We start from the raw sequence: 57,671 nt of genomic DNA on the forward strand, positions 1-57,671 counted from the left end.
ATGTCAATGTCACTATTAGTCCAGAACCAATATTATCTACAACTTTAGATGCTACCGTATGTAGTGATGATGTAAGTGGTATTGTCTTAGATGTTGAGCCAGGAAGTATAGCCGCTGCGACCTATAATATTATAGCAATTAATGATAATGGCTTAGTAGCCAGTGCAGGAGCACCAGTAGTAGGTAATGGATTTGGAGCCAATGAAATCGCAGATGATGCCTATACCAATATGACTAATGCACCAGTAGTAGTGACGTATACTATAGTACCAGTGAGTGCAGATAATTGTGATGGAAACCCATTTGATGTTAACCTAACAATTGACCCTGCACCAGCACCAAATTTAGGACCTCATGAGATACGGGTTTGTGACGATGACCCAACTCAAATTTTAGTTGAGTTATTTAATTTGACACAATTAGAAGCGGTTATATTTGATGGTAACCTGGATTTATCGGCTGTTTATTTTAGAACATTACAAGATGCAATTGACAGGGTTAATGGAATTCCAGACCCAATGAATTATCCTAATATAGACCCGGTTGAAACAATATATGTAAGGGTCGAAAACTCTTTCGATTGTTTTACTATAGTTGAAATTGAAATTGAAGTATTTGCATTACCAGATGCAAGTGTTGATGTCACCGACTGGCTAGTTTGTGAAAATGATACTGATTTTCTATTCGATTTTGAGCTGAATTCTAAAATACCTGAAATTCTTGGTCCTAGTCAAAGTGAAACTGATTTTGAAGTTACATTTTATTCGACACAAATTGCTGCTGATACTCAAGATCCTACATTTTTATTAGATGGTAATTCTCATCAGAATGTTGGTAATCCACAACCGATTTTTGTGGTCATAAGAAATAGAACGACAGACTGTATAGTTAGTTCACAATCATTTAATATTGAGGTGCAGGATGGAGCTGACGCTAACCCGGTATTTTACGAAGAATGCGATGTTGTTAATGATAATGATGGTTCAACTCAGTTTGATTTAGAATCTCAAATCCCTCTAATATTAGGCCCTGCTCAAAGTCTAGCTGATTTTAATGTTGATTTTTATGCTGATTTTGATGATGCCTTTGATGGTAATACCAATACATTACCTCTATTATATGAGAATATAGAAATACCTACCCAAATTATTTATGCCAGAGTTAGTAATGTACTAAGGCCTGATGAGTGCTTTGACATTGCTGAAATTACTCTACAAGTTAATCTTCTACCGATTGTTAATTTAGAACCTGATTATATTTTATGTCTTAATAGTACTCCAGAGGCTGTGGTTGATATACCTCCAATAATTGATACTGGTTTGTTAGACACGGACTATACCTTTATTTGGAGTTTAGACGGTGATGTCCTTGCGAGTGCCACAGGATCTAGCTTAGACCCTACAAGTACTGGTGAAGGCTTATATTCTGTACTAGTCACCAATAACAATACTGGTTGTAATGATACGTTTAGCACTACGGTTACGGAGAGTGCATTACCTGATAGTTTTGATGTAAGTTGGACAACGGAAACTTTTTCAGGAAATAATATAATTACTGTGAGTACTAGTGGGATTAGTACCTATGAATATAGTCTGGATAATGGTCCATGGCAATTAAATAATGAATTTACTAATGTAACAGGAGGTTTACATACGGTTTTTGTTAGAGATATTAATGGTTGTGGTATGTTTTCAGAAGATATTGTTATTATTGACTATCCTAAATTTTTCACTCCAAATGGTGATGGTACTAATGATACATGGAAGATTAGTGGAATTGAAACACAAGCAGCAGCAGTTATTTATATTTATGATAGATACGGCAAACTTCTAAAGCAATTAAGTCCTACAAGTCAAGGTTGGGATGGCACATACAACGGCAATCCTATGCCAAGTAATGATTATTGGTTTACTTTAGAATATAGAGAGAATCTTACGAATGAAACTAGGACACTTAGTTCCCATTTCTCCTTAAAGCGTTAGTACATACATAAAACCTAAAATAAAAAAGCCTTTGAAGAAATTCGAAGGCTTTTTGCTTTATAAAAGACAAAAAGTTAGTCTTATAATGAAGAAGTTTTTAACCATTACTGGGGTTTTCTAATATATAATTGTTACATAATTAAATGCGTTATAGTTTAAGTAATTTTGTTGTTACGCAATTTTAAGATTATTAATTTTAGAGTCTGAAACTTTCTGAAACATTATGATTAAAAAATACATTATCTGTTTTTTATTTTCAATTCTAACAATGGGGTTGACTGCCCAAATAAATTCTCCAGGTGGAGTAACATGTGATATTGCTGGGCCTATTTGCTCTGATACATCAGGGAGTTTCGTTTTTGAAAACAATAATGATCCTAGTACAAATATTAATAACTCCATTGCTTGTCTACAGGATGGCCCTAGACCTGCTTGGTTTTTTTTAAAAGTTGATCAGACCGGTGATTTAGAGTTTCAGATCATACAAGAAAGTACTGCAGGAGTTGGATTGGATGTAGATTTCGTTTTATGGGGACCATTTTTATCAGAAACAGGTAATTGTAACAATATTGATTTCGTATGCAACCCACAATTTCCCAATAGTCCAGCAAATGGTTGCCCAAATAATACGACAAATCCTGGTGCATATCCCAACGCAAATACGAATATTGTGGACTGTAGCTATTCACCAAATTCTATCGAAAACATGACAATACCAAATGCTGTTTCCGGAGAATTTTATTTACTTCTAGTAACAAATTTTGATGGAGGAAATGGCACTATAGAAATTGTTCAAACAAATTTTGGTAACCCTGGTGGCGGTTCTACGGATTGTGACATAATAAATGCAGATGGTATTTTGGGACCAGATCTTAGTTTCTGCGGACCTGGATCAACAACTTTAGACGCCAACCCTGCTAATGATCCAAGTTTTGTTGATTTCGCTTGGGAGTTTAATGACGGTACGGGTTTTGCTCCAATAGCCGGCACTGATGGAATGTCTTCTATATCAGTATCTAATACAGGTGAATATCAGGTTACAATCACAGATACAAATGGAAACTCAGATGATGATTTAATACTAGTCACAATTTTCGACTTGCCTATCTTAGCTACCACCTTAGATGCAACAATTTGTAGTGATGAAGTCAATAACGTTGTATTGGATGTTGAGTCGGGAAGCGTAGCTGCTGCTGCTTATAACATTACTGCTATTAATACAAATGGACTAGTAGCTAGTGCAGGTGCACCAGTTGTTGGTAACGGATTTACTGCTAACGAAATTGCAGATGATGCATATACAAATACAACAAATACTCCAGTAATAGTTACTTACACAATAGTACCTGTAAGTGCTGATAATTGTGAAGGTAATCCTTTTGATATTAACGTTACAATCAATCCTGAACCTGTTTTGTCTACTACTTTAGATACTACCGTATGTAGTGATGATGCTAGTGGTATTGTATTAGATATTGCGGCAGGAAGTATTATGGCAACAACATATAACATTATAAGTATTGACACTAATGGTTTAGTAATCAGTGCTGGAACACCAACTGTAGGTGTCGGTTTTGGAGCTAATGAAATTGTAGATGATGCATATACCAATACAACAGGCGTACCCGTAGTAGTTACATATATCGTCGTTCCTGCAAGTGCCGATAATTGTGAAGGCAATCCAGTAGATGTTAATTTAACGGTTAACCCAGAACCAGTTTTGTCAACTACTTTGGATATCCCCGTCTGTAGCGAAGTACCTTCAGGACTCTTGCTAGATGTTGAACTAGGTAGTGTGGCAGCTGCCACATATAATATTACAGCCATAAATACTAATGGTTTAGTTGCCAGCGCAGGATTACCTGTTGTGGGCATTGGTTTTGGTGCCAATGAAATAGCAGACGATGCGTATACAAATAATACTAATGCACCAGTTATAGTAACGTATACAATTGTGCCAATTAGTGCTGACAATTGCTTAGGAGAGCCTTTAGATGTTAACTTAACGATTAATCCACTTCCAGTTATAACAAATACAGTTGATTTGCTTCAATGCGATAATGATACTGACGGCTTTTCAGATTTTAATTTAACAGAAGCTGAGATTTTAATATCTACAAATGCCGCTAATGAAACGTTCACTTACTATTTAACACCAGCAGACGCGGCTAATGGTACTAATGCGATTGCAAATCCAACAGCTTATACCAATACTGATCCTTCTTCTAATCCAGATATTATATATGTAAGAGTAGAAAGTGCTGCTTTATGTTTTAGAGTAGCACAATTAAACCTGTTTGTATCTGCTACTCAGATACCAGCAAATATTGAAATACTTTATGAAGTTTGTGATTCAGATGCGGTTGATAACGATATAGCAAATGGAATTGAAAGTTTCGATTTTAGTGATGCCGAAGCTCAAATTAGAACCCAAGCTATGTTGCCAGTAGGACAGAATTTAACGTTTACTTTCTATGAGTCTCAAGCAGATGCTTTAGCCGAAATTAATGCTATTCCAGATATATCAAATCATAGAAATGATGCATCTCCTTTTGAGCAGGAAATATATGTTAGGGTAGATAGTGATGTAGATAATGCGTGTGTAGGTCTTGGTATTCATGTACGGTTAAGAACCATCAACCCTACACCAAACTTAAACCCAGATCCAATTATTCTATGCGATGATGTTACTGTGGGAGATCTGTCTGAAGAGTTTAATTTAACCATAAGAGAAGCTTTTATTTTTAATGGAGATCCAGATGTTACTGCAACTTACCATACTACTTTTGCTGGCGCAAATGCATCTGATAACTCTATTCCAACGCCAGCGGCTTATAATAACACAAATCCATCCGAAACTATCTTTGTTAGAGTCACTAACACGATAACAACATGTTATGCTATAGTTGAATTAGATATCCTTGTGAATCCATTACCAGATGACAATGTTGTAATTGCAGATTTCTTTGAATGTGAGAACAATACGGATTTTGTTGTTGGATTTGATTTAGATTCTAAAACGGATGAAATCCTTAATGGTCAAGATGCAATGCAGTTCGCGGTAACCTACCATGAAACTCAAGCAGATGCTGATAACTTAGTCAATCCATTAACAAGCCCGTATGATAATATAAGCAATCCGCAACCAATTTTTGTTGCAGTAACGAATACAACAACAGGATGCTCTATAAGTACGCTTTCGTTTAATATTGAAGTTAATGAAGATGCTGAAGCGACTAACGATTTTTATGAAGAATGTGATGAGGTAAATGCGAATGACGGGTCTACTCAATTTGATTTGGCATCTAGAATCCCAATTATTTTAAATGGTCAAGATCCAAATGCTTTTAGTATAGCATTTTTTGATGATCTTGATGAAGCTAATAATAATGAGTTATCTGAGCAACTACCTCTACTGTATGAGAATATTACTAATCCTCAGATCATTTATGCTAGAGTAAGCAATGTTATTAGGCCAGATGAGTGTTTTGCAGTAGCAGAGGTTATATTACAAACCAATTTGCTTCCAATTTTCGATTTAGAAGATGAATATATTTTGTGCTTATCAAGTAATAACGAAGCTGTAGTGGATGTACCACCAGTATTAGATACTGGATTGTCAGATTCAGATTATACGTTTGAATGGAGTTTAGATGGTAATGTACTGCCAGCACAAACAGGATCAAGCCTTATTCCTATACAAGGCGGAACCTATGAGGTGGTTGTTACAGATGTGTCCACCTCTGCAGTTACGATGTGTACAGACTCTGATTCTGCAGAAGTCATAGAAAGCGCATTACCAGATACATTTGATGTAGATGTTATATCAGAAGCATTTACGGGTAATAATATAATTCTAGCTACAGCTGGAGGTATAAGTACTTACGAGTATAGTTTAGATAATGGTGCATGGCAACTAGATAATGAGTTTAGCGATGTAGATGGAGGAGATCATGTCGTGGCGGTAAGAGATGTTAATGGTTGTGGTATAGTTACCAGAAATGTAACCGTTATAGACTTCCCTAAATTCTTTACGCCAAATGGTGATGGTACAAATGATACATGGAATATAGAAGGCATAAGCACACAACCATCAGCGATTATATTCATATTTGATAGATATGGTAAACTATTAAAGCAATTAAGTCCAACTAGTCCTGGTTGGGATGGTACCTTTCAAGGAAATAATATGCCATCAACCGATTATTGGTTTAGACTAGAGTATATCGAACCTATTAATAACGAAATGAGAACCTTTACATCTCATTTTGCACTTAAACGATAAGTAATGATGAACAACATTCGTTGAGAATAAAAAAGCCTTTGAAGAAATTCAAAGGCTTTTTACTTATGTACTAAAATGATTAACCGTTCATGGAGATTAAAAATTCTTCATTATTTCTAGTTTGCTTGAAGCGATCTTGAATGAATTCCATAGCTTCAACAGGATTCATATCAGCAAGATATTTACGCATTATCCACATACGCTGTATCGTTGCATCGTCAAGTAACAAGTCATCACGACGTGTACTAGATGACGTTAAATCAATTGCAGGGAAAATACGACGGTTGGCAATTTTACGATCTAACTGTAGCTCCATATTACCAGTACCTTTGAATTCTTCAAAAATTACTTCATCCATTTTTGAGCCTGTTTCTGTTAATGCAGTTGCAATAATTGTAAGAGAACCGCCATTTTCTATGTTACGAGCAGCACCAAAGAAACGCTTAGGTTTGTGTAATGCATTAGCATCAACACCACCAGATAATATTTTACCAGATGCAGGTTGTACCGTATTATAAGCACGAGCTAAACGTGTAATAGAATCTAAAAGAATAACAACATCATGGCCACACTCTACAAGGCGCTTTGCTTTTTCTAGAACAATATTTGCAATTTTTACATGCTCGTGGGCTTCTTTATCAAATGTAGAAGCAATTACTTCACCACGCACATTACGCTGCATGTCAGTTACCTCTTCAGGGCGCTCATCGATAAGCAGTATCATTTGGTAAACTTCAGGATGGTTAGCGGCAATAGCATTAGCCACATCCTTTAGTAACATCGTTTTACCTGTTTTAGGTTGTGATACAATCATACCTCGTTGGCCTTTACCAATAGGAGAGAACAAGTCCATAATTCTAGTAGAAATAGTACTCTGTCTCTCAGCTAGATTAAACTTCTCTTTTGGAAATAAAGGTGTTAAATGTTCAAATGCCACACGGTCTCTAACCACTTGTGGACTTAATCCGTTAATCTTACTGACTTTAATTAAAGGGAAATATTTTTCACCTTCTTTTGGTGGTCGTACATGACCTAAAACGGTATCTCCAGTTTTAAGACCAAATAATCTTATTTGAGATTGAGAAACATAGATATCGTCTGGTGAAGTCAAGTAGTTGTAGTCAGAAGATCTTAAAAACCCATAACCATCCTGCATAATATCTAGAACACCTTCGCTTTCTATGATTGCATCAAATTCAAAATCAGGCTCACGATAACGATTTCTGTTATCCTTATTACCATTATTTTTAGAATTGTTGTTAGTGTTATGTTGATTGTTGTTATTGTTTTTTTGACGATGTTGCTGACGGTTATTATTATTATGTTTTTGATTGTTATCTTTTTTATCGTCAGTTTTTGCCTCCTTATTATCAGAGAAATCCATAGTTTGTTGTTCTTTTGCCTCTTGCTGTGGTTTTTGAACACGTTCTCTACGCTGTCTCTGTCTTTGTGGCTTTTGGTTATTTTTTTCTTCTGTAGCGTTTTCTTCTTTAGCTACAGCTTTTACAGCACCTGGGTTAGAAGCTTGATAATCAAGAATTTGATAAACCAAATCAAGCTTTTTTAACGAGCGATACTTAGGTACTTTTAGTTGTTTAGCAATATCCTGTAATTCAGGTAGTTTCTTTGCTTTTAACTGAGAAATTTCAAACATTAGTATGTGTGTATAGTAATAATTATGATAATGATTAATTAAAATTTTCTATTAAAATCCGATAAAAGAAAATGAGAAATTAAATCTGAAGAAATCTTAATCCGTAATTGTTTAATTGGATTAGTACTGCAAGTATACAATATTTATTTAAATTTTTCATACCAATTAAAAATAAACTACTAATTTTGTGCTTCAATTTTATTAAAAGTAATGATTCAACGTATACAAACCCTGTATTTAATAGTCGCAGTTATAGTTTCTGCAGGCTTAATTTTTGTATTCGATCTGTTTACAAATAATAATCAGGAAGTTGTATTTGCAAGAGATAATTACCTGTATTTAGGTTTGTTTTTAGGCTCAGCGTTGTTATCTTTGATTTCGATATTTAGTTTTAAAAATAGAAAATCCCAGTTTATAATGGGACGACTTAATATAATATTAAACTTTATTTTACTAGGAGTGTTCGTGTATCAATCTCTAAATTTATCTGGAGAAACTGATGTTTCTGAGAAAGGTATTGGGATGATTCTTCCTATTTTTTCTATCGTGTTTTTAGCCTTAGCAAATAAGGCAATTAAAAAGGACGAAGATCTTGTAAAATCTGTAGATAGATTACGATAAACACCTAAAATCTTAGTAGTATTAGTGCGAAAAGCCCAAGATGAATAATCTTGGGCTTTTTATTTCAACGTCTATTAAATTCAATGACTTCTAAATTGTCGATCTTACCTTGTTCTATGGTAAAACGTAACATGGTTCTTATTTTATGAAAACCATGCTTGCCAACTGCACCAGGATTCATGTGAAGCAAACCAAGTGCTTTATCTGGCATAACCTTTAAAATATGCGAATGCCCACATATAAATAACTTTGGAGGATTAGCAGTAATTTCTGCTCTTACTCTCGAGTTGTATTTTGGAGGATATCCACCAATATGAGTCATCCATACATCTAATCCTTCACAAGTAAATCGGTTTTGTTCTGGAAATTCTGCCCGAGCTTTTGCGTCATCAATATTGCCATAAACAGCTCGTAATGGTTTCAACGCTTTTATCGCATCCGTCACTTCAAGATTTCCTATATCACCAGCATGCCAAACTTCATCCGATGATTTTACATATTTTAAAATATCGTCATCTATATAACTATGTGTATCCGAAAGCAGAAGTATTTTTTTAGTCACGAAATATTTTGAAATAATGTTTTGTTAATATGGCGTTAGTCTTAGCAGGAATAGAATTATCTTTGATGATTCTAATTGCAAAAGTAACAGTTTTTGAGGTACTTTATTGAGTTATCTTATAATGGAAAGGCTTACCATGGATGGCAGATTCAGCCTAATGCGGTGACTGTGCAACAAACTATAGAAGATGCACTTTCAAAACTATTAGGTCAGCCATTAAATATTGTTGGTGCTGGAAGAACTGATACTGGTGTACACGCGTCACAAATGTACGCACATTTTGATTTTGATGAAGCATTAGATGAAAAGCAACTTCAGTTCAAGCTAAATTCATTTTTACCAAAAGATATTGCAATACATTCGATCCAGCAGGTAAATGATGAAGCACATGCTCGATTTTCAGCAATAAAGAGAACCTACGATTATAAAATAGCATTGACAAAAAATGTGTTTTTATATGACTATGCTTATCATGTTCATCAGCGATTGGATGTTGATAAAATGAATGAAGCTGCTGCTATTTTGTTAGAATACCAAGATTTCCAGTGCTTCTCTAAGAGTAATACAGATGTTAAGACTTACATCTGTAACATTGAATATGCTAAATGGAATCTAAAAGATAATCTTCTTGTGTTTACAATTAGCGCTGACCGTTTTTTACGCAACATGGTAAGAGCTATCGTTGGGACATTAGTTACAATAGGTTTAGGGAAGTTAGAGGCAAAAGAAATGCATAGAATTATTGCATCAAAAGATAGAGGAGAAGCAGGTTTTTCGGTACCTGCAAAAGGGTTATATTTGACTGAGGTTCATTATCCAAATACTATTAAGGTTTAATATATGGCTGAACAGCAAAAGAAAATATTTGATTTAAGTTTATTTAAACGCTTACTAAAGTATGTAAAGCCATACAAGCTAATATTTGGCTTATCATTGATATGCGTTATTGGTTTAGCAGTTTTTGGTGCATTTAGACCATATGTGCTAAAAGAGGCTATTGATGTAAATATTAAAACCCAGGTCTATGATGGTTTCCTGTTTTTCATCATTTTAATGATAGGGCTATTGGTGCTTGAGGTGATTTGCCAGTTATTCTTTATTTATTATGCGAGTTGGTTGGGACAATCTGTAGTTAAAGATATACGTGTTAAACTGTTCAATCGTATTCTTAAGTTTAAAATGTCTTATTACGATAAGTCGTCTGTAGGTGTTTTAATAACGCGTTCTGTTACGGATATGGAACGTATCGCAGATATTTTTGGCCAAGGGTTGTTTATGATATTTAGCGATATATTAAAAATGGCTGTAGTTGCAGGCGTCATGCTTTTTATCAATGCTAAATTGAGCCTTATTGTTTTTGTAACCTTACCAATCATTGTATTCGCAACTAAGATATTTCAGAAGTATATGAAACGTGCTTTTGAAGATGTACGTAATGAGGTTTCTAATTTAAATTCCTTTGTACAAGAGCGTGTTACAGGTATGAAAATATTACAGCTCTTCACACGTGAAGACACTGAGTACAAGAACTTTACTAAGATAAATGAACGCCATAAAAAAGGCTGGTTGCGGACGGTCTGGTATAATTCTATATTTTTTCCTATTGCAGAATTTTTGTCATCGTTAACAATGGCAGCAATACTAATAATTGGAGGTTTTGATATCATTGGAGCAAATTCTACAGCCACTTTGGGAGAATTGATTTCTTTTACGATGTTTATTCCTATGTTGTTTAGACCTTTAAATCAGATAGCTAATAAGTTTAATACGCTTCAAATGGGTATGGTTGCTGCTGATAGAGTGTTTAAAATATTAGATACCGATTCTAAAATAAATGATGAAGGCAAAGTCGTCGCTCAGGGCTTTAAAGGTGATATAGAATTGAAGAGCGTACGTTTTTCATACATCGAAAATGAAGAGGTTTTAAAGGGTGTATCAGTAGATATCAATGCAGGCGAAACAGTTGCTATTGTAGGAGCAACAGGAGCAGGTAAGTCTACTATAATCAATTTGCTTAACCGATTTTATGATATTGATTCAGGAGCCATCGAAATTGATGGTACTAATATTAATCAATTTACACTTAATTCGCTTCGTCAGCATATTGCGGTGGTTTTACAAGATGTATTCTTATTTGCAGATACCATCTTGAATAACATAACATTAAACAATCCTGACATCTCTGAGGAAGATGTTATCAAGGCTGCAAAAGCTATTGGTATTCATGATTTTATATCAAGTTTACCAAATGGATACCACTATAACGTAAAAGAGCGTGGCGTAATGTTGTCTTCTGGTCAACGTCAGCTTATTTCTTTTTTAAGAGCTTATATGACTAATCCAAGCATTTTGGTCTTAGATGAGGCAACGTCTTCTGTAGATTCTTACTCTGAACAGTTAATACAAGATGCTACAGACAAAATTACTCAAGGCAGAACATCAATAATAATTGCACATCGTTTGGCAACTATTCAACAAGCTGATAAAATTATTGTTATGGATGCCGGACAAATCGTAGAGATGGGTACGCACAACTCATTACTTGAAAATGAAAACGGTTACTACCGCAACCTTTACGAAGTTCAGTTCTTAAATGCCGAAGCCGTTTAGTTTTATTTTGGTGGCGGCATAAAATCTTGCAGATTCAATTCACCGGTAAGTAAACCTAATATTACAAGCCCTATCGAGAATGCAAAAAATAAGAACGCAAAACAGAAAAAGAAGATTAGCAAATGCGCAAAAAACTCAATACCCCTTATGCCACTTATTTTGTAAAGTAACCAAGTTAAATAAATGGCTAGTACTAATAAGGTAATAAACGAATAATTCATGTAGGCATTAGGCATAATTATCATGACCAAGATAGATGGTAAAAAAGTAACTAAGCTAAACTCAGCCATAGTATAAGTAAATGCCACTGTGCGTTCAGCAAAGTTGTATTCCTTTTGTCTTAACATAAACCAACTCGCTATAACTAGCATTGGGATATACGATAAGAAAAAGAATGACGCATACTCTGAAGACGCATTTGCGATATTACTTTTAGCAGTTTCATCCATACCTTGATTAAAAACGTCAACATCTACTTCGAGGTTTATTTTTTTCATTACAAAAAATACAACTCCAGAAAGTGTTAATGCTATTCCTAAGTAACTTATAGGGTTTACATACCGTTTTCTTACGCCACTTATATAACTGCCAATAACAGCTTCAGGTTTTGCAATAAGGTCTGTAAATGTTCTAAGCAGTTTATTGTCATAGTTAAAAAACGTCTCACTAATATGTTCAAAAATATTTTTGAATGTTAAACGATTGCGTATGACTCTTGCTCCACATTTTTTACAGTAATCATCATGTTCATGCAATTCGGTATTACAATTTTTACAATTCATGTTTTAAATAATTAACTCGAAACTCCAATTATATAACCAACTAAGACAGCACCAATACCAATAGCTATTCCTATAATAACAAAGCACACCATTACTAGCATAAAATAGGCTATGGCATTCCATATATCTAATTTAAAAATTCGCTTGAGTGTATAAAAAAGAAAAACAAAAGTAAGTAACGAAACTATCCCAGAAACCACTAAATAGTTTAGGCCAAACAACAGAAAAAATATGCTTAATAAAGACGTTATGATTATAACCTGGCCGTAATAATAGATATTGATTACAAGATGTTCAGTAAAATTAAAATGTCGATTAGGTCTTATTATAAAATTTGTAAGCCAAGTAGATATAGCATAAAATGGAGTGGTTATTATATAAATAATACTCTGGTATTTATTTACATCATTAAAGCTCTCAAAATTTAACGGGTTTTGTTTAGCATTTGCATTCTCCGGTAAAGTGTTGGCATCTATAGATTTTAAAAATTCGAAAGTAGAGTCTAACTCATCTTTAAAAAAACTCTCCATTAAAAATACCTGAATACCAGCAAGGGTTAAGGCAAGCGCAAAATACTGAATAACATTGCTGTACTTCTTTCGGGTGCCATCTATAAATCCATTGATGACTACTTCAGGTTTGGTAAATAAATGAATAAATGTCTTTAAGACTTTATTGTCTACAGAAAAAAATTCAACATTGAGTTGGCGAAAAAGTGATTTAAACGTTAACCTATTTTTAATAACTCTAGCACCACATGCAAAACAATACCGTTGGGATTTAGAAAGAGGTATGTCACAGTTTTTGCAGTTCATTACACAAGGTCTTTCTTAATCTTATCTATGAGTTCTTCTTTGGTTTTGTACATTATAAACTCAGCATTTTTTACATAAGATAATGTGCCTGTTTCCTCACTTACAACTAGCGCAAGTGCATCTGTTTTTTCTGTTATACCCAATGCAGCACGATGGCGTAAACCAAAGCGTTTTGGTATGGTAACCTCATTATTTACTGGCAAAATTACTCGTGTAGCTTTAACTACATTATTGTCAATAATAATTGCACCATCATGTAATGGGCTATTCTTAAAGAAGATACTTTCAATTATGGGTTGCGAAACAGTTATGTTCATTTCATCACCTGTATTTGTGAGGAAATCTAAGTTGTTATTTCGTTCTATGACGATTAAGGCTCCTGTATTGGTTGTACCCATTTTAATACACGCATTGACAATAACTTCAACATCATTCGTGGTTTCGGTATCGCTATTTAAGAACTTAAAGTTTTTAAATATGCGGCGTTTACCGGACAAATTAGTAGAACCTACCATGAGCAGAAACTTGCGTATTTCGGGCTGAAAAACCACAATCAAAGCAATAATACCTACTTTCATAAAACCATCTACAATGCGGTAGAGTAGATGCATGTTGAGATAATCCGTCACTACCCAAACCAAGTAAATGATTAAGATTCCGATAAAAATATTTATCGCAACAGTACCTTTTACAAGCTTATAGATATAATAAAGAAGGATGGCAACTAAAAAAACATCGACAAAATCGATTAGTCTAAAATCCCAAAGTTTTAAGTCGCTCAAAGGTTAGTGGTTTTTGCTAATTTAAAAAATTAACTCGAAAAGTGAGAGTTATTATAGATGAGATAAAAATCAATCTATTTTTAATTGATTAAAAAGCCTAACACATTCCATAGCTTCTTTGACATCATGAACCCTTAAAATTGATGCGCCATTTTCTAAGGCAATCATATTAAGAGCTGTTGTTCCATTGAGTGCATGTTCAGCAGAAGTCTCTAGTGATTTATAAATCATCGATTTTCTGGATACACCAGCTAAAATAGGTTTGTCAGCGATTTTAAGTAGCTCAAGATGATTTAATAACTTAAAGTTTTGTTCCAGCGTTTTAGCAAAGCCAAATCCTGGGTCAATAATGATATCATTTATTTCTAACTGATGTGCTTTTGCAACTCGCTCACCAAAATAGCTTATAATGTCTTTCAATAAATCATCATAACTGGTTTGTTGCTGCATTGTTTTTGGATTACCTCTCATATGCATCATAATGTATGGTACACGAAGTTTTCCGATTACTGAAAGCATTTTTTCATCTAATTTTCCAGCAGAGATATCATTAATCAATGCAGCTCCAATGGCTACAGTTTCTTCAGCAACTTTACTACGGAAAGTATCAATTGAGATCCAAGTATCCGGAAATTCTTTAAGTATGAGTTCTACAATGGGAACAACACGGTTTAACTCCTCATCTTCAGAAACAAAATCCGCACCAGGGCGCGAACTATAGCCACCAACATCGATAAAAGTGGCACCATTGTTAAGCATTAATTCTACCTGATTCAATACAATTGAAGCATCTTTGTACTTGCCACCATCGTAAAATGAATCGGGAGTTACATTTAATATACCCATCACTTTCGGAGTGGATAATTCAACCAATTTACCCTTGCAGTTTATAGTCATGTTTTGCTATAAAAAATTCTTGTAAAAACTTTAATCGTTAAACTTTGAACTTCTAATTTATTTGTCCGAAATTTACGCATAAATAAATTCAATTTAATGCAAAATACGTCAAAACAATACGATGCCGTTATTGAAAAATGCAGAGCGCTTTTTGTGAATAAGATGAGTGATTATGGTAGCGCATGGCGTATACTTCGTTTGCCATCATTAACAGATCAAATTTTTATAAAAGCACAACGTATAAGAAGTCTTCAACAGAACGAAGTAAGAAAGGTTGATGAAGGCGAAGTAAGTGAGTTTATTGGTATAATTAATTACTGTGTAATGGCGCTCATTCAGTTAGAAAAAGGCGTTGTTGAACAACCCGATATGGATACTGATGAAGCTACGCAGCATTATGACGAAAAAGTAGCTGAGACACGGCAATTAATGCTAGATAAGAATCATGATTATGGTGAAGCATGGCGAGATATGCGCGTAAGCTCATTAACAGATTTAATACTTCAAAAGCTGTTACGAGTTAAGCAAATAGAAGATAATGCGGGCAAAACTATAGTTAGTGAAGGTATTGATGCCAATTATCAAGACATGATAAATTATGCAGTTTTTGCAATGATTCATTTAGGAGAAGGAAATTAATTGTATTGGTCACTGAGGCTCTCGAAGTGACCTTTAATCATATTTTGTGGCTTCGAGAGCCTCAGCCACCATAAGATTTATGAAATATATAGTTCAAATAAGTCGTGTTTTTGTTGGAGTATTATTTATAATATCAGGATTCATAAAACTGAATGACCCTTTAGGGTTTTCTTATAAGCTTCAAGAATATTTTAGTACAGATGTGCTTAATATTCCTTTTTTAGAACCTTATGCTTTAGCGATTTCTGTTTTTGTAGTGGTCTTAGAAGTTGTTCTGGGCGTCTTTTTGCTTATTGGTTATAGGAGAAAATTAACCATTTGGTTACTACTGGGAATGATAGTGTTCTTTACATTTTTGACCTTTTATTCTGCATATTTCGATAAAGTTAAAGATTGTGGTTGTTTTGGAGATGCGCTTAAGCTTACACCGTGGGAAAGTTTTACTAAAGATGTCATTTTACTAGTTCTGATTTTAATTCTAGTATTAGGTATAAAGCATATTAAACCCATTTTTAAGAAATTACCAAACGCTATAGTTGCCTTATTGAGTTTTATAATATCATTATGGTTTGGATATCATGTACTAATGCATTTGCCAGCTATCGATTTTAGAGCTTATAAGATAGGAAACAACTTATCTGATGAAATGGCTGTACCAGAAGATGCGGCTAAACCTGTAATTGAATATACCTGGACGTTTAATGTTAATGGTGAAGAAAAAGAATATGTCACAAATGGTAGTTACCCAACAGTTGATGGAGAATATGTTGGTGTTGAGACAAAAACAATTGACGAAGGTTATATTCCATCTATTCAAGATTTCTCTATCGAGTCTGATGACGAAGATTTAACCACTCACTTTCTAGGAATAGATAACCTAGTAATTGTAGCGATGTATAACATTTACAATTCTGAACAAGATGGTCTACAAAAACTTAAGGCGTTCACTGATGATGCTATAAGAAAAGGATATACGGTCATTGGCTTGTCTGCATCTGGAGACGATGCAAAGCAACAACTTAAAGCAGATTACGACCTAAATTTTGACACCTATTTGTGCGATGAAAAAGTGGTAAAAACTATTGTTCGTGCTAATCCTGGAATTGTAGTTCTAAATAAAGGAACAGTCTTGAACAAAGCACATTGGAATGATATTGAGGATGTTGAACTGCAAGAGCTGCCAAATGCATTACCTAATCTTAAATTCAACCTTAAGCGTCAACTTGATAGTGTTTTGGTAGAGGATCAACGCTACAGAAGTAATATGTCTATGGAAACATGGAAAATGCAAATGGAAATCGATAGTTCAAACCTTAAGTTCATTAAAGCTATTATTGATAAAAATGGTTATCCAGGAAAATCTCTAGTTGGCGAACCTACAAATACTTCAGCTTGGTATGTTATTCAGCATTCTAATAGTATCGAAGAGTATCTTCCAGTAATTAAGGAAGCCGCAGCTAATGGAGAATTGCCTAAGCGACTAGCAGCTATGATGGAGGACCGTTATTTAATGGAGCGAGGTGAAGCTCAAATTTATGGAACACAAGGAAGCTCTTATGGACTAAATTCTGATAATCCTATTAGCTTTATGTGGCCAATAAAAGATCTTGAAAATGTAAATAAACTTAGAAAAGAGGCTGGGTTTTTAGATACTGTCGAAGAAAATGCGAAACGAATTTTTGGAGATGATTTTGAATTTAGAAACTACACAATCGAAGAGGTAAATAAAATTATCGCTTCCTATAAATAATGAACATCTGCTAACGTATCTTTTAAATAAAGTTTTTTATGCACTATTAACTCTAGTAGGAGTAGTAACCGTCATTTTTTTATTATTCACAGTTTTACCTGGTGATCCTGCAAAAATGATGTTAGGGCAAAATCAAACTGCTGAGCAGGTAGAAGCTGTTAAAAAGAAGTATGGCTTTGATAAACCATTGGAAACGCAATATCTTTATTATCTAAACGATTTATCTCCAGTGTCTTTTCATTCCACAAATAATGAAGATTACACGTATTTAGATAAAGAAAAATATATAGCAGCAAAACTATTTACAATAGGTGGTACAACTACAGCAATTAAATTACCCTATTTACGAGCTTCATTTTCTAAACAAGGTAAAAGCGTAAGCCAGGTTATAGGAGAAACTTTACCCAATACTTTTGTTTTGGCAGTATCTGCCATTGCAATAGCAATGTTTTTAGGGTTAATATTTGGCGTAGTTTCAGCATTAAAAAAGGATACTTGGATTGATAGAGCTATACAAGTGTTTAGTACGTTTGGTATGAGTGTGCCTTCGTTTTTCAGCGCCATATTATTTGCATGGCTGTTTGGTTTTGTGTTACACAAGTACACAAATCTAGAAATGACAGGTAGCTTATACGAGCTCGATAACTTTGGTGAACGCCTTAGTATAAAATGGAAAAACCTTATTCTTCCAGCAATAGTTTTAGGTATTAGACCATTGGCTGTGATTATTCAATTGATGCGAAATTCTTTATTAGAAGTTTTAACACAAGATTACATAAGGACAGCTAGAGCTAAGGGATTAACAGAGTTTCAAATAATTAAAAATCACGCAATTAAAAACGCTTTAAATCCAGTTGTTACTGCAATTTCTGGTTGGTTTGCCTCTATGTTAGCAGGAGCAGTTTTTGTGGAATATATTTTTGGCTGGAATGGCTTAGGCAAAGAAATTGTAAATGCATTAAATACGTTAGACTTGCCAGTGATCATGGGGGCAGTTTTAGTAATCGCAACGCTTTTTATCTCTATCAATATTTTAGTTGATATCATTTATGCATGGCTCGACCCAAGAGTAAAATTAAATTCATAAATAGTTGACGTAATTAATCTACCATTTTAGCTTAATAATTTTATTTTTGTCAATTAAGAAACAAGCAATACACTTTTAACATGAGAAAACATATCGTAGCAGGTAACTGGAAGATGAATAATAATCATTCTGAAACGCATCAATTACTTTCAGATTTAAAACAGCAAACAAAATCCTCAAATGCTGAGGTTATGGTAGCACCAACATATGTTAACCTTCAATATGCTGTTTCAGAATTAGGTGGGACTGATATAGAAGTGATTGCACAGAATATGCATTTTGCAGATAATGGTGCATATACAGGTGAGGTCAGTGCAAACATGTTAAACAGTATTGGAGTAAAAACTGTGATTCTTGGCCATAGTGAGCGTCGTGCCTATTTTAATGAGACTGATGAGAGTTTGGCAAAAAAAGTAGACCAAACTTTAGCAAATGGACTTAGGTCAATCTTTTGTTTTGGTGAGGAATTAGCAGATAGAAAAGCCGGTAATCAAGAAGCGGTAGTTGAAAGCCAAATTAAAAATGCATTATTTCATTTAGAAGCTTCAGCATGGCAACATATCGTTTTAGCTTACGAACCCGTTTGGGCAATTGGTACTGGAGAAACAGCTACACCAGAGCAAGCACAAGACATGCATGCTTTTATAAGAAAAACACTTCGTGACAAATATGGTGATGAAGTTGCTGAAAACACAACTATTCTTTACGGTGGTAGTGTAAAACCTAATAATGCAAAAGAGATTTTTGGCAAGCCAGATGTTGATGGTGGATTAATAGGAGGCGCTTCATTAAAAGCGGAAGACTTTTTTGCTATAGTTAATGCATTTTAGTCATGTCTATCTACATAGGCTATGAATTTTTAATAAAACCACTTCAACCAGCAACCGAAATTTTAATTGCTGAATTGGGTTATGCAGGGTTTGAAAGTTTTGTGGAAACACAAAATGGTCTTACTGCATATATACAAAAAGACGAATGGCGAGAAAATATTCTTGATGAGATTTTTATTTTGAAATCAGATGAATTCAAAATTACATTCACTTTTCGAGATATAGAACAAACCAATTGGAATGCGGAGTGGGAAAAAAACTTCCAACCAATTATTGTAGATGATAAGGTAACCGTTAGAGCACCTTTTCATGATAAGCCAACTACCGATTATGACATTATTATAGAGCCAAAAATGAGCTTTGGTACTGGGCATCATGAAACTACTCATATGATGATTCAACATATTCTTCAAAATGATTTTACCGATAAATCAGTGTTAGATATGGGTTGTGGTACAGGTGTTCTTGCAATTTTAGCCGAAAAATGTGGTGCATCTAAACTAGATGCTATAGATATTGATAATTGGTGTTATCTCAATAGTTTGGAAAACGTTGAACGAAATGATTGCAAAAACATTTTGGTTTATGAAGGTGATGTTTCACTTCTTGCTGATAAAAGCTATGATATAATTATTGCCAATATTAATCGAAATATTCTCTTAGCTGATATTCCAAAATATGCCGAGTGCTTAAACGCAAGCGGTATTTTGTTTTTAAGTGGTTTTTACGAAGAGGATTTGCCTGTAATTACTTCGGTTTGCAATGTTAATAATTTAACATTTCAGGAGAAAATTGTTAAAAATAATTGGATTTCAACGAAATTCGTCAAATAGAAAAATATCAATAAATAACTACTATTATTGAGATTGCTGTAAAAAATTATCATAATTTAACATAAAAAATTAATATAATTACGGTTTTACCGTAATCCAATCTTCATTTTAATACGTACATTTACGTAAATAATATTATTTATTCGTAGTCTTTTTATAGCAATTACCTCATTGTATTTTGCCTAAATCTTCTACGCCCCAGATTACGTAATCGAATAAAACAAATCATTAATTTTTAAACTTTTAAAATGAAAAAGACTTTAAAACTTTGGACTTTTATGTTATGCCTTGGTACGTTTATTTTTACAGCCTGCCAAAAAGATGAGGCAAACGATGAACTCCTTAACTCGGAAACTGATAATATTATAAATGCCGAAGGCGCTGCAAACAGAACACCGGTAACTGATCCTAATGTATTGAATGGTATCAAAGATCTAGATATTGATGTAGGTGCTATTACATTAGGAGATTTCCACTTACCTGATGGAACCATAGAAGAACGTATTTATATCGGAAATGATATTACGTTTACAAGAGAAGAGCTAAACTTGTTGATTGATGCAAGTTCTGCCGAAACCCGTCAGTATAGAACATTTAACTTAGTTGAAGGTGAGTTTCGAAATATAGATATCTTAGGATATACTGGTGGTACTCAAGCTCTATCAAGTAAAGCACAAACGGCATTGCAATGGGCAGTGAACAACTATAATAATTTGAATACTGCTTTACAATTTAACTTAACCTTTGGCACTAACTTTCAGGCTGCTGATATGGTTGTGTATGACAATACCGTAAATAATCCTAGTGGAACAGGTGGTGTTGCTGGTTTCCCAACATCTGCAGGCAGACCAAATAAGTTTGTGCAAATTTATGGTATTGAGCAATTCTCAACCAATGTTAATGAGCATGTAATTACTCATGAAATTGGTCACTCTGTAGGTTTTCGTCATTCGGATTGGTTTGACCGTTTGAGTTGTCCGCCGCAAGCTCAAGGTAATGAAGGTTCAGGATCTGATGGTGCAGTGCATATACCTGGTACACCAACAGGTAGAGATTTAACTTCTGTTATGCAAGCCTGCTTTTCGACAAGTGAAGACGGTGAGTTTAATGGTAATGACATCATAGCTTTAGAGTTTATGTATCCTGATACGCCTTCAGGACCATGTGATGGAGTACCAGAATGGCAAAGTGGTGTTAATTATAGCATAGGTGATCAAGTCACTTATTTCGGTAATCTATATGAACGCGTTTCCGGTGGTTGGACTTTATTAGGACCTTGTAACTAATTAAATTGTTACACATATTAATCTTTAATGGATTGTTTGATTACCATCAAACAATCCATTTGTTTATAGATCAATTAAATTTTAACACTATAATCATATCTAATTGAAGTTCTTTTTCGTTTCACTATTAAATATTTTTTTAAATTAGCCGTAATCACAACTACATATGGGTTCACAGGAAAAAACTCAAGAAGAATTATTAATAAAGGAAGACGTTGTTAAGCAAAACGAAATTGTTTTATTTAACGACGATGTCAATACGTTTGACCACGTTATTGATACACTCATTTATGCTTGTGATCATACTCCAGAACAAGCAGAGCAATGCTCTATTATAGTTCATTATAAAGGAAAGTGTACCGTTAAAACTGGACCTTACGAAGACTTAAAACCGCGATGCTCTAAGCTTTTGCAAGCTGGCCTAAGCGCAGAAATCGTTTAGAAAAATTTAGAAAGTGTAAATCTTAGAAAACTGTCTTGACTGAAGTTAGACAGAATAAATTCTGATTGGTCTATACTGCTAAAAATTCGAGCTTCTAGCTCAGCCTTCCAGCTACTGCCAATGCGTCTTGAAGCTTCAATACTAAAAATCTTACTACTGGATTCTAAATCTGCAATTCCGCCAACAAGGATAGACGTGTCTTGAGTATCGTTTAGTGCAATTCTGCTTCCAAAGAAAAAATCATTTTGAAGCGCATTTAATGCCAATTCATCTCTGTCATCATAAAGATATTCGCCCAAAAGACCAATATCCAAACCATTACCGTCAATGTTACTAAAGGTATATTCCAATCCTGCAGTCAATGCAAAGAAATCTTGTGCATCAGCACTGCGATAAATTGATTCAAACTTCCATAAAAACGCATTATGAGTTGCTTGAAGGTCTAAACCAATTTGGTTAATAACAGGATAAAAGGCATTAATTTGCCCATTAGGGTCAAATGTAAAAAGAGGTTCACGTCCATTACCGTAAAAATGAGAAATACCGATATCAAAGGCACCTATGTAATGCGACCATCTAAAGGCCACGTCTTGCCGCCATTCTTCTGCACCACTTTCATAGCCTATATCATTTTCATCAATTACCGTAGGAAATCTAAGTCGTCCTCTTTCACCTGGAAAAACACGTTTTCTATGAAACGGCATGTAGATAAAATCAAAATTACCATAATCAGTGGTTAAAGTAAATTGTAACATGGGTTGCCCAAGCTTAGCTTCACCATCAAATGACTCAACGGCGTCAGTCTGATTAATTATATCAACCAAATGATTACTTTCTGTAACGCCCCAAAATATTTTTTTTAGACCCGCACTAAACTCCCAATTATTGGCCGCTTTTTGATAATAAAGTTCTCTTATGTCCCAATGTGTTCTGTTATCGTCACGATCTAATCTAAAGAAACCCGTAAAGTTGATGCTTTCATAACCTTTATTCCATTCTATGTTATACTCTGGAATTATGGCTATAGATGGAAAATGGTCTTTCTGACCTTGAAATTGAGGGCTATCCGTAAAATAACGATACTCACTTTGTACCTCGAGCTCAAAATCTTGAGTTGTGGATTTACTGTCTTCTTGAGCAATTACAGTATTTAATGCAAATACTATGACAAGACTAAATAATTGAGTTATTATGTGTTTGATTCTCATCTTAAATGAAATAAAAAAGAAAATGCCGAAAACTATTGCTATTAATCAAATACTAAACTATAAATACCATGAAATTAAATAGTTAACGGCATTACTTTGCTTTTAAGAGTTACTATTTTCCAGCTCTTTTTAAGGCTACTTGAGAAAAATCGTCTTCAGTAAGATTTACATCAAAGTTGTAATCATTAAAATCTAAACGCGTCTCTTTATTACTTTGATGATTTACCATATTGAAAACTGATGCTCTCCAGAACTTGCCTTTATATAATTTGTAACCTGAATAGGTCAAAGTTTTTAAAAGCGCATTCTTTCTATCGTAAAACTCTACTTTTTCAATGCGATAGCCTTTATCTTTATTATAGCTTACTAGCCTTCTGGTGTATCCTGATTTTGGATCTACAGGATCTTGCTCAACAATAAGCAACGCACCATTTTCTTTTACGAACTTATAAGTGTACTTTTCTACTTCTTGTGATGACAAATCTTCGTAAGCAAACTCGCTTCCTACAAAAGGACCAGATTTGTTATTAGAAGAAATTCTTTTCACACGCTTAATAGAAGGTAGAAATAACCACTGGTCGTCAGAACCTACTTTGTGCGTAAATGTTAAAGTAGATGTGCCTTTTACATCTTTAGGGCTATTGAACACGATAAGAGATTTATCACCATCTTCGGTCAATTCTAAGGTCTTGGTGGTTAATGAACGCTCACTTGTTTGCCCATTTTTATTTTTTAAGGTCATTTTTAATTCTACTGTAGAGCTGTTAAATCCTAAGTCAGCTTGTTCAGCAGCTTTTGCTATTTCTAATCCGCGTTCTTCAGGAGTTTGTGCACTCAATACACCTACTATTGAAAATGCTAATCCAAAAAGCACTAATTTTTTTTTATGATTATGTTTTAAAAAATTCATGATAATTAATTTTTGTTGTTTGTGTTTATAATTGTTTTGTTACTACTTGTTAAAATCAGTAATGATGGTAATAGAATAAAATCAATGATTAATGCTGCAAGTATTATGATTACTGTAATTCTCGCCATATAACTATTTAAAGCAAATGACGAAGTTGACATTACTGCGAATCCAGTTAATAATACAATTGTTGTTGTAACCAAAGCTTTACCTACGGTTTCAAATGCATAGACTACTGCTTCTTTTGCATTATAACCAAGCTCTCGCTGCGCTCTTAAAAATTTGCTCATAAAGTGAACAGTGTCGTCAACGATGATTCCTAAAGTCATTCCAAAAACGATAACCATTCCAGTATTGATTTGCCCTTTGTATAAAGCCCATAGTCCAAAGCCTACTAAAACAGGAGCTACGTTTGGAATGATGCTCAATACTCCAAGTTTTAAATTTCTAAGGGCAAAAATCAACACTATTGAGATTAAGATTAATGCGATAACATTTCCTTTAAACATGCTATCTGCTTGTCTAAATCCAAGTTTAGAGAACATTAGTGTTGGGCTAACGCCAATAGCATGCATAGCTTCGGGTGTATTATTTTTTAGCCAATCTTCACCACGTTTAGAGAATGCAATCATATCTGCACTTGTTACATTTTCTATAGTGACTGTTACTCGAGTTTCGGATTTGTCAACGTTGATTTGATTGTTAAGATCAAGTCCAAAAGGTAATGATAGCTCATACAGTAAAAGGTATTGCGCAGCTTCCTCCCGATTATCAGGAATTCTGTAGTAAGCTTCATCATCACCATGCATAGAACGATTCACTCGTCTTGCAACTTCGCTAAATGCATTGACATGGACTACTTCAGGCTGTTGTTCTAACCAGGTTTCAAAAGCATTAAGATTGTTTAAATATTCGGGGTTATTTATGCCACCGCTTTCGCCACTTCCAATGGAATATTCCACATTATAAATACCTGTTAAGTTTTCACTTATATAATCTGTGTCCGTTCTAAATTCAACACTTTCATCAAAATAGTTAATGAACTCATCATTAAATTCGTTTTTAGTTGCCAAATAAGTTAATCCTGAAATAATAGCGAGAGATATAACCGTTAAACGCACAGGTTGTTTTACAATATAGTTACCCAAAGACGTATACCAATTTGCTTTTGGCGTTACAGTTTTTTCGGTCTTAACTTTAGATTTTACAGGCAGAATAGCCATTAATGCAGGTAATGCCGTTGTTGAGTAAATAAAAGCCATGGTCATACCAAAAGCCGTGATATTTCCTAAGTCCCAAAACGGCGGAACATCTCCGAAATTCATAGTAAGAAAACCGATAACAGTTGTTAAACTTGTAATGAAAACTGGCATAAAATTAAGTCGCATAGATTCGATTAAGGCATCTATTTTACTTAGGCCATCTTTCCGCATTTTTTGCAGCATGGTGATGAGTATATGAATACTATCAGCAACAGCTAAGGTTAGAATCATAGTTGGAAATACGGATGATGGTGGAGTGAGTTTAATACCCATTATTCCAACAAACCCAACCGCACTCATAATTGAGAACATTACAACCACTAATGTTGCTATAGTACTGTATATATTTCGGGTTAAAATAAATGTTGTGATGATGACAATTACCAGCATTATCATTGTCAGCATTAAATCCTTCATAGAAGATTCAAAAAACGCAGTATTTAGAGGAACAAGGCCAGAGCTATGCACTTCAAAGTTTGGGTGAGATTCTTTAAAGTTGGCTATCATTTCTCTAACAAACGTAGTTACTTCAGGGATTTCTGTGGCACTATCCTTTCCAGGTAATCTTACCGTGATGTTTACCGCAGTAACACTACCAGACTCATTAACTATACGGTTAACAAGTAAAGGCTCTTTTAGTGCTTTTTCTTTTATTTGAGATACGTCGGACTCGGTTTTTAAATGCGATTCGTATGATAAATCATCAACATAAAGATCATCACCTTGTGCACTTGTATGTTGAAAGTTTGTGAGCGCATCTACACGAGATGAATAAGGTGTATTCCAAGCTTCGGCTGTAAGCTCTTCAATAGCTGTAAGATTCTCTTTGGTAAATACATTTTTATTTGAAGGTGATAAAACTAAGATTACATTATCGTCCTTGGTGTATTTCTCCTGGAGCGCATCAAAAGCTTCTAATTCTGGGTTGGATTTGCTAAAAAAGACATGATAATCGCCATCAAATTCCATATTACCTTGAGAACCTAATCCCATGGCAAGAATAATTGAGGCGAGAAGTACATACCATTTTCTTTTGATTACAAATTTTGCCCAGTTTACAGCAAACTTGTTTGCGGAGTCTTTTACTTTTTTAAGTGCATTCATTGTCTTTTGGTTATATGACCAGTCAATTACTTATTAATGATGGTCGTTTGTTAGTTTTATTTATAAGACGAATATGTTCATATGTTAGAGGACAAGAAATTAAAATTAATTATAATTGACCAGTCGTCTATTAAATAAATAAAAAAAATTATTTTAAAAGAACATTTTTAACCATGTTCATAAAATTATCTATTGGATATGAACTATTCATTTCTTTCATAGTTGTCATTGACCCTTTTCCAGCATCTTCAATAAATGCTGCTATATCAGCTGCTGGCATTATATTCGAAATCTCACCTAAGTCTTGTGCTTCTTGAATAACTCCAGTAATCAGTGACAAAATATATCCTTCTTTTTTCAATATTGTATTTCTAATCAGTTCACTATGCTCCGACATTTCATTTCCAATATTACAAGCCAAACACCCCATTTTACAATCCATTTCATTTTTTAGCATATTATATCTGAAATCATGAAAGTTTAATAATCGTTGTTTTGGTGAAATCGATTTGTCAAGAAGAATACCCTTTAACGGTACAAAGTTTTGTTCAAAATATTTATCAATGGCTTTTACCGCGAAATCTTCTTTGCTTTCAAAATAAAAATAGAAAGATCCTTTAGGCACATCAGCCGCTTTTACAATATCGTTGACGCTAGTTGCATTGTAACCCTTAGACCACAACAACTCCATACCTTTATCCAAAAGGGTATCAATCTTTATATCGCGTTTTAATGTTTTTTCCATTTTTAAATTTGATGGTTCAAAGATATGACCACTCGTCTAGTAAATAAAAATTTTCCGTGTTAAAATTATTATAAACGAAAAAATATATTTATAAAATACTGATAAACAAAGGGTTGTGTTTGTTACTCAACTATAAACTAGAAGGGCAAACAAAGTCTGTAGTTGGTAGATCCGTTTTTTTGATGGCTCCAAATCCACCTGCTACATCAACAAGGTTATGAAAACCTCTAGCTTTTAAAATAGAGGCAGCAATTACCGATCTGTAACCACCAGCACAATGAATATGATATGTTTTATCTCTATCAATCTGATGCATATTAGTATTAATATAATCCAATGCAAAGTGCTGTGCATTTTCTAAATGCATAGAATTGTATTCTCCATCTTTACGAACATCAAGAATATTTAAGTCCTTACGTTTTACTTCACTAGCAAATTCTTCAGCAGAGATAGATTCTAAAGTATCAATGTCTTTACCCGAAGCCTCCCAAGCATTAATACCACCTTCAAGATATCCTAATGTGTTATCATAGCCTACACGAGATAATCTTGTAACAGCCTCAGCAGATTTACCTTCAGGTACAACTAATAAAATAGGTTGATTAATATCTGAAATTAATGCACCTACCCATGGAGCAAATTGGCCATTAAGTCCAATAAAAATAGAGTTAGGTATATGCCCTTTTATATATTCTGATTGTGGTCTTACATCAAGAACAAGCGCAGATTTTTGATTAGCTAAATCTTCAAATTGTTTAGGACTGAGCGCAATATTTCCGGTTTCTAAAACCGTATCAAAATCTGCATACCCTTTTTTATTTAGCATTGCATTTTTTGCAAAATATTGTGGTGGTGGAGCAATGCCATCAAGCAATTCTTTTACAAATTCATCTTTAGTCATGTCTGACCGTAATGCATAATTGGTTTGCTTTTGCTCACCTAAAACACCAACAGTTTCTTTACTCAAATTCTTACCACATGCAGAACCTGCGCCATGAGCAGGATATACAATAACATCATCAGCCAAAGGCATGATTTTGTTTCTTAGAGAATCGTACATCATTGCAGCTAAATCTTCTTTAGTAAGGTCAGATTTTATGGCTAAATCGGGTCTACCTACATCACCTAAGAATAATGTGTCACCAGAGAAAATAGCATAATCTTTTTCATTTTCGTCCTTTAATAAATACGTTACAGATTCCAATGTGTGCCCAGGTGTGTGCAAAACTTTGAAAGTAAGTTTACCTAGTTTTAATTCTTCTCCATCAATTGCAGAATGCATATCATAATCAGTTTGTGCACCTGGACCATATACAATAGTAGCTCCTGTTTTTTTTGCTAAATCTACATGACCAGAAACAAAATCTGCATGAAAATGTGTTTCTAAAATATATTTGATTTCGCAATTATTTGCTTCAGCTTTGTCAATATACTGTTGAATTTCGCGTAAAGGATCAATGATTGCTACTTCACCATCAGACTCTACATAATATGCACCTTGTGATAAACATCCGGTATATAATTGTTCTATCTTCATTTTCAATTTTTTGGAGTTCAAATTTACAAAACCTAGACTAGTTGTATTGTTTTTATTTCTTTTAAATGAATTTACAGTAACTCTTTAAATGATATAATTATTGCCATTACTATAGTAAAATAGCCAAAGTAGGTTTTTAGATTCTTAGCGGACATTTTTTTAGCGATAGATAAGCCAATAAATATACCGATAATAGAAATTCCTGTAAAAATCAATAAAAATTCCCAATCTATATCTAATGTTTTTACATCACCCAGAAAACCAATTAATGATTGTATTGCAATGATGAATAGTGATGTGTTAATTGCTTTTTTAATTGGTAATTTGACTAACAATACTAGCGCAGGAACAATAAGGAAACCACCACCGGCACCCACTAAACCAGCTAAGACTCCTATACCTATAGCTTGTGTTATAATTGTGAAATAATGAACTTTATCTAATTTGATTAACTCTTTCTCTTCTATAATGGGTTTCGATTTTATCATAGACCAACCTGCTAAAAACATTACAAGAGCAAAGAAGAGCATAATAAAAATGGAGTTTGTAAACTTAAACTCACCAATTTCGAAAAACACCTTTGGTAGGTTAGGTATAACAAAGCTTCTAACTACATAAACCGTAATTATCGAAGGTATTGCAAAAACTATTGCCGTTTTAAAATCGATATATCTATCTTTTAGATTTCTTAAAGTGCCAATAGTTGCTGTGCTACCAACTATAAATAATGAATAGGCGGTTGCAATAATTGGATTAAAGCCTAACAAATAAACTAATATGGGCACAGTTAAAATAGAACCACCACCACCAATAAGACCTAAAACCAAGCCTACAAGTAAAGCTCCTAAATAGCCAATGATTTCGTTAAACACGTATTGTGACTTTTTTTCAGTTCAAAAATAACCAATTGAATTTTGAAATGAATAGTTTGGTTGTTTTTTAAATATTGTATTATATTTGCACCCACTTAAAAACGGCCTCGTGGCGCAACTGAATAGCGCATCTGATTACGGCTCAGAAGGTTACAGGTTTGAATCCTGTCGAGGTCACGAATACATCAAAAAAGCAAGCAACATATAAAGCTTGCTTTTTTATTTTATGTCTTTTTAATTTTCAGCCCGTAGTGCTAAGGCATTATTATCCTGTCGAGGTGAAAAAAAGCAAAATCCATATGAACTTATAATTTGTGTTTTTTTAGTTGCCTCAAACGACCTTAATTATTAGGGGTTTTTACTTTTAACTACTTAGGTTATTTTGATACCAAAAAGCAATTTAAGCGTTTGGTCTTATGATTTTGTAAGATTTTTAGATGACCCCATAATTTTAGATTATATTTCAGATAGATTTAGCTTGAAGCTTAATTTTCTTTTTATTAATTATGATGCTGACAGCTATTGCAATTTTATCATTAAAATTATCTAATATTAAGTAAAACCTGTGTTTAATAGAGAATATCAGTTAGAACAGCTCAAAACCATTAACCTTTATGATATTGTAATTATTGGTGGTGGCGCAAGTGGGTTAGGAGTAGCAGTTGATGCGGCTTCGAGAGGATTTAAAGTAGCCCTATTTGAAGCCTTTGATTTTGCCAAAGGTACATCTAGCCGGAGTACTAAACTGGTTCATGGAGGCGTTCGTTATTTAGCACAAGGAAATATAAAGCTGGTTAAAGATGCATTAAAAGAACGTGGATTGATTGAGAAAAACGTAAATCATCTCTTCAAGCGACAAACCTTTTTAATCCCTAATTATGCATATTGGGATAAATACTTTTATGGTGTTGGGCTAAAAGTTTACGATTGGCTTTCTCAGAATTTATCAATTGGAAAATCAAAGATTGTTTCTGCCGAAGAAGCTTCAGAACATATAAAGGAATTAAAGACAGACGGACTCACAGGTGGCGTTACTTATTTAGATGGGCAATTTGATGATGCGCGCTTAGCACTTAATTTGGCGCAAACTGCTACAGAACAAGGTGCAGTAATTCTCAATCACTTTCAGGTCGTTGATTTTATAAAGAATAATAACGGCCAAATTGAAGGTGTTAAAGTGTTAGATACAGAAACAAACGACAATTTAACTGTCAAGGCTAAAGTTGTTGTTAATGCTACTGGCGTGTTTTCAAATAAGATATTAAAGTTGGCAGGCCGAAAGAAAAGAAGCTTAAAAGTAGTACCGAGTCAGGGCATTCATTTAGTTTTTGATCGTTCTTTCTTAAAAGGTGACACCGCATTAATGGTTCCTAAAACTAGTGATGGTCGTGTGTTATTTGCAATTCCTTGGCACAATAAGGTATTAGTTGGTACTACTGATACACCAGTCAACAAACCAAAATTTGAACCACTTGCTTTAAAGGAAGAAATTGATTTTATACTGTCAACAATGGCCGAGTATTTTCCTAAAGCGCCTACAAAAGATGATGTATTATCTGTTTTTGCTGGACTACGACCTTTAGTCGCACCAGAAGGAGATAAAAGCAATACAAAAGAGATTTCACGTAGTCATGAAATTATTCACTCCGATAGTGGATTACTTACAATTGTTGGCGGAAAGTGGACGACTTATAGAGAGATGAGTGAAGATGTCGTGAATAAAGCTATAACGGTGCATCAACTTGATAACGTTGAGGTAAAAACAGAAACACTAAAGATTCATGGTAGTATACCAAAAGCGCTTAAAAACTCTATTCCTAAAGATTTATGGTACTATGGAAATGACGCTATTGCACTAGAGTCTTTTGTAAACGCTAACCCTGAGTATAACACTTTACTTCATCCAAACTATAAATTTGTAATAGGACAAATATATTGGGCTATTAAGAACGAAATGGCACGTACAGTCGAAGACGTTTTGGCAAGACGAATCCGTTTGCTTTTTATCGATGCAAAAGCAGCTGTTGAATGTTCAGAACTAGTTGCAGATATTCTTCAATCTGAACTTAAAAAATCACTAGATTGGAGAAATCAGCAAGTCGAAGATTTTAAAAACTTAGCAAAAGGCTATTTAATACAAGACTATGACTAAAGATATTATAATTGCATTAGACCAAGGCACCACATCTAGTAGGACAATAGCTTATGATAGCGAGGGCAATGAAGTGACATCAGCACAACAAAGTTTTGAACAGTTATTTCCTGCGAATGGTTGGGTAGAACATGATCCAGAAGCGATATGGCAATCGCAATATGATACAATTAAGAACGTACTTTCTCAAGGAATCAATGTTGAGCAAATTGCTGGTATCGGTATTACCAATCAACGCGAAACTACAATTGTTTGGAATCGTGTTACTGGTAAACCTTTATATAATGCCATCGTATGGCAAGACCGGAGAACAGCATCATTTTGTGATGAACTAAAATCAAACGGTTATTCAGACTTAATTCAAAATAAAACAGGTCTAATCATCGATGCTTATTTTTCTGCATCCAAAGTACATTGGATATTAGATAATGTTGATGGCGCCAGAACATTAGCGCAAAACAGCGATTTATGTTTTGGTACGGTTGACACATGGTTGGTTTACAAACTGACTGAAGGACAGGTTTATGTTACAGATGTGAGCAACGCATCAAGGACCATGTTGTTTAATATCCATGATTTATTATGGGATAATGAGTTGCTAGAATTATTTGATATTCCAAAAACAATGTTGCCTGAAGTTAAATCGTCTTCAGAAATATATGGTTATACCCGTTTATTTGGAGATAAGATTCCAATTGCAGGTATTGCTGGCGACCAACAAGCAGCGCTTTTTGGGCAGTTATGTACAAAAAAAGGAATGGTTAAAAACACCTATGGTACAGGTTGCTTTCTTCTTATGAATACAGGGAAAAAGCCTGTATTATCTCAAAATCAGCTATTAACTACCATTGCATGGCAAATTAATGGAAAAACACATTATGCCTTAGAGGGAAGTGTTTTTGTTGGTGGTGCTGCCGTACAATGGTTACGAGATGGTATTGGCATTATTGATGAAGCTAAAGAAATAGAAGCTTTAGCTAATGAGGTAGAAGATAGTGGCGGGTTAGTAGTGGTTCCAGCATTTACTGGTTTAGGAGCACCATATTGGGATCCCTATGCTAGAGGAAGTATTATGGGTATTACTCGCGGTACAACAAGAGCGCATATTGCAAGAGCAACTCTCGAAGGTATTGCGCTTCAGGTTTACGATATTGTAAAGGCGATGGAAAATGATGCTAACATGCAGATAAAAGAGCTGCGTGTTGATGGTGGTGCATCAGCAAATGACTTATTGTTACAAATACAATCTGATATTTTTAATTGTGAAGTTGTACGTCCAAAACATTTGGAGACAACTGCATTAGGTGCAGCTTATTTAGCCGGCTTGGCTGTAGGTCTTTATCAAAGTATAAAACAATTAAGAATGCAATGGAATGCAGATAAAGTAATAGCGCCTAATACAGATACTTCAAAGCAAAAACAGCTAATCAATCAATGGCATAAAGCTGTGAAAAGATCTAAGAATTGGATGGAATAAGCGGGTCTTTCAAAGCGTGTTATGATGTTATTATCTACAGATCATCAAAACAAGGATAAGATTATGTTTACTTTTTATTTTGAGTCTATATTGGTTTTATTAAATTTAGCCTTAATGTTTATAAGATATAACTCTAAATAATGAGTAAGATTAAGGCAAACCAATTAGTTAAAGATGCTTTTTTAAGCACCGTTATGACTTTTGTAATAGCTGGAATCTTATACTTCACTTTTATTAATCTTGCTGTTTTAGATCCTTTTGAAAAGGCGTTCAAAGACTTCAAATTCACAGATATTTTTTATTCTGAACGCTTTAATTCATCCAAACGAAGTGATAATATAGTACTGGTAAACGTTAAACATGCTAATCGCTTTGAGTTGGCTCAAGCTATAGATAAGGTCAATGGTAATAACCCAAAAGCTCTAGGTGTAGATATCATTTTTAAGGATTTAAAATTAGCCTTTACAGACTCTATACTCAAAGAGACATTATCTCGCACACCAAACCTAGTCTTATCGTATTATAAAGATGGAGATTCCATAGTCGAAAACCATGATTATTTTAATATTCCTGATGCATCCAAAGGTTATATTAATCTAGATTTAGAAGGGCAAAATACTGTAGTAAGAGATTTTTTAGGCTATAATAAAAATTTAGATGCGCATAGCTTTTCTGCTGAATTATTACTTAAATCAGGTCAGATAGATACCGATTTTATAGACCAGCGATTAAAAAAGCCTATTCCTATCAACTACATTGGTGGAGACGATATGTTTTTAAGTTTTGATATTGAAGAAGTCATGGCTTCAGAGACCATTCCAGCAATGAAAAATGCTATTGTTTTATTGGGGTATTTAGGTGATGAGAATCCTGAATTTGATATTGAAGATAAACATTTCACACCTTTAAATAAAGCCTGGGTTGGTCGAGCAGTACCTGATACATATGGCGTTACAATACACGCAAACATTATGAATATGTTTCTTAGTAAGTCGTTGCTTTATAGAGCACCAAATTTTATAATATATCTTATAGCAATTATACTTTGTTTTGGCCTTACGTATGTTACGATGAAATTATATTTAAAGAATAATTTCGTCTTCGATATTATTCAGCGACCAATTCAACTCGTTTTTTCGGTACTACTTTTATATTTGGCTTTATTATTGTTACAAACTAATATATACCTAGATGTAATTCCAATCATTTTGCTATGCCTTTTAGGCTTAGAAATGATAGATTATTATGTGTATTTGGTAGAATATCTAAACAAAAAATTTGGATGGCAAAGTATGCTTTTATCTTAATCTTCTGCTTTACGTTTCAGAGTGCTTTTACTCAGGACAGTTTGTGCGTATTTAAAGTCAATGGCTCTGTACTAAAAACCAGTGCTAATGCTATACAGGTAGTTAAAAAAGGAGATTATATCATACGTTCAGATAAGTTTGTTTTAGACAATGCTTCAAATATTCTTAGTATCGATAAATTGGGTAACGCCTATGTGTTAAATCAAAAAGGGAATTATAGTTTTAAAGATTTCATTTCTAATAAAGAATCTAAATCTTCATCAGGACTAACAAGTAAATACTTTAAACTTATTTGGAAAGAATTACGAAACGCCAATGGTAATGCTACACTTATTGGTGGCGTGTTTAGAGGTGAGCAGCTAATGATATTCCCTCGAGATACAGTTAAAATTGCTAGCTCTAAGATTGCGTTTGGTTGGAAAAGAGCAGATGAAGATTCAAAGTATTACGTATTTATTAGAGATATTGAAAATGATAAGACAGCGAAGTTTGAACTCAACACAAACGAGTTAACACTTTATAAAGCTAATCCGATTTTTTCTAATGGAACCTTTTTTGAATGGGTTGTTACTACTGATGAATTTCCTAACCTAGACAACCTCACATTTTTCTCTTTTGAGTTAATCAACAAATCTGAATATAAAAGCTTGATCAAAGATTACTCAGCTTTTCAACAAGAACTAAAAGCACTTGGTTTTTCTAGTGAGGACATAAAGAATGCTATTTGCGAAGCATACGGGATTTGTAATTAATTTCTCAAAATATACTTTGAAACGGTAGACTTACTGTAATCGTCTTTGAGTTTATTGTCCTTAATTAAAAACGGATTTACTTTACTTAAAAGGCTGTTGTAAGCTGATAAATTACCTTTATAACTAGAGTAGACGGCAGCTAATAAAAAATCTTGTTGTTGGGTTTTAAGAGCTAACAAACCATTATAATACGCATCACATTTTTTACTGTCATTAGCATCAATAGTTGCTTTTACAAGCAGTTTTATAATGTCTATTTTATTGGCTTTTGTTTTAATTTTATCGGCTAGCGATTCAGCTATTTCTATAGATTGCGTTGTTTCTTCTTGTAGGTATAAAAACTTAGCATATTCATATCCTGTTGTAAATGTGGGATGAATATCATATGCCAGTTTGTAAAGCGCTTTTGCATCACTAGGTGTGCCAAAGCTCATTTTAGTTTTTGCGGCATTAATAATGTACGCGGCTATATCATCTAAGGCGTTTATGTCTTTATTTTGTGATGACGAAATGCTGAAGTGTTTTTTGGCAGTATCTACATCATTACTCTCAACGGCACTGTAACCAAGATTTGAATGAATTTTAGAATAAGACTCGTCAATAGCAATAGCTTTTTTATAACTGTTTATAGCTTCGGTATAATTAGCATTAGCAAAATGAGTTTTCCCCAGAAGATTCCATAACTCAGGAACATTCGGTTGTTCCTGCATAGCTGTTTTAAGTAATGCAATTGACTTGTCGGTTTCCTTCAGTCTGTTGTATACATCCACAAGCTTTACATAAGCATTAATGTTGTTCTTGTTTTTGTCAATAGCGGTTTGGTATTGTGTTATTGCATCAGAATCGTTTTTGAATGCTACCTCTAAAAACTCACCGTACTTTAAGTGAATATCCGAATTAATAGGATTATTTGCAATGCCGTCAATAAACCATTGTTTTGATTTTGCTTTTCTATTTAATTTGTAAAACAACCATGCGCGTCCAGCATAGGCAGCAATATTTTTTTTGTCGTTGACAATCGCAGTTTTGTATAAAGAATCTGCAAGTTTTAGTCGTGTTAATTTAGATGTATTCGTTCTTAAATAGTCGGCATAGTCACTATATCTTTTCGATATTTCTGGTTCGGAATCAATAGCATTAAGTAAAAGTTGCTCAGCAGATTTATCATCTAATTTTTTGGCTTCGATATATCTTAATAGGTCAATAGTATTGGTCTTAGAGATTTTTGTATACCATTCATTAGCTGCCTGATTATTACCTTTAAGAGTTTCTATGTTAGCTAAACCTTCAAGTGCTTCGGAATTATTACGTTCAGTTTCTAATATCTCTTTATATATTTTTTCTGCTATATGGTATTTACCTTGGCTAATATTAATCTCGGCTAATCTTAGCTTACTATATATGTCATTTCCATTAATACCAACTGCGGTGTTAAAGATTTCTGTTGCCTCATCGAACTTATATTGGTCTATATAATTATCGCCAAGATTTACTTGAGGTGTTTCCCAAGTGTTTATAAGCTTTTTTGCTGTATTAAAATGGTAATAAGCACTATCGTAAACAGCTTCGTAGTTGTATACTATACCCATAGCATTATGCACATAAGCTGCTCGGGGTTCAATATTTAATGCATTGAGAAGTTTCTTTTTCGCTAAACCATATCTAGCTGTATTTCTATTTCTAATAATGCTGTAGGCTTCGAGCATTAGCTTACTCACGGTAATTCTGTCCTTTAACAGGTTATCATCATCCATAAGTTCTAAACATATGTCAAGATGTTTTGCTTCTCTTTGAAATGTTCTCGCATTAGGTAACTTTTTTTCACCTGAAATGTATCTGTTAATGAGTTGCTGTGCCGAACTCGAAAGTTGTGAGAGCAACACTGTTTTCATTTTTTCTAGATATGATTCTGAAATTGAATTATCTGCTTTTGCCTTTTTATAGATGTCGTAAGCGCTTGAAGACTTTCCGTAATACGATTCACTTTTAATTGCATTAGCAAACTGAGTAACTTGAGCAGGAAGCGATTTATCAGTATCGGTAATACTTCTTGCAGCAATGACTTTTGTTTGGTCTATTGCTTTTTTTACATCTTCAAATGAAACTATTTTATCTTCTTCTTTGATTTTTTTGAGGATTGCACGAGCATCTTTAGTTCTTACAACCGGAGTTTGTTTTTGATTGTGTTTTTCTGAAACTGTACTGGCGACATTATCGTATAGGTAATCATCAATTTCTCTAAATTGCAACTCATTATCAGCATTATCATCTGCTTCTCCAGTGAGACCTTTTACAAAATAATGCGTAAAATAACCGTGTTGTAAATCACTGCTCTCGTAAGACAATTCATCAACACCACAGCTTAAAAACTTTGAAGTATTCTCAAACATTGCTTGTAGTGTGCCCATATTTTTTTGTGGACCATCTTCGAAAATAAAGCCAGAGCGACATGCATCAAGAATTAGGATAACATTCGCGTTTTTTTGAGTCAAGGCTCTAATAATTCTATTGTTTAGTCGATCTAAAGCTATTACGCCACCAGTACCAACATACTCTCTGTTAGCGTTAGAGTCAGCAGCAAGCAGATAACCTTCTTTATATCCAAAATCTTCAACCACATCGCCATGACCGGCAAAGTAGACATATACAATATCATTCTCTGCTATTTTTTTGGCTATTTGTCTAAAGGCATTTTCTATATTAAGCGCAACAGCATTTTTATTGATTAAGAGCTCAATATTTTCTTCTGGAATTTTTTCAATATCGCTGAGGTAATTTTTAAATAACGCTGCATCGTTATCAGCATAATTGAGTTTTAAATTATCCTCAAAATAGTCCGAAATACCAATTATAATAGCATATTTATTGCCCTCAACTATATTTTCATTGCTTTCACCAACCGAACCTCGAGAATCGTCTTGAGAATAGCCAATCGCAAAGAAGAAAATTAATATGTATTTTATATGAGGTTTCATTTTAAGACTTAAAAATAGCGATTTGAATTTTTATCACTCAAATAATACAAAAGCAGCCCATTTTTCTGGGTTGTTTTTGTATGTATTAGACATGGTTAATTGGGTGTTTCTAAAGGCTTCTCTGATGTCTTGCCCATTAGACCAATTAGTATAAAAATGTACCATAAATTCAGAAGTTTCCTTGTCTGGTACTTCCCAAAGGCTCATGATAATAACATCTACACCAGCCATTTTAAATGCACGCTGTAAGCCATACACACCTTCACTACCATCAATATCACCTAAAGCGGTTTCACAAGCAGATAAAACAACTAATTCCGTGTTTCTTAAATCTAGATGCGAAATTTCATCCGCGGTTAATACACCATCAACGCCAGATGTTAAAGCCTTCATACCTTCATTTGCGTTGCTGAGCAAAATACCAGTGCGTTTCAGTGGATTTTGAGCAACAGTAAAATGCTTACCAAACTTTGAAGTACTGTTTCCAATTTCGTTATAAAATCCATGCGTAGCTATATGAAGTATTGAAGGTGATTTACCAGATAGACTCCAAAAGAATTCTTCAGTTGCGTTTTTACCTGAATAGATTTTAGCGGCTGGAATTATTTCTTTGATTTTGTTTACTTCTTTCAGTGTGCCCGGTAAAAAACTGTAGCCTTTATTATCATCGTTGTCTTGGGAACCATTATAATCAATACCTCCAAAACAGAGCATACTATTAAAGTCGAATAATTTTTCTTGCTTATCAATTAGTGAATTCATATTTGATATTTGATGAAGTGTATATTTATTAATAAGCATTTCACCATCTGAATCTTGTAAGGTAGCTAGAGGTATTTTGTTTAAAAGACCATCGAATGAGAAGTATATTGTGTCTGAATTTGATATGACATCTTTTATTGGTTTCCACAAAAACTCATATAGGTGTTTACCTCCAATTGAAGTGCTATTGCCTGAAGAGCCGCGAATATCGTATGACAGATTTTGAACCGTACTCAATTTGGTTAATTCTTCGAGTCGACTTTCAGGACCTAGATAAACGATATTCGGATTAGATTTTTTTTCTGAATATACATATGCTATGTATACATTTTCATTCTCAAAGTTTTTAACTCTTGTATAGTCTATGTAGACACTATTGGAGTTGAGATTGATAGATTTGTAATCGGGTACAACTATTAGATTTTCACCAAAAGTTTTAAAATAGAAATCGATTAGCGCAGCATAACCTTCCTGAATTCTGCTTTCAACACTGTTAATATTAATTTTAGACTCATTGATTATTTTCTTTTGTTCATCTTCCCAATCAACACGCTCTGCAAAGTCTATTAATTGCTTACGATATTCAAATATTGAAGAGTATTTAAGTAAAATATTATTTAACCCTAAAATCTTTTTATCTAGCTCTTTATCATTAAGACTCCATAGCTTCTCAAAAATAGAGTTCATGGTATTCAGCCTAAGGTTTTTAACGGTGGATGCAGCGCGTATTGCTTTTTGGTTTAGTTCTGCATCAGATTGATTTAAAACATAATTTAAATACTGTATCTGACCAAGTAAATCAAAAGCGTCATTTTGGAGTTTATAATCTTTACTAGAAGTAGCCTTATAGCGAATTTCGTTTTCGAGTTCTTTTAAATAATAGGTATATGCTTTTGAGTAATATTGTACAGCAGTCTCATAACTTTCTTCTTGTGCTAATAACTGAGCGTACTCTGACACAACATAGCAATAGTCACTTTTATCCTCTTCATTTTCAAGTTCTTTTAAAGACTTTTCTAAATTTTCTTTACGATTATTTCCTTCAGAATCTTGTAATTCTTGGATGTAAAGTTCTACATTTTTGTATTCCTTTGTATCCGTTAAGTTTTCTTCTTCTAATTCTGTTTTGTAAGCATTTAATAATGCAAATCCTTCATCTGACTTACCAAGTATTATTAGCGTTAAAGATTTTACTGATATTACAGATTCTTTGTCGAGTAAATTAGTTGAATTGGAGTTAAAATAATCTAATGCTAAGTCTGCATAGCGTATGGCTTGTTCATGGTTTTTAGAGTTCATGTGTATCCAAGCAATAGTAGCATTTAAATAACCATATTCTTTTGGTAACGCATTTATAGTTTCTTGATTCTTGAGAAGTAAGTTTATATTTTTATCTACATCATTATTATCTATATAAAAGTTAGATAATAAGATGAAAAAATCCACATATTCTGATTTATATAAGTCTAAGGATTGGCAATATTCTATAGCCGAAATTAAATGGTTTTTATAAATGTTTGTTTTTGTTTTATCATCTTTGATAAGAGACACATAATCGACTAGTACTTTTAAATAATCTTCATTTACTAATTTTAATGACTCATAAGCCTCAATCTCTTTTTCAAAAACTCTTTGTTTAGCGTTTTTTAGCTCTCTTTCATTTAAGAGGCTTAGGTAGTTATTTCTTGTTACAATATAATCTGGGATACCAACGCTTTTATTAATTAAATAATAATTTATGGCATTTTCACCATACAGTTTAGCAAGTTTTAAATTATTAATAGAATAATTGTAACCCATGAGTTCGTTATACATCCAAGCGGTTCTTAAGCTAAAATCACCATACTTAGCTGTATATAACTCAATTAATGTGTCTGAGTAGCTATTAACTCTAGCATTGTCTCTCAACTCATAGCTTGCAAGAAAAGCCTGCTCTAATAGTTTTTCTTTTTGTGCGGAGTTATTATCTATTGAAATTGCTTTTTCATAAGCAGACAGCGCTGATTCATAGTCTTTATTATTGAAATAAATATTACCATATAGAATAGCTGTATTGTGATATTCTGATTTAAAATGACTTAAATTGTTAGTTTCTATAGTTTCCCATTTTTCAAAAAAGTAAAGTGCGTTTTCATAATAATGATTTATAGATTCTATCAACGCTAAATCTTTGTAAATTCTATAGTCGGTATATACTTCATTTTCATTAGTAGCTAGATTAAAAATAGTCGCATAATACTTCGATAGTAGTGATTCTTCTGCATTGGTGTTATCCGAAAATTTTTGTTTTAATTCTTCTCTTAGAATAGCATTGTCTTGATAGACATCATTGACATATTCTAAGAACATTGTGTCTATATTTTTACCAGAATTACTTTTGAGTAATTTGGAAGAATTTTCCAGTCTATCTACCGTTATTATTACACTTGGATTGTTGTTTGTGGATAATTCAAATGCTTTATTGTATTGGTCAATTGCAGAGACGTAATTTTTTGCATTGTGTAAGCTATCACCAATTTTAATAATGTCTTTCCATTGCTTATAATTATTACCCTCTTGGCACCAACTTAAAGCAAAGTTGAGTAATAGAATAGTTGCGAAAATAGAGTTCTTCATTATTTAATATTCACTCAAACAACACAAAAGCAGCCCATTTTTCTGGGTTATTTTTGTATGTATTAGACATCGTTAATTGGGTGTTTCTAAAAGCGGTTCTAATGTCTTGTCCGCCTAACCAATTACTGTAAAAGGCTTTCATAAACTCGGCTGTTTCGGTATCTGGTACTTCCCAAAGGCTCATGATAATAACATCTACACCAGCCATTTTAAACGCGCGTTGCAAACCATATACACCTTCACTACCATCGATATCTCCAAGTCCAGTTTCGCAAGCAGAAAGCACTACTAAATCTGTATTAGATAAGTCCAGATTAGAGATTTCTAAAGCGGTAAGGATACCGTCATCTTCACTATTAGGATTTTCGCCTTTTGTCCATGCCTCATTTGCACCAGCAAAAATTAAGCCTGAGCGCAACAATGGGTCTTCTGAAACTTTATAAGCATTTTGATTATTAGTAGCTAATGTTGATGATTCTGCTGTTTTAGGATTTTCAAAAAAGAAACCATGAGTTGCAATATGGATAGTACTTGGGCTATTTCCACTTAGGTTTTTAAAGGCAGTTTCAGTTGCCTTTTTTGAGGTCAAAGTAGTACTGGTTTTATTACTGTTTTTAAATAAGCCTTCAATACTTGTAATTTCTTTTAGGGTTCCAGGTAAATAATTCCATTTGCTATCCATACTTCGCGTACCTGAAACAGATTTAAGCATTGATAAATTTGGAGTATCATTTGAAGTAACTGAATTCCCCGATTCGGTATAATCATAGTTAACACCACCAATAAATAAGGTGTTATCATTATTTGGTTTACCAGTTGTCTCAGTAAGGCTATAAGTGCTACTGAGCTGAATCAAATTATACTGACTTGCCAAAATAGGCTTCTCTTCGGTGTCTAAAGCTGCAAACGGTATTTGGTTTAACAATCCTGTAGGAGAGAAGTATACAGTTTCTATACCATCCAAATAAGGTTCAATTGGTGACCAAATTAACTCATATAATTCTTCAGTATCTGTTGTTGTATTGCCTTGAGAACCTCTTGTTTTGTAGAGCGTATTTGGTGTTTGGTTTTTTAAAAGTTGCTTGAGTTCTTCCTCACCAGATAATCCAATGACTTTTGGCTTTTCCCAATCCTTATGAATAATATAAGCCGCGTATTTAATCTCCTCAGTTAAAAGATTATCAACTCTTATTTTATATGTGTCAAATTCAACAGCAACTTCTCTTTCTTTAAGATTTGATTTAATTGTTTTCCAGTCTTTATCAAAGTTTAGGTTACTATTTGTGAACTTTTCACTGTAAATTTTAACTAGCTCAACCTCAAGATTATTAATGGACTGCTTCAGTTCTTTTGTTAAGCTGTTATTCTTTGAGTTATTTATAGAAGTTGTTTTAGTGAGTTTATTATTAAGTAATCTGTATTGACTGATCTTACTATTTGTTTCAGGTTCATTTAATTTTGAAAGTTCTGCAAAAAGATCTTTTGTGCTGTTAAGCAACAGTCCTTTCAATAGGTAATGATTGTTTAAGCTTATATCAAAAAGAGAATCATTCGCAAATTTAGGGTTTAGACTAAAATTATTAAACCATTGATTTGAGATACTAAAATTATTTATAAATGCTCTTTTTTCAGACTCACTTCTATAGGTAAATACATCTTTAAGTTGTTTAAGTACGCTTTCATTAAACTGTTGATATATTAAGACTGCTTTTTTGTTATTCCCCAATATTTCATTACATAATGCATAATTGAACAAGAAATTACTGTAAGCATCACTATTGCCACCTATAGTTTCTAGCAGAGGTTTTTCTATTTCTTCATATATTATCAATGCTTCCTCATATTTTTGATCACTTAAATATGCATTAGCCATTTGGAGTTTTGCCGTATTATATGGAAAGCTTTCTTTTCCGAAATTAACTTCAAAATTTTGTAATACAATGTCAAGGTATTTATAAGCTTCATCATACTTTTTAATTGCGACAAAAACTTCAACATAATTAGTGAGTAGTTGTCCGTATGCTTTATGTCCATTTTTTAGACTTGCTTGAAACGATTTAAATGCAATGTCATAACATTCAAGGGCTTTCTCATATTCAAAATTATTATGATATACTAAACCTAGATTTTGAGCAATAGTGCCATACTCCATATGTGTTTCTCCGACTGATTCTTTTAGAACGTCTAAGCCTTTTTTAGTGAATTCCAAAGCTTCTTGATTTTGACCTAATCCTTGTAAAACTAGACCTTTACCGGCTAAAGCTACCCCTAATCCCAGTGTAGGCTGTGATGTTCTATTTTTGTATATTCCTATTGCTTCTTCGTATGCCTCTAAAGCCTTCTTTCTTTGTCTTGTTGTTATATAAAATCTACCAAGGTTAGCAAGTTGAGTTGCATAAAGTTGCCAGTTGGTTGTAGCATCTTTTTCAAAGATCTTAAGGGCTTGATTGAAGTACTTTTCTGCTCCGAAATAATCTCCAATTTCAGTTAGTACATTACCATAATTCATTTGAGCTAAAGCATATTCCGAACTATTTATTCCGAACATTTTTTCGTTTTCAACCAATACAGTTTGTTGAATATCTTTTGCTTTACCAAATGCACCAAGACTTAAATGTACAAGAGCTAAGTTGTTTTTTAAATTAAGGAGATTGTTAATATTGAATAGATTCTCCTCAAGTTTTTCGATAATACTGATACTTTTAAGATAGTTATCGAGGGCATTTTTATAATCACCAGTGTTATAATAATAAAGACCGATTGAATTGAGTGTTAGCGCATAATCTATACTCTCAGTATTATTCATGTCCTCATAGCTAGCTTTGGATTTTTTAAAGTGATTAATCGCATTTTTGTAATCTTCTACACTCATGTAGTAATTTGCTAAATCATTTTCATGTCTAGCTTGCACCTCATAATCAATTTTCGAAAAATTTTGTAGCTTTTGTGATACGTCTTTTAAAATGGCTAAACCTTCGTTGTACTTTCCTTTTTTTTCTAAGGAAATGGCGTAATTGTTTGCTAAAACTTGATACAAAACGAAATGGTCTGCAGTTTGATATTTTTTAAGCTCTAAAATAGCTGGCGTTAGTTTTATAACCTTATCAAAATTATTAAGATGATATTCTGATATTACAATTTGAGCTTTCATCAAGTCAAGATCTACATCCTCGTCATTATCTAATAGTGATTTTAATTGCTCTGCTTTGTCAAGGTATTTTTTAGCATTTTTAAAGTTTTTCTGATTGTAAAAATCGTAGCCTAAATAGTAGCATGAATACGCGTAGAAATTACTACTTGTATCATTTAATTTTTTAAGTAAAGTCTCTACTTCAATGAGGTGCTTTATAAAATTATCCTTATCTCCTAAGTGCTTATAGTTAAAAGCTAAAACAAATAAATTTTGAGCATAAATTAAATGTTCCTTACCATAGCTTTCTTCAAGACTATTAACTAAATCAATTCTATAGTTTAAGGCTATTTGTAGATCTATATTTGAATAAGCGTATCCTAAATCTTCCCATATGGCTTCTCTATAAGTGTATTTTAATTTTTCATTGTTGTTTACTAGACCTAATACTTGTTCTAGCAGTGCCGCGCTAGTTTTATAATCTTCAGTTTTGAAATAACTCATCGCGAGGTTGTAGTAGTTTTCTACAGGGTAAGTTATTGTAGTGTCATCAGTTGAAAAATCAATTAACTCAATATATTTCAGAGCCTCTTGAAAGTGAGGAATAGCAGATGTATAGTCATTAGCATTGTAAAAGCCCATGCCTTTATTATAGCTTTCTAGCCAATAATCATACGCATTTTTCTCTTGAGTTATGGCGACAAACCAAGAGGTTGTAAATACAATACAAACAAATAACTTTTTCATGAGTATTCGTTTTAATAGGGTACACCAAATATTGAGAACGCTGCCCAATATTTTGGGTCATCATTAACGTTGTTTTTATAATTCAAAATGGCACGTCTTAGTGCTTCATGTGGCATAAGTTCTTTAGCGGTTTCTAATTCATTAAAGAAAAATTTCATCATGGTAGCAGTTTCGCTATCACTAATATTCCATAAACTCATTAACACATGTTGTGCGCCTGCAATCTGAAATGCTCTTGCCAAGCCAATAATACCACCTTGATGCGACTTACCAAGACCTGTTTGGCATGCACTCAATACAACGAGGTCTGCTTTTAGTTTACAAGTATGTCTTGTGTTCATGATTTCTCTCAATGAGAGATATGATGTTTCGGTATTATTATCTGCTAATACCAAAAAACTATGATCCATTGGTTGCTCGGAATTTGAGATACCGTGCGTTGCAAAATAGAGTAGGTCGTATTTACAGATACTATCTAATACATTTTCTTTTGTAGCTATCTTACCGCTTAATCTGTTGTATGCTTTTGGTTTAGATTTTTCTAAAACATAATTTACCTCTTGCTCAGCTCCTGGTAGGTCTGGAAAGTCCCATTTTAGGTTGTTAGGATATTCTGGGTTGGCCACAAATAATGCGTTGTCCCATTGGTAATTTACAAAGTTATTATCATCGTATCTATGCTCGTTCTTATCGCTTGAAAGCAGTAATTCGAATAAGTTTGGAGCGATTGAGTAGCTCATTTTATCAATGAGATATAGAGCTTCATCCGTAAATAAGTCCTTGATTTTAAAAGCACCAAAAGGTAAAGTTGCAATATTAAAAGTTGGTACAATGATAAGGTGATCAAATATGGATAACTCTAAACTATTTGGTAATAAGATTTCATTTAATATAGTGTATGACGCCTCTCCATCACTGGTATTACTATTGCCTTCTGCACCTCGTAATTTAGGTGCCCGATTTAAAAAGTTTGATGAAAATAAATAGTTGGCATTATTGACGTGGTTTTGTAAAAGGCTTGCATCAATTTGTACTTCATGCTCATTGTATTGCGCTTTGCCAAACCGTTTTGAAAACAAACTTATCTTTAAGGTGTTTTCATAGTAGGTATATACCAAAATCCCTACGTTTTTTAGGGTGTATTTTGCGAGTACTTTTTGTAGAAGTCTATCATCAAAATTATCTGTGGTTATCCAATCTTGTGGCGCGCCCCTGTAATCGTATAAAGCTCTAATATCTTTTTGGTGCTTTTTAATTAGGCTATCAATCTCAGGTGTATTAAAGAGGACATCATTGTTTTGTGCAAGAACATTTAAATGACAACAAAAGATAATTGATATGGCTACTATTACAGACCTCATAACTTATTATTAATTGACTGTTGGTATTAGAAAGTCTCCTGTAACTTCATGTTTACCAAATTTTTTGAGTATAGGTAGAGTTGCATTACCTCTCACGTACGAAAAGATTTTACCAGGAGATATAAATTTTTCTTCTTCTTCTAATGCTTTTATCAACTTATCTGCGAATGGTGAATGGTCACGGCTGTCATCCCAAAAATCTGGAACTTCATCTGCCCCAGAGGCCAGTATTACTCTAGAATGATAATTGTTCATGTCAGAAATAAACCTATCTATGCCATTATCAAACTTAGTATTGACATAATTTTCGGGTGCTAAGTTTTTTTCGTTTAGTTCCAAATTTCCTCCATAACAAATATCGAAAATTGAAAATACATGTTTTGAAGGTAAAGCATCAAGAATTTGCGTGACTCTGCCTAGTGATAAATAACTTTTTAGTCGTGTGTCTTCATTTAAAGATTCACTATCCCTAAATACCAAATGCCCATAATTATATTCATCTTTATGTCCATGACCTGCAACAAAGAAAATCACTTTATCACTGGTATTTATTTTTTGTTTAAGTAAATCGAAGGTGTCTAAAAATTCATCTTGACTTTTATTATATACTTTGATAACTTCAAATCCATATTTTAGTTTTAAGATATTTGAAATACTTTCTGCATCATTAATTGGGTTCTTAAGATAAGACCAATCACTTTGGTTTTTGTTATACTCGTTTGTTGCTAAAACAAGGGCGTATTTTTTATTAGTGTTTTCATTATCTACGTTATTTTCTTTGTCTTGAGATATTCCATTGGAGCCACGAAATTTAGAATTATTACTTCTGGATGCCATTTTAAGTTGAATATCTCTGAAATCTTTTTCGTGATAAATTTTTGTGTAATCAGAATCTAATAATCCACAATAATCAAGAGATGTATTTAATTTAAGTTCAAATTTTTTGTAATTGGTTATCATTTGGGTTATGTCATCTAATCTTAAAATGCTATGCATGAGTCGTCCATTACTAATGGTTTCAGTATTACATTTTCCGCCCTCAAACCCTATACCTGTTGTGGTTAAAATAGTTCTCTCTCTTTCGGTTAATGCCATTATTCTTGGATTTGACTCAAACAAATTAAACATAAGGTTAAGACCAAATGCTTTGCCTGTTCCAGCTTCTGATATAACATATTGATTTTTGCATGGAATTTGTTCCATTAAAAGTGAGAGTTCTTTTAGTGAAAAAATGTGTTTAACAAATTCGGGCTTTTCTTCAAATTGTTCCGTTATTAACGGAAAGTTTGATTCTAAGTATGGGAATAAAAATGTGTTATTTTTTGAAGATTCAGCAGATATACCGCTGAAATTAAAAATAAAGGAGTCATTGGTTGTGGCTTTTGAAATTACGGTTTTAAATGCATTTCTGATGTTTGTTAGAGTTGCATCTTTGTCTAACAGGACGATAGGAATTATACTTTTTATTCTATACTTCTCACTCTTTTTTAGCTTTCTTAACGAATCTATTTTTTTCTCTGAAATTAATTTTTTTACGAGAGCTTCATTTTTTTTATGGTCAGCTGTGAGCTTATTAGCAAATTCAGTCGCATCTTTTTTACAATACTGAAGATTAAAACCAAATGCCGTATTAATATCAATACCAACAGATATTACGTACAAATCTCCTGCAGCTATGGCTTTGTTTTTTGCACCAAAGTCCTCGGATGATGTAAATAAAAATGGGAGTAATAGTGTTAAAAGTAAGCTTTGTAGTTTCATGGCCTTACTCTTTTCGTTTTAAAAATATAAATTCACCACCTTCGTGATTAGCATTTCTGATAACTCCATATTGTGGAATATTATCAGTATTTGCCAACACCACTTCTTGGATAGTACTAAACAAATCACTAGCCTTTAGGTGTATGGCATTATTCTCTTTGAGTGTTTTAAGTAGGTATTTTATAAATACGCTCTCGTCTGGTACAGGTTTGTCCAAACCGCTTGTCATGGCATTACGCGCATTTTTATTTAAAAGCTTTTCTACAGCTTTTGTTGATGTTTCAGAGGTTACATCTCTATTAAATTCAAAAATCGAGCCACTAAAGCAAGCATCACTAATAAGCAAGGTGTGTTTTGTTTTAATGTTAGTGATGTAATCTTTAATATCTAGATTAGACATCCATGAACTTTTACTGTCTAACTCTGCATCAGAAGGCAACCAATAGCCGCGTTTAAAATCTGAGTCATATACACCATGTCCGGCATAGAATATTAGTAAATGGTCTTTGCTAGAGCTTATTTCGTAAAGTTGATGCAATGCATCAAAAATTTCTTTACGTGTTGGATCTTTTAAAAATGTAACATTAGAGGCACTAAACGCATAATTATTTACTAACACGTCTTTAAATTCTTCGGCGTCTTTAATAGGGAATTTTAAATCGCTAATGTTATCATCCTCATAGTTTTGTTCTGCTATGACTAATGCTCTATATGTATATTGAGATACAACATCTTTTTTCTCAGGGATAGGTTGAGCACCTCTTGTGGCTCCATTTCTACCAAGATTATTGGTTAAGTTTTGTACTTGTTTTTTGAGTGTGTTTATTTCTTTTTCGAGTTTCGAAATTTTAGCACGCATTGTTTTATTTTCACCTTCAAGAAAAGCTACTTTTTCAGCATCAGAAAGTTTTGCATAGTATCTAGCACGTTTTTCAGCTTCACGTCTTTTTCTATTGGTAGATTTTTTTTGAGTCGACGCAATTTGAGCTTTCTTTTTAGCATTTTGTTCGGCTAAAATTCTATCTCTTTTCGCCATTTTTTTTAAAGTTTCTAAAGTCTTATAGGCATATTGTTTGGCGGCTTCTTCGTTTCCAAGTGCTTTATGTAAGGCAGTTATCTCTTTAAGCTTATCAATATGGGCATTACTTAATTCGCCATTAACTGATTTAATATCTTCAAGCTCAGAAATAGCGGATTCCAGTTGCGGAGTAGTCTTTGGTTTGTATATGTCAACAGCAGTATTATAAGGCATTTTGCCGTTGTCATCAACAATGTTATAGTCGAACTCATACGTATACATCTCTGTATACGAATCTTCGATGTACTCTAAAGAGCTACTATCTTCGTTTTTGATGATTGGATTAAAGTTTATTGGTTCTGGTGATGCAAAACCTTTGAGTGTTAGGGTTTCATAAGGTGGTGCAAACTGAAAAAAACAACTCTCGAAAGTGACCGTTTTCTTCGGAGGAATTTGACGCTCATTACCCAATAAAGCACAGTTAACATTTGGGATAAACCCTGTTAACTCACCTTTAGTATTGATTTCTACAACACTAAAGTATATGGGACTATCAGAATGATTTGTGACTTCTAAAATCGCAGCAGAATCACTAGTGTTAAAATTGAAAATTCCATCAGTTTCTATTGCATCAGTTCTTGGTGTAATTTTTAGAGTCTCCTCATCATAACGAACAGGTAATAGTCTGAAACTAAACTTATAGTCTTCATTTTTTAGTTTTAAATTTTTAATTCTATACCCATATGCATATTGGTTCATTTTATCCTCCAATATGCTTAAGACTTTATCAGGTTTTGAATTATCAATTTTGAAAATAACACGATTATCAGGCACTTGCGTAATAAGATAATTAGTGCCGTCAAAAGATAAATCGAGATTGCTTTTAGTCTTATCATTAACGGTAAAGCCTAATCCTTTTAGAGACATAAATTTTTCAACGTCTTGTTTAAGATTTATGTTATTAAATGAAGTGTCAAAATTGACTTTGACGTCAACCGAATTATATGATGGAGCAGGCGCTGGCGGCGGTAAATCCTGAGCTATACTGGTGTAAAAGCTCAATAATAACAATATTCTCAGTAGCCTTTTCATATTATTTATCCTTTACGATCTCATAGACAAACTCCGTAGAATAACCTTCAACATTCGAGGTGTCAGATTCTCCAGTATTTCCACGTGTTTTAGTATAGGTCTGCCCAACAAAACGTTCTAATGGGTTGGTATTGGTATTGCCTCGTGTTTTTACTGTAGGTGCAAAATTAATAGGCTGAGATGTTGCGAAGCCTTTAAGAATTAAAGTCTCATATGGAGGTCCAAAGGTATATCTACATGTAGTGATAATTTTGGTTTGTCCAGGCATTAGTTTTAATTCTTGGGCATTAGGATTACAGCCACCACCTACATTTGGATTTGGCATAAATGCTGCGATTTCACCTTTAGAGTTAATTTCTATAATACTGAAATACAACGGCTGGTCGCTTTTATTGGTGACTTCTAATCTAGCAGCTTGCTTTAAAGCATCATTTCTTTTTGACGCTTGTACCTGAAATTTACCTGCTTCATTAGTATAAGCACCTTCTTCTAACATTTCAATTTCATCAATATCGCTATCATATTCTGCAGGTAGTAGTCTAAACTCAAACTCATAATCCAAATTATCTAAGGTTAATTGTTTTAGATAACTACCTTGTGCGTAATTAAAGATGGTTTCTTCAATTTGTTTTAAATTATAATTACCATCAATACGGGTTTGTGTATAAATGGAATTTCCACCATTAGCTGTTAATACAGATAGTTCTGTATTGTCTTTTTCGGATATAATTATGTCTGCCTCAGTGTCTTCTTTTACGATGCTTCCAAAACTGTTGGTCTCTAAGAATGATTCAATATTATCCTTGACACTTTTAGTCTTAACCGATTTTTCAAAAAATACATTCAAAGAAATATCACCATAACTAGGCTTATCTACAAATACCCAGTAGGCTTTATCATTTTTGTCTGGTAAAGCTTTATCTAATTTAATTAAGGCATCATTATAGTTGGCTTTAGTAATTTTACCTGAAGCGATAATTAAGTCTTGTGTTACTTTGCTCGTGCCTGCTGGCAAAACATGTACTGTAGTTTCTTTAAATAAACGCTGAAGCTTACCGCCATTGATTTTTATAATATCTGGTCTTGCCACTCTATTGACAGAGAAATAAGGTTGTTGCTTTACATATTCGCCTTTAAATATTTTGTAGTTAACATCACCTTCAATTGTTGGGTTTTGTTTAGGTGAAATGACATTCATATTGGCAGCAATTGATGAGAATAGCCTGCTGTATGTAAAGTCCGTACCTAATTGATTCATAGCTTTAGCAAATGCAAAACTCAATGAGCCATATCCTTCGTATTCGTAGTTAAGCTCATCTGCGGATGCGCCCGAGAACATTACAAATGGTGAAGCATCATCCGACAGATTTACTTTTTCTACTAAACCACTTCCAGGTGTGTTTCGGTTAGAACTTGGCGTCCAATCTGGTGGTGCAAATGTACCTTGACCACCTCGCGCTTTGCCACCACGAGAAGCAGATCCAGAGTGACAACTATCTAATAGCATTAGTAATTGCCCATCTTTACCAATAGCATTTCTATAATTAGCAATGATATTGCCAAGCTCGTCATCTCTGATATGATTTTCACCTTTGTAATTAGATGTATATCTCACAAGAGCGTCATAAGGTACAAGTGCTTCGTCTTTATCATCGATTTCGTCACCATTATTATCGAAAATTTGTTGTCCATGACCCGAGTAGTGAATCACAACAATATCGCCTGGTTTAAGTTTTTCCTGTAAAGCTTCAAAAGCGTTTAAAATGCCTAGTCGTGTCGCTTCGGCATCTTTTAATATTATAATATTTTCATCTTTAAAATCATGCTTTAAAAGTGCGCCTTTAATTAAAGGGACATCGTTAACTGAAGATATTTTAGACCAGCCTGTTTTTGGCTGATAGTCACCAACCGCAACAATTAGCCCGTACTTTTCAGCAAAAGTGCTTAACGAAAATGTAAGGCATAATAAAAGAAGTATAATTCGTTTCATGATATTTTAATTTAAATCAAACAGGCTAAACGAAATACCAAAATAGTAACCAAAATCATATACGTTTTTGGTAAATGAATCGATATCGTTAAATGAGGTCGTGTCACCAATATTGGCACCATTTGTTAATTGCCTTACTGGTCCATAAGCTAGACCACCAGATAAGGACAATCTACTTTTACTACCGAAGAATAACGATGGGCCAAATAAGAAATTAACACCATTAATTTGATCATCTCCAGATATTGGGATAGATAAACCAAAGCTTCCGCCAATATTAAAGTTTTCTCCTATAAAAGGATAAAAATTAATCATTGTACTTAGGTTAGGTACAAAATAATCATTTTGATCAGCTCCAATTACACCATTTTGGTCGATAAAAAAGTCTTGAGAATTATCGCCAAAATTATTCAGTGTAAAAGCAACACTTGTGTTGATTTTAAAACCACCTTTTGAGTATAGCTTAATATGTCTGGTTTTTAACGTATTTGCTTCATCATCATTTTCGATTTGTGTAGAAAACTCACTCTGAACAAACTTCAATTCAATATCAACCTTATCAGCAGAGATTTCATAGTCGTATGTTTGCTCAAAATTTGAAGCTTCTAGCAGGGTGTAAAGAGATTTAAGCTCGTTTAAGCTTTGTAAACTCTGATTAGTTGACGAATTTAAGTCATTCATCAAGCGTTGCAGATTATTAAGAGCAATGTTTCTTGAAACTAATTCGCCTCTAGATACGGTTTGCTCTGTAGCAATATTGCTTTCAATATCTTTAGACATAATGTCTATATTACTCTCAAGCTCTGCCTTACTATCCTTAATGGACTTCTCTACTTTAGTGATATATCTATAAAAATTATCCTTTGCACTAGGAAGTCTTACATCTTGCTCGGCATCGGCAGTATTTACAAGGTTTTCTATAATTTGTTCCTTGTCCAGATTTGGATTTAATAAGTTAGAAATAAATGTTGTTTTTAAAGCCGAAACATTTGTAAGCGTATTATTTAAATCTTCAAAACTCGAACTAGCATTTGCACTACCTCTTGAAGCACCTTCGGACTTAAACATTCCTGTTTCAGGCAAATTAGAGGTGTTGAGGTTAAGCTGGTCGCCAGTAAACGAGTTTAAACCACCTAATAAAGAACTAAAATTGAATCCTTGTCCTTTGCTAATCAAATCTTCTTCCTTAACATCCGTTTTTACTTGAACGGCGAAAGGATTTACATTTTGAAGTTTTAGCTCAACCTGACTATTGCGTTTTAATTTAGGGTTTTCTAACGTGTCAATAACCGTATTCGTTTTGTCTATGAGTAAGTAGTTCACTTTTTCTGTTTGGTAATCGTACTCAACTCTGTAATGCTTCTGAGCCTGTAATAGTGAAGTACTTATTAATACAATAGCAAAAAATGAGACTGTAGTTTTCAATAGTTTTGATTTCATAATTGATAAATAATAATTTTGAAAGGCTTTATTTCTTAACCTTCCAATAAATTTTGTCTTTAAGTTTTGTAAGGTAGAGATGTTTTCTGTTGATGGCACGTTTACCCGATTTTATAATATCGAATATATCTGCTATAATTGAGTTTGTATCTGCAAAGTATGAATGACTTAATAGGCTAGTATCAATACCAGTGGCGTCGATGGTTTCTACGCCGTCAATAAGTACTAATTTTTCTCCAGCATCACCTGCACGCGCATTACCATGTATTAATTTGGATGCTTTTAATGCTAAATCATCAGAATTTACATAAAGCGTAATTGGTTTTTCTGTGGAACTAACCATTTTAGGAGCAATATTGTTTTTAAAGACATCTGCATCTATATCTGGTGCTGCTAATATGATTTCTTTAATATTAGCTTTGAGATTCGGATTCTCATTCATGACATCGACTATTGCTTTAGTCAATCCGCGATTACCCATACTATGTGCTACTAAATAGATGTCATCAGCACCAGATTTAGATAAATAATCTTCTAAGAATAATTTTATGTTTTTTTGAGACCATTTTATGTTTTTTTCATCTCTTCCGTATCTAAATGTTGAGGCTTGAGATGGCCAACTGTAAAAGACAGGTTTACCTTCAAATTTTAAGTCATAAGAGATTTGTGCTGTTCGTTTTGCTGCTTCTTGGAAAGACGTATTATAACCATGTACAAATAAAAATGAACTCTTTTTATCTGACCTTCTTATATCTTCTGCAAGCTTTTTAAAGAATTTAGTTCTATCCAGTAGTTTTACCTTTTGAAGCATCAAATGTTTTGATGGGTCTTCAGAAAATTCAAACTTCCATATCGACGGACTTTCTATCTCGCCAACTCTATGGTCGTGAGGTATACTCACCTCTACAATACCATATTTAAGTGAGGAACGTTTAACCCCAAAGCGCTTGTTTAGAGTGGTGTTTTTGGTATCATTACGATCAGTACCAAAATAGACATCAAGAGTCACATAATCTGGACTTTTGGTATCACCTCTATCGTTATCATCGGTAACTGAAACACGTTGCAAACAAATTGTAATAGTTTCATTACTAACTGTTCCGCCTACTGAATAGCGTATTAAAATAATTAAATTATTTCCAGAATCGAATCCATTATTGGTTAACAACCAAAATTTAAAATCGAAAGCATTAAACGCTTCAATTGCATTAAAATTTTGAACATTGCCATTAACCGAAACATTTATATCTAAATCATTTATTGAAACATCTTCATCAAGAACTACTAATTGAAATTTTGAGTAATCGCTTGTGTTGGTTAAACAATTTTCTTGATTAAAGCTATTGTCACTTATTCCAAAAACTGCTTGGTTTTGACTCCAACATACAGTGCAATTGAATATTGCAAAAAATAGTATGTAAAAAGATGTTTTCATGATATACTGCTTCAATTAGTACTAACGTCTTTTCTTTTTACGTTGCTTTTTAAGATACTTTCTTAAACTCTTATACCCAGCTTTTTTAGCTATAATTTCTGGGCGTTTACCGTCATTATTCTTAGCTCCAGCATATAGACCGTTATCTATTAAAAGTTTACAAAGGTTATAATTACCTGTTCTAGCAGCTTCGTGCAATAATGTATTGCCGTAGCTATCTTTTACAGATGTGTCGGCACCGTTTGCAATAAGTATAGCAGCTATTTCATATCGGTCATTACTTACAGCACGTTGTAATAAAGTTTGTGAAGCATTAATGCCTGCATCAGCTAATATATCATTAGAAAGCAATAACTCTATTGCTTTTATGTTTCTTGAGCTGTAGGCCATGTCTAATAATTCTCTGGCTAGGTCATCTGAAATATCTTTTTCAGCAGAAACTTTAAGTATTTTGCCAAGCGCATCAAGATTATTATTTTTTAGTGCTACTTTTTCTAATCTCGGTGCGGATGTATTATATTTTCCATTAAATATCCATTGGTAAATGCTCCAGCTATCAAAACGATCACTCAGATTATTTTCTATGGCGTATTCTATATTTTCATAAACGGCAGTAATTAAGGCATGGCTTGGTACTGCTGTGATTTTATGTGATTGGCAACCAGCAGTGTATTTTACTTGATCCCATTGTACTGTTTTTACACAATTACATGATGCATCGTAGATATAATCACCGGTATAACCAGCGCTACTATATTTTACTGCACCTCGTACAAGAATACCTTCAATAAATCCGTTTTGGTCAAACACTGGACCACCTGAGTTACCAGGGAAAGAATCTATATCACTTTTAAACCATTTACTTGGTGAGTTGTCAATTACTACTGCATCCGTAGCAAATTTTAGTGGTAAACCTGTTGGGCAACCAATAGTGTTAATTGCACCACCTTCTAACACTTTTCCGCTAGTTCTAAATCTATAAGGCGCTCTATCAGATTTGCGTTTAAGCCTCAAAACAGCGTAATCATCATCTGATGTGTTTTCTATATACTCTGAAGTGATAATACTCTCAACTTCAAAGATGTTTTCTTTTTTAAATTGTAGTTTTCTATTATTTACAAATTCAGACTCGCTGGTATAATCAAACACCCAAACAAATTGGTTTGCATCTTCCATTGAATTAATACAATGACCAGCGGTAACTAAGATGTCTGGAGCAATTAAAAATCCTGTACAAGAGCCAATAGCAGGTTGGTCTAAAAATCGCACATCATCAGCAAAGTTCGATGTTCCAAATTGCCTAGTCAGTTTTTCTCTCAACGACCAAGAGTAAAACTCGTCTTCGTAAATGTTTTGTTTTGAGATCATAACAGCAGTAGCTCTTACAAAGTCTTCGTAGCCTTCTGCATCTTTTACTTCTACACGACCGTCTTTACCAAAGACGCCTCTTGAAACCTTTGAACCGGGTTCTGCAAATGGGTATTCTATTTCGGTATTTTGCGAGAAATTAAATGCACAAACTAATAGTGCACTTAATAAAAGTGTAAGTTTTTTCATGTTGCAAGTTTGTTAATAGCGCACTAAAGTTAAAATTTTTAAGTCAGAATCCTTTAAAATTAGCAACTTAATAATGCGTAATTGATTAATATTTCGATTGATAAAAATTTGATTTTAGACCCAAACTATATCAAATAGCTTTTCTAAAATCGAATAGAAAAAATCAATTTCCTTGCCAAAATAAAATTATGTAATGTTCTTAGAGTTAGTAATTTAAAGGTAATCCCTTTAGAAATAAGGGTTTGAATCAGTTGATAATTTTTTTTGAAAATATCGCTAATCTAAGGATTGCATGGTAACATATGCACGCCAAGCTATGATAACAAGTTGAAGTTTTGAAGCCTTAGAGATATCTAATTGTCTCTTAGTAAATGATGGTAGAATTATCTTGTTTAAACCTGCCAAAAACTTAAAGATTCCTTTTTTCATGATTCTATTAATATTCGAATATAATCAAAAAAAGAAAACTTAGCTTTTGCTAAGTTTTTAGATTGATTGATTTGATTGATTGGTCTTAAATTGAGAAAATAATTTCTACAATTACCTTTACAATTGTTAGCATGTTTTTAAGTTTTTAAAAGTTAATAATTTCTACTATTTCTTG

General features: G+C 33.5%; 39 protein-coding genes and 1 tRNA gene. 17 read left to right on the forward strand and 23 right to left on the reverse strand.

From position 1 onward, the window contains the following. Both ED556_RS04495 and ED556_RS04500 read left to right on the forward strand, forming a co-directional pair. Positions 1–1,982: T9SS type B sorting domain-containing protein (locus ED556_RS04495; protein WP_296319845.1), on the forward strand; the 1,982-nt coding region annotated here is incomplete at its 5' end. A 268-nt stretch (positions 1,983–2,250) separates the two neighbouring features. Further along, positions 2,251–6,267, forward strand: a complete 4,017-nt coding sequence (locus tag ED556_RS04500; protein ID WP_296319849.1) for a T9SS type B sorting domain-containing protein — start codon at positions 2,251–2,253, stop codon at positions 6,265–6,267. A gap of 79 nt (positions 6,268–6,346) precedes the next feature. On the opposite strand, the gene rho is transcribed toward ED556_RS04500, so the two are convergent. Then, positions 6,347–7,921, reverse strand: a complete 1,575-nt coding sequence (gene rho / locus ED556_RS04505) for a transcription termination factor Rho (RefSeq protein ID WP_296319852.1) — start codon at positions 7,919–7,921, stop codon at positions 6,347–6,349. 210 nt (positions 7,922–8,131) lie between these two features. On the opposite strand from rho, the gene ED556_RS04510 reads away from it, so the two are divergent. Continuing rightward, on the forward strand, positions 8,132–8,542 hold the full coding sequence (locus ED556_RS04510) for a DUF4293 domain-containing protein (RefSeq protein ID WP_296319855.1): 411 nt from the start codon (positions 8,132–8,134) through the stop codon (positions 8,540–8,542). 64 nt (positions 8,543–8,606) lie between these two features. On the opposite strand, the gene ED556_RS04515 is transcribed toward ED556_RS04510, so the two are convergent. Further along, entirely contained in the window at positions 8,607–9,104 is a 498-nt protein-coding gene (locus ED556_RS04515; RefSeq protein ID WP_296319858.1) for a metallophosphoesterase family protein, read from the reverse strand. 93 nt (positions 9,105–9,197) lie between these two features. On the opposite strand from ED556_RS04515, the gene truA reads away from it, so the two are divergent. Both truA and ED556_RS04525 read left to right on the forward strand, forming a co-directional pair. Beyond that, positions 9,198–9,941, forward strand: coding sequence for a tRNA pseudouridine(38-40) synthase TruA (gene truA, locus ED556_RS04520; protein ID WP_296319861.1), 744 nt, complete (start codon positions 9,198–9,200; stop codon positions 9,939–9,941). Between the two features lie 3 nt (positions 9,942–9,944). After that, entirely contained in the window at positions 9,945–11,714 is a 1,770-nt protein-coding gene (locus ED556_RS04525) for an ABC transporter ATP-binding protein (RefSeq protein WP_296319864.1), read from the forward strand. Positions 11,715–11,716: 2 nt separating this feature from the next. On the opposite strand, the gene ED556_RS04530 is transcribed toward ED556_RS04525, so the two are convergent. The 4 genes from ED556_RS04530 to folP all read right to left on the reverse strand — a co-directional run bounded on the left by ED556_RS04530 (position 11,717) and on the right by folP (position 14,990). Beyond that, entirely contained in the window at positions 11,717–12,496 is a 780-nt protein-coding gene (locus ED556_RS04530; protein WP_296319866.1) for a DUF3667 domain-containing protein, read from the reverse strand. Positions 12,497–12,507: 11 nt separating this feature from the next. Then, positions 12,508–13,311, reverse strand: coding sequence for a DUF3667 domain-containing protein (locus tag ED556_RS04535; RefSeq protein WP_296319869.1), 804 nt, complete (start codon positions 13,309–13,311; stop codon positions 12,508–12,510). Next, positions 13,311–14,093, reverse strand: a complete 783-nt coding sequence (gene cdaA / locus ED556_RS04540) for a diadenylate cyclase CdaA (protein ID WP_296319871.1) — start codon at positions 14,091–14,093, stop codon at positions 13,311–13,313. The genes ED556_RS04535 and cdaA overlap by 1 nt, the downstream gene beginning before the upstream one ends. A 69-nt stretch (positions 14,094–14,162) precedes the next feature. Next, positions 14,163–14,990 carry a dihydropteroate synthase gene (gene folP / locus ED556_RS04545; RefSeq protein ID WP_296319874.1) on the reverse strand — a complete coding sequence of 276 codons (828 nt, stop codon included), beginning with the start codon at positions 14,988–14,990 and terminating at the stop codon, positions 14,163–14,165. Positions 14,991–15,086: 96 nt separating this feature from the next. Between folP and ED556_RS04550 the strand changes: the two genes are divergently transcribed. The 7 genes from ED556_RS04550 to ED556_RS04580 all read left to right on the forward strand — a co-directional run bounded on the left by ED556_RS04550 (position 15,087) and on the right by ED556_RS04580 (position 21,857). Further along, positions 15,087–15,629 carry a DUF1599 domain-containing protein gene (locus ED556_RS04550; RefSeq protein WP_296319876.1) on the forward strand — a complete coding sequence of 181 codons (543 nt, stop codon included), beginning with the start codon at positions 15,087–15,089 and terminating at the stop codon, positions 15,627–15,629. 79 nt (positions 15,630–15,708) lie between these two features. Further along, positions 15,709–17,379, forward strand: coding sequence for a BT_3928 family protein (locus ED556_RS04555; RefSeq protein WP_296319879.1), 1,671 nt, complete (start codon positions 15,709–15,711; stop codon positions 17,377–17,379). A 7-nt stretch (positions 17,380–17,386) separates the two neighbouring features. After that, entirely contained in the window at positions 17,387–18,466 is a 1,080-nt protein-coding gene (locus ED556_RS04560; protein WP_296321756.1) for an ABC transporter permease, read from the forward strand. An 80-nt stretch (positions 18,467–18,546) separates the two neighbouring features. Beyond that, positions 18,547–19,296 (forward strand): triose-phosphate isomerase, encoded by a 750-nt coding sequence (gene tpiA, locus ED556_RS04565; RefSeq protein WP_296319882.1) that lies wholly within the window; start codon positions 18,547–18,549, stop codon positions 19,294–19,296. Positions 19,297–19,298: 2 nt separating this feature from the next. After that, a complete protein-coding gene (gene prmA / locus ED556_RS04570) occupies positions 19,299–20,129 on the forward strand; it encodes a 50S ribosomal protein L11 methyltransferase (RefSeq protein ID WP_296319885.1) in 831 nt (276 codons plus the stop codon). Between the two features lie 248 nt (positions 20,130–20,377). Then, the gene (locus ED556_RS04575) at positions 20,378–21,415 is read left to right on the forward strand and encodes a M57 family metalloprotease (RefSeq protein ID WP_296319888.1); all 1,038 of its coding nucleotides are present in this window, start codon (positions 20,378–20,380) and stop codon (positions 21,413–21,415) included. Between the two features lie 166 nt (positions 21,416–21,581). Beyond that, entirely contained in the window at positions 21,582–21,857 is a 276-nt protein-coding gene (locus tag ED556_RS04580) for an ATP-dependent Clp protease adaptor ClpS (RefSeq protein ID WP_296319891.1), read from the forward strand. On the opposite strand, the gene ED556_RS04585 is transcribed toward ED556_RS04580, so the two are convergent. From ED556_RS04585 to ED556_RS04610, 6 genes are all read right to left on the reverse strand, one after another. Continuing rightward, positions 21,854–23,065: a hypothetical protein gene (locus tag ED556_RS04585; RefSeq protein WP_296319896.1), complete on the reverse strand. Its 1,212-nt coding sequence runs from the start codon at positions 23,063–23,065 to the stop codon at positions 21,854–21,856. The genes ED556_RS04580 and ED556_RS04585 overlap by 4 nt on opposite strands. A gap of 112 nt (positions 23,066–23,177) precedes the next feature. Then, a complete protein-coding gene (locus tag ED556_RS04590; protein ID WP_296319899.1) occupies positions 23,178–23,975 on the reverse strand; it encodes an outer membrane lipoprotein-sorting protein in 798 nt (265 codons plus the stop codon). A 5-nt stretch (positions 23,976–23,980) separates the two neighbouring features. After that, positions 23,981–26,341 (reverse strand): MMPL family transporter, encoded by a 2,361-nt coding sequence (locus ED556_RS04595; protein WP_296319903.1) that lies wholly within the window; start codon positions 26,339–26,341, stop codon positions 23,981–23,983. Positions 26,342–26,489: 148 nt separating this feature from the next. Further along, positions 26,490–27,086, reverse strand: a complete 597-nt coding sequence (locus ED556_RS04600) for a TetR/AcrR family transcriptional regulator (RefSeq protein ID WP_296319906.1) — start codon at positions 27,084–27,086, stop codon at positions 26,490–26,492. A gap of 130 nt (positions 27,087–27,216) precedes the next feature. Then, on the reverse strand, positions 27,217–28,623 hold the full coding sequence (locus tag ED556_RS04605; protein ID WP_296319909.1) for an MBL fold metallo-hydrolase: 1,407 nt from the start codon (positions 28,621–28,623) through the stop codon (positions 27,217–27,219). Between the two features lie 71 nt (positions 28,624–28,694). Next, the gene (locus tag ED556_RS04610; protein WP_296319912.1) at positions 28,695–29,495 is read right to left on the reverse strand and encodes a sulfite exporter TauE/SafE family protein; all 801 of its coding nucleotides are present in this window, start codon (positions 29,493–29,495) and stop codon (positions 28,695–28,697) included. A 103-nt stretch (positions 29,496–29,598) separates the two neighbouring features. Between ED556_RS04610 and ED556_RS04615 the strand changes: the two genes are divergently transcribed. The 5 genes from ED556_RS04615 to ED556_RS04635 all read left to right on the forward strand — a co-directional run bounded on the left by ED556_RS04615 (position 29,599) and on the right by ED556_RS04635 (position 35,183). Continuing rightward, positions 29,599–29,672, forward strand: a tRNA-Arg gene (locus tag ED556_RS04615). Positions 29,673–30,060: 388 nt separating this feature from the next. Then, positions 30,061–31,647: a glycerol-3-phosphate dehydrogenase/oxidase gene (locus tag ED556_RS04620; RefSeq protein ID WP_296319914.1), complete on the forward strand. Its 1,587-nt coding sequence runs from the start codon at positions 30,061–30,063 to the stop codon at positions 31,645–31,647. Further along, positions 31,640–33,124, forward strand: coding sequence for a glycerol kinase GlpK (gene glpK, locus ED556_RS04625; RefSeq protein ID WP_296319919.1), 1,485 nt, complete (start codon positions 31,640–31,642; stop codon positions 33,122–33,124). The genes ED556_RS04620 and glpK overlap by 8 nt, the downstream gene beginning before the upstream one ends. 140 nt (positions 33,125–33,264) lie before the next feature. Beyond that, the gene (locus ED556_RS04630) at positions 33,265–34,431 is read left to right on the forward strand and encodes a CHASE2 domain-containing protein (protein ID WP_296319921.1); all 1,167 of its coding nucleotides are present in this window, start codon (positions 33,265–33,267) and stop codon (positions 34,429–34,431) included. After that, positions 34,407–35,183: a hypothetical protein gene (locus ED556_RS04635; RefSeq protein WP_296319924.1), complete on the forward strand. Its 777-nt coding sequence runs from the start codon at positions 34,407–34,409 to the stop codon at positions 35,181–35,183. Before ED556_RS04630 ends, ED556_RS04635 begins: the two co-directional genes overlap by 25 nt. Here ED556_RS04635 and ED556_RS04640 read toward each other — a convergent pair. The 11 genes from ED556_RS04640 to ED556_RS04690 form a co-directional block, all read right to left on the reverse strand. Beyond that, positions 35,180–38,158 carry a tetratricopeptide repeat protein gene (locus ED556_RS04640; protein ID WP_296319927.1) on the reverse strand — a complete coding sequence of 993 codons (2,979 nt, stop codon included), beginning with the start codon at positions 38,156–38,158 and terminating at the stop codon, positions 35,180–35,182. The genes ED556_RS04635 and ED556_RS04640 overlap by 4 nt on opposite strands. 33 nt (positions 38,159–38,191) lie before the next feature. After that, positions 38,192–41,536 (reverse strand): CHAT domain-containing protein, encoded by a 3,345-nt coding sequence (locus ED556_RS04645; protein WP_296319929.1) that lies wholly within the window; start codon positions 41,534–41,536, stop codon positions 38,192–38,194. 10 nt (positions 41,537–41,546) lie between these two features. Then, a complete protein-coding gene (locus tag ED556_RS04650; RefSeq protein WP_296319932.1) occupies positions 41,547–45,413 on the reverse strand; it encodes a CHAT domain-containing protein in 3,867 nt (1,288 codons plus the stop codon). 11 nt (positions 45,414–45,424) lie between these two features. After that, positions 45,425–46,774, reverse strand: a complete 1,350-nt coding sequence (locus ED556_RS04655; RefSeq protein WP_296319934.1) for a CHAT domain-containing protein — start codon at positions 46,772–46,774, stop codon at positions 45,425–45,427. Positions 46,775–46,783: 9 nt separating this feature from the next. Beyond that, positions 46,784–48,535: a caspase family protein gene (locus ED556_RS04660; protein WP_296319938.1), complete on the reverse strand. Its 1,752-nt coding sequence runs from the start codon at positions 48,533–48,535 to the stop codon at positions 46,784–46,786. A gap of 4 nt (positions 48,536–48,539) precedes the next feature. Then, the gene (locus ED556_RS04665) at positions 48,540–50,645 is read right to left on the reverse strand and encodes a caspase family protein (RefSeq protein WP_296319942.1); all 2,106 of its coding nucleotides are present in this window, start codon (positions 50,643–50,645) and stop codon (positions 48,540–48,542) included. A 1-nt stretch (position 50,646) separates the two neighbouring features. Beyond that, positions 50,647–52,635: a caspase family protein gene (locus ED556_RS04670; protein ID WP_296319945.1), complete on the reverse strand. Its 1,989-nt coding sequence runs from the start codon at positions 52,633–52,635 to the stop codon at positions 50,647–50,649. Positions 52,636–52,641: 6 nt separating this feature from the next. Continuing rightward, positions 52,642–54,075, reverse strand: coding sequence for a hypothetical protein (locus ED556_RS04675; RefSeq protein ID WP_296319948.1), 1,434 nt, complete (start codon positions 54,073–54,075; stop codon positions 52,642–52,644). A 28-nt stretch (positions 54,076–54,103) separates the two neighbouring features. Next, positions 54,104–55,510 (reverse strand): alpha/beta hydrolase, encoded by a 1,407-nt coding sequence (locus ED556_RS04680; RefSeq protein ID WP_296319951.1) that lies wholly within the window; start codon positions 55,508–55,510, stop codon positions 54,104–54,106. Positions 55,511–55,531: 21 nt separating this feature from the next. Beyond that, positions 55,532–57,067, reverse strand: a complete 1,536-nt coding sequence (locus ED556_RS04685; RefSeq protein ID WP_296319954.1) for a trypsin-like peptidase domain-containing protein — start codon at positions 57,065–57,067, stop codon at positions 55,532–55,534. A 276-nt stretch (positions 57,068–57,343) separates the two neighbouring features. Continuing rightward, positions 57,344–57,496 (reverse strand): SsrA-binding protein, encoded by a 153-nt coding sequence (locus ED556_RS04690; RefSeq protein WP_296319957.1) that lies wholly within the window; start codon positions 57,494–57,496, stop codon positions 57,344–57,346. Positions 57,497–57,671: the final 175 nt, after the last annotated feature.

This window comes from Winogradskyella sp., from assembly GCF_003712105.1.
Classification (GTDB): Bacteria; Bacteroidota; Bacteroidia; order Flavobacteriales; family Flavobacteriaceae; genus Winogradskyella.

What these genes read in the sequence shown, in the direction of transcription:
- ED556_RS04580 (WP_296319891.1), top strand. Translation starts at nt 21,582, where the DNA reads ATGGGTTCACAGGAAAAAACTCAAGAAGAATTATTAATAAAGGAAGAC.
- ED556_RS04670 (WP_296319945.1), bottom strand. Translation starts at nt 52,635, where the DNA reads ATGAAACGAATTATACTTCTTTTATTATGCCTTACATTTTCGTTAAGC.
- ED556_RS04690 (WP_296319957.1), bottom strand. Translation starts at nt 57,496, where the DNA reads ATGAAAAAAGGAATCTTTAAGTTTTTGGCAGGTTTAAACAAGATAATT.
- ED556_RS04660 (WP_296319938.1), bottom strand. Translation starts at nt 48,535, where the DNA reads ATGAAACTACAAAGCTTACTTTTAACACTATTACTCCCATTTTTATTT.
- ED556_RS04555 (WP_296319879.1), top strand. Translation starts at nt 15,709, where the DNA reads ATGAAATATATAGTTCAAATAAGTCGTGTTTTTGTTGGAGTATTATTT.
- ED556_RS04595 (WP_296319903.1), bottom strand. Translation starts at nt 26,341, where the DNA reads ATGAATGCACTTAAAAAAGTAAAAGACTCCGCAAACAAGTTTGCTGTA.
- ED556_RS04585 (WP_296319896.1), bottom strand. Translation starts at nt 23,065, where the DNA reads ATGAGAATCAAACACATAATAACTCAATTATTTAGTCTTGTCATAGTA.
- ED556_RS04650 (WP_296319932.1), bottom strand. Translation starts at nt 45,413, where the DNA reads ATGAAAAAGTTATTTGTTTGTATTGTATTTACAACCTCTTGGTTTGTC.
- ED556_RS04550 (WP_296319876.1), top strand. Translation starts at nt 15,087, where the DNA reads ATGCAAAATACGTCAAAACAATACGATGCCGTTATTGAAAAATGCAGA.
- prmA (WP_296319885.1), top strand. Translation starts at nt 19,299, where the DNA reads ATGTCTATCTACATAGGCTATGAATTTTTAATAAAACCACTTCAACCA.
- ED556_RS04680 (WP_296319951.1), bottom strand. Translation starts at nt 55,510, where the DNA reads ATGAAAACATCTTTTTACATACTATTTTTTGCAATATTCAATTGCACT.
- ED556_RS04535 (WP_296319869.1), bottom strand. Translation starts at nt 13,311, where the DNA reads ATGAACTGCAAAAACTGTGACATACCTCTTTCTAAATCCCAACGGTAT.
- ED556_RS04655 (WP_296319934.1), bottom strand. Translation starts at nt 46,774, where the DNA reads ATGAGGTCTGTAATAGTAGCCATATCAATTATCTTTTGTTGTCATTTA.
- ED556_RS04665 (WP_296319942.1), bottom strand. Translation starts at nt 50,645, where the DNA reads ATGAAAAGGCTACTGAGAATATTGTTATTATTGAGCTTTTACACCAGT.
- ED556_RS04640 (WP_296319927.1), bottom strand. Translation starts at nt 38,158, where the DNA reads ATGAAACCTCATATAAAATACATATTAATTTTCTTCTTTGCGATTGGC.
- ED556_RS04630 (WP_296319921.1), top strand. Translation starts at nt 33,265, where the DNA reads ATGAGTAAGATTAAGGCAAACCAATTAGTTAAAGATGCTTTTTTAAGC.
- ED556_RS04500 (WP_296319849.1), top strand. Translation starts at nt 2,251, where the DNA reads ATGGGGTTGACTGCCCAAATAAATTCTCCAGGTGGAGTAACATGTGAT.
- ED556_RS04525 (WP_296319864.1), top strand. Translation starts at nt 9,945, where the DNA reads ATGGCTGAACAGCAAAAGAAAATATTTGATTTAAGTTTATTTAAACGC.
- tpiA (WP_296319882.1), top strand. Translation starts at nt 18,547, where the DNA reads ATGAGAAAACATATCGTAGCAGGTAACTGGAAGATGAATAATAATCAT.
- ED556_RS04575 (WP_296319888.1), top strand. Translation starts at nt 20,378, where the DNA reads ATGAAAAAGACTTTAAAACTTTGGACTTTTATGTTATGCCTTGGTACG.
- ED556_RS04510 (WP_296319855.1), top strand. Translation starts at nt 8,132, where the DNA reads ATGATTCAACGTATACAAACCCTGTATTTAATAGTCGCAGTTATAGTT.
- ED556_RS04675 (WP_296319948.1), bottom strand. Translation starts at nt 54,075, where the DNA reads ATGAAATCAAAACTATTGAAAACTACAGTCTCATTTTTTGCTATTGTA.
- ED556_RS04530 (WP_296319866.1), bottom strand. Translation starts at nt 12,496, where the DNA reads ATGAATTGTAAAAATTGTAATACCGAATTGCATGAACATGATGATTAC.
- rho (WP_296319852.1), bottom strand. Translation starts at nt 7,921, where the DNA reads ATGTTTGAAATTTCTCAGTTAAAAGCAAAGAAACTACCTGAATTACAG.
- glpK (WP_296319919.1), top strand. Translation starts at nt 31,640, where the DNA reads ATGACTAAAGATATTATAATTGCATTAGACCAAGGCACCACATCTAGT.
- ED556_RS04685 (WP_296319954.1), bottom strand. Translation starts at nt 57,067, where the DNA reads ATGAAAAAACTTACACTTTTATTAAGTGCACTATTAGTTTGTGCATTT.
- ED556_RS04590 (WP_296319899.1), bottom strand. Translation starts at nt 23,975, where the DNA reads ATGAATTTTTTAAAACATAATCATAAAAAAAAATTAGTGCTTTTTGGA.
- ED556_RS04600 (WP_296319906.1), bottom strand. Translation starts at nt 27,086, where the DNA reads ATGGAAAAAACATTAAAACGCGATATAAAGATTGATACCCTTTTGGAT.
- ED556_RS04605 (WP_296319909.1), bottom strand. Translation starts at nt 28,623, where the DNA reads ATGAAGATAGAACAATTATATACCGGATGTTTATCACAAGGTGCATAT.
- ED556_RS04645 (WP_296319929.1), bottom strand. Translation starts at nt 41,536, where the DNA reads ATGAAGAACTCTATTTTCGCAACTATTCTATTACTCAACTTTGCTTTA.
- ED556_RS04635 (WP_296319924.1), top strand. Translation starts at nt 34,407, where the DNA reads ATGGCAAAGTATGCTTTTATCTTAATCTTCTGCTTTACGTTTCAGAGT.
- folP (WP_296319874.1), bottom strand. Translation starts at nt 14,990, where the DNA reads ATGACTATAAACTGCAAGGGTAAATTGGTTGAATTATCCACTCCGAAA.